This is a genomic window from Geofilum sp. OHC36d9 (genome assembly GCF_052400685.1).
Taxonomy (GTDB): Bacteria; Bacteroidota; Bacteroidia; order Bacteroidales; family Marinilabiliaceae; genus CAZHHH01.
Genome location: NZ_JBQTGJ010000013.1, coordinates 57,672 through 114,382 on the forward strand (window position 1 = coordinate 57,672; position 56,711 = coordinate 114,382).

The window sequence follows — 56,711 nt, forward strand, 5'->3', positions numbered from 1 at the left end:
TACACCTGGCAGGGGTTCACCGTCAGTGTCCGTGATCCTCCCACTAACCAGCCTGCTTTCCTGAGCATACATGGATAATCCAAAGATCCATGCACCTAACAGAAACAACATACGATAAAAGTTTCTTTTTCTCATAGCAATTATGACTTAGATGTATTAATTAAATTTAAACTGATATCTACTCGTACTCACTTTGTGTTTAATCAATATGATATATCGGCAAGAGTAACAATCGTTAACTTATTATGTGCAATTTATACACAAATAAACTCCCAGACCGTAGATAGACTATCGAAAAAACCGTTACAAATCATCAACACAGACCTGACACAAAATAACAAAACACTATTTTTCAATATAATACAACAGAATCAATAATCGTCACAAAAAAAATCATTTATTAAGACTATCATGTCTCATACAACGAAAACACTCGCAGAATGAATACATAAATAAAAATCCACCACCGGAATACTCCGGTGGTGGATTTTTAAGGCACGTCAGCCCAAAAATTAGTCTTTCAAAAAAGCAGCTAAATCAGGAACCTTGGTCTCTATTTCTTTCTTTACTATATCGCAAACTTTACAAGCGCCATAGGGCGATAAATGGGTATTATCAATTCGGGGTTTGCTCATATTAGTATATTCCAGAGTATCGATATGCAAATACAATTTTTCAGATAACGACTCTCCAAAACGACTAACCATTTCGCGGGTACCCTGATTCAAGTCGAACAAAATAACCTCCATCTCATTGGCCACATTACGCATAGCCTGCGGATAATCGCCATGTGTAGGGACCAACTCACCGTCCACAAACTTACGACGAACAATAGGTGTTGCCAAAATGGGCGTAGCGTCTTTGGCCCGAACATCGCCCACAAAACGACGCAGATTGTCGGCATAGGTTGTGTTAGCTTCAGCATAACGATCGGGCGACTTAACTTTCGAGTCGTTGTGCCCAAATTCAATAATGACGTAATCGCCCGGCTGAACCTTAACCAAAAGACTGTCCCACCGGCCTTCGTCAATAAAACTCTTGGTACTACGACCATTACGGGCATGATTGTCTACCTTCACCCCTTCATTAAAATAAAGCGGCAACATCTGACCCCAGCCTTTTTCTGGGTTTCCATCTTTAAACGGTTTATTGGCCATAGTTGAATCACCCGCCAAAAAAACAGTAATATCCTTCTTGTCTGTCTGACAAGCTATCGCTGTCATTAACAAAAAAGAAACAGTTAACAAATTAAAAATTTTCATTGTCGATAAAATACGATTACAAAACACTATTATAAGGTAAAAATCTATTATTCATTTAAATAATCAAGCCGCAAGAACTTTACTATCGTACTCAGATGGTGTTTATTTTTTATGGTATTTATGATCCGATGCAATCCAGCTACAGCAAAAAGAAATACACTAAAACTTTTGAAATGAACCCTGACACCAATAAATGGTCATATTGAGGACAGCATAGCACAATAGTTATACTTAGAAACAGAGTCAAATTAAAAACTTTTAAACTGGAAATGCAATATAACAGAGAAATTTTAATAACAACTTTCCCCTGTTATACTGCACACCTAACAAGAACTTCCAATTCTAAAAATTGCGTAGTTCTACAAACCTTGTAACATAAAACACAATCCCGGCCTTTCATCGCCAGACCACTAAAAAATCACTATTACTTCCAAATAATGGGGTCTGGCTGCTGGCCTCTGACTTCAATCTGAGATTCAGGTTGGGTAAAATCCTCTTGCTTTAAGAAAATACTGGAAGACTTCGTTCCCGCAATCACCAATACAGGTGATTCATGTTGCTGATATTTAAAGTTCTCAAGACTAATCTCGCTGCTATTAAAAATGGTAACAACTGATCCTTTCTCTGCCTCAACCCGGACGTTAACCAACTCAATATTCTGCGCGTCAACCATGGTTATACCTCTCGCAGCCCGCAGCAAGGCATTTTCCAGACGTACATTATGCAGTTTCATCTCAGGCAACCCCATAAAAAAAGCGGCATCACCGAATCCGTTGGCCACAATATTTTTCATATAAATATTACGAAAAGACGGTGTTTCTTCGTTTACTGGCATCAGTTGCACCTCATTATCGGCTGAAAGTCCGTTATTCCCATCATCCAACACCGGCGATTTCCCACCATAAAACAAATTAAAACGGATGGGTTCGGCGGGAATATCGATCATATTAATATCTGAAATATAAATATTTTCAACTACTCCTCCGCGGCCACGGGTGCTTTTAAAACGAAGCCCCACATCGGTTCCCATAAAAGTACAGTCTGAAATGTGCACATTACGCACACCTCCCGACATCTCGCTACCAATAACAAAGCCCCCATGCCCGTGGTAAACCACGTTATTTTTCACAATAACATTTTCGGTCGGAATATTTCGCTTACGTCCATCGGCATCCTTCCCCGACTTAAAACAAATAGCGTCATCGCCCACATCAAAACTATTATTATAGATAAGCACATTTTTGCACGACTCCAAATCCAGTCCATCTCCATTCTGGGAGTACCATGGATTTCGAACGGTAAGATTGCGAATAACAACATCCTCACTCATAAGAGGATGAAGGTTCCACGCCGGTGAATTCTGAAATGTTGGTCCATCAAGTAAGACTCGCTTACAATTAGCAATACTCACCATAACAGGCCTTAAAAAATCTTTAACAGCTTCGTACTGCGCCTTATCTGAAAAATCGGGCACATTAAAATTATCATTGGTATCGCCTCGCATCGATTTTTCGGAAGGATACCACGTATCACCCTTTTCATTCAGCACCCCCCCTGATTTAACAAGATTTCGCCACTGACCAGCGGTCATTTTACCTCTTTTAACAGGTCGCCAGGCATTGCCATTTCCATCAAAAACCCCTTTACCCGTAAAGGCAATATTGTCAAGATTGTGTGCATGAATAGGCGACATGCAACGATAAGTTTCCAATCCCTCAAAATTGGTTTTGATGAGTGGGTACAAATCGAAATCAGGGCTAAAACGAACCACAGCTCCCTCTTCCAAATGAATTTCGATATTACTTTTCATTACAATGGGCCCGGTAAGCCAAATACCGGCAGGCACAATCACTTTCCCCCCACCTTTAACGCTCAGCTTTTCAATGGCAGCGGTAAACGCTTCGGTATTTAATGTTGCGCCGTCAGAAACGGCACCAACTTCTGAAATATAAATCGAATTATCAGGAATAACCGGTTCAGACACTTTGGGCATATCAAACTCAATGCCTTCATAAACCCAGTCATCGCCATCAGCCAACTGCGAGGCCCCGGGACACGAACAAGACGTTATCACGCTCATCAACAGTGTTAGCAGTGTACCGGTCTTCATCATTTTCAAATAATAATTTTCCATGCCATAGTTTTTTAATTTGTCATTGGCCGTAAACATGCCAACTCCATATGGTTTAAACGTTATATTTATTTTGCATTTAATCGTGCACGCGGATCCCAATTATCATCGCCACCCAACACTTTTTCAATGGTATAGGCCGACCTTTGTTCGCTTGTAAGTTGATGCGCCCATTTTGCTCTCTCTCCTTTTACCCCAGGCCCTTTAGTGCCATACTCTGCATAAAAAGCTGTTACTTCCGCCTCTTTCTTATTCCAGTTATGCCAACCTTTCGAATGGATAACATCACCCAAATAACAATCGATGAAAACTGTTTGGGCATAATTACGCCATGGACGTCCAAGATATACCGTTCCGGCAGGGGCATCGCCGGTGACCCGACATTTATTAAAAACAAAACCATAGGCCCTTTCTTTTTCTGTTGAAGCAGCCGTTACATAACCAGGCGCTTTACAAAAAATATCGCATCCCTGAAACCACACCGTTGCCCACCCGAAAATAAAATCCACCGTTCCTTCGATATAACAATTACGATAAAACTGGCGACTACCATCTTGATTTGGATAAAGCGTATCCTGAAAACCCAGAAAACGACAATTATCAAACACCGCCCGATCGCCAGAAACACGAACAGCCACGGCCTGGCCAACAGGACCAGCTGAATTTTCAAATGTTATGTTACGGGCCAGAAAATCGTCCCCAAAGACAAAAAAACCGGAAGACCCCGTAGTTCCCATTTCCTCTCCAAACCTGTTTTTCTTTTGTGCAAAATCATCATTGGTCAAAATCGTTCCTTCTTTCGACTCTCCTATTAGTGTCACCCGATTTTTTGACTGCGGGAGTATCAACTTTTCCTTATAAACCCCATTTTTAATGAAGATGATTGTTTCCACCTTTCTAAAATGAGGTACCGCGTCAATAGCATCCTGCACCGATACAAAGTCGCCACTGCCATCGGCTGCCACTACAAAATGAGCATTCTGTTCATCCCCCATAACGGGCAACCATACAAAAGTCATCATCAAGCCTACAAATACTAAAAACTTCATTATAATTATTTTGATCAGATAAACGTAGTTTCCAGGTTGCTTTCGAACAGAATAACAGATTGTTCATCCAACATTTCAACACCAAATATAAACCTCCTTTATTTCAACTTACTCATTTCAATAGCAGCCAGGATGAAAGGCCCAACACCTTTAGGATCGTTATCACGCTTACGTTCATTCACATAGTATTCGTAACTGCCATCGCGATAAGGATTACCACCCAACCCAGCCACAGCACAACATTCAGTAAGATTAAGACTTCCATCTTCGCCGGTCTTTATTAAATGGGTCATAATACCAGCATACGCTTTTTTGGCATTCTCAAGATATTTGGTATCCAAATAGCCCAGACGTACCCCTTTCAAAAGGAAATAAACCATCATAGACGAAACCGTTGCTTCGCGATAGTTACCTTCCCGTCCGGGCTGATCCAACACCTGCCACCATAAACCGGTTTCATCATCCTGATTACGAACCATTCCTTCGGCTATGCGGTTAATCATCTCAATCATAAATGCTTTATCAGGATGCGCCTCCGGAAACCACGACAAGGCATCCACGGAAGCCATTGCAAGCCATCCCATGCTACGGCCCCAGAAATTGGGCGACAAACCGGTTTCGGGATCTGCCCACTGCTGTTGATGACTGGCATCCCAGCCGTGATAGAAAAGACCTGTTTTGGGATCGTACATATTAGTATTAACCAAACGAAACTGAAGTGCGACATCGGCAAAGACGTCGTATTCGCCAAATACACTACCATACTGCGCCAAAAATGGACTTCCCATATACAAACCATCGAGCCACATCTGGTTGGGATATATTTTTTTATGCCAAAAACCGCCTGCTTCAATCCGCGGATGTTGACGCATTTGATCACGCAACAGATTTATTGCTTTGAGCAATCGCTCTTCACCGGTAATCTGATACAACTCAATTAAAAACTTACCAGGATTCACACGATCAATATTATAATCAGTTTGTTTGTATGTTTTAATGCTTCCGTCTTCATTCACAAACATATCGGCAAACTTCTTTACATAGTCGAGATAAGCCTCATTGTTAGTTTCGTGGTACAACGCCAAATAAGCATTCATCATTAATCCGTGCGTATATTCCCATTTTGGTTTTTCACGAAAATCAATCATCCATGGTTCCGGATTTCTGGCCATGTCACTCACCGCCATTTTTTCAGCGGTTAACAACGCTTCATTCGTATTGCCGCCACACGAGCAGGCCAATACCGTCATCAGTCCGCCAATTAAAAAAGTGTTTAGTGTTTTCATGTGTGTATAATTTGTTTGTTTTTGCCACATGAAACTCGCCGGAATTAATCATACTCCTGTGTGTGAAGTAATTCCCATGGCTCGTTTCATCTGTTTATCATTTGTTTCTCAGTTGCCATATGAAACTCGCCGGGATAATCATTCACCTTTATGAGAGACTACTCTCATGCTCATTTCATATACTCGAATTATTTATTTTTTAAGATAATATGAACCAGTTTGTATGCCCCATTTTACAATATTAAACCCCATTAAAACAATTATTCTTTAACTTTTATTATTGGTCGAATAAACCCACCATTCATAATTTCTCTCTGAAATGCTGCAAATACAGCACATCAATGGATACACCCTCACTTCAAAACCATTTGTGGTTTCCAAAGATCAAATCCGGCCAAAACATTATCCACCGTATAGGAGTCAGCTTCCTGTTCCGTTAGCAGCCGGGCCCATGCCACTCGCTTGCCGGATGGTTTTCCAGGCCCGTAAGAACCTGATTCCGCATAAAAAACAGTTTTTTCAGCTTCAGGACGCCGCCAATTGTGCCATCCAACAGGAACTATGTGCGCTCCCATTTCACAATTAATAAACACCGTACGGGCATAATCACGCCACGGACGGCCCAAATAAACACGGTTAACACCCTCGTCAGCCGTTAGTTTACAATCAATAAAAACCAACCCGAATGGAATTTTTTCTGGTGTAGAAGCGGCTGTTATGTAGGAATTGCTTTTACTGTGAATGATGCACTGATTAAACACAGCTGTGGACGGGCCGAAAATAAAATCGGTGGTACCCTCAACATAACAATTATGAAACAACTGTCTGGCGCCCTCGCGCCCAAGATAAACGGTATCCTGATTACCCAGAAAACGACAATTATCAAACACCACACGATCCCCTTCAACGTGAATGGCCACCGCCTGCCCCACACGGCCCGCCGTATTTTGGAACGTTACATTCTTCACATAAATATCATTACCTGCTATGAGCGTTGTATAAGAAGTGAAGGTCGTCATACCCGAAACTTTTCCGCTATAGTCATCCCAGCTAATAATTGTGGTTTTAGCGTCGTCACCCAAAATACTTAAACTCGTCATCCAGGTAGGAATCTCAATTTTTTCCTTGTAAATCCCGGGCTTCAAATAAATAACATGCGCTTGTGGCGTAAAAGCTCTGAGGTTATCAATTGCAGCCTGAATTGAGACATAGTCGCCTTGTCCGTTGGCTGAAACGGTCACAATAGCACCCTGCGAATTAAACGGGGGCAAGAAAAAAGCAATTGTTATCAATACCAATTTCCAAACCATAATAAACATCTATTTAAACTTACATTTTCCCATTGCAAGATAACAGGAACCATCGTTTAGGTCGTGGTATAAATTAACCGAAAAAGTATAACAAATTGTTCGCTCGTTCATCGACCTAAACCGACAAATCCATAAAAATCAAACAAATGAGAAACAGGTCAATTTATCCCCCCTTTTGCCCGCCACAAAAAATAAAAGTCGTCAAAAAAAAAGCGGCCGGGAACACTTAGATAATCACCGGTCGCAAACACTACACAAAACATAGTCGCAAATTATTCTTTCACCACTTTATGAACCTCTGCCCGTCCATCATCAAAAACAACCCTGAGGCAATACACGCCGCCGTTAAGATGCGCAAGAGGTAAGGTTACCGTGCTATTATCAACAGTCCGATTAATCAACAACTTACCACTGGTTGTATAAATCATTACCGACGCCATTATATCAGAAGATGATAACTTGAGATCACCGGCAAATGGATTTTCGCTTAATTGCACGGCCGCGTCGATCATTTCAACCGATTCGGTAGAGGTATAAACATCAAACTTATCGGTATAATTGGGCGTACCCGTACTATTTTGAGCCTCAAGGACAGGCGCTACCAGACTATTAAGATAAACTTCAACATTGGTAAACATACTATTGATAGAATATAAAGATCCATCAGTAGCATCGTTGGGGTTCAGGTTATTGGCCTGCTCCCATTCATCAGGCATACCGTCACTATCGGTGTCAACAGGGGCTGACGTCGACAGATAGTCGGGCCAGCCACCCACGTCGGCTTGCGAATCAATCAAACCATTGGTACTACCATTGGAGCCGGTATAGGTAAAAGTACCGTTACGTGTTTCGTCAACAATACGATCATCAATTGCATCACGAAAGAAAGAGGCGCCGGCATAACTCAGTACAGCTTCAAAAGCATCTTCGGCCGAATGAGTTGTAATCTGTCCGCTGGCAAATTCAGTGGTCGACTTCAACTCATCTTTACTTTTTGTGGACGGTTTGGGTTGTATCCCCAGCCAGTTGTCAGCCGTAACAGCGGTACTACTATTCATATAATTACCATTGACATAAAAAAGGCCCCATACGCCTGCAGGCTGGTCATTGCCGCCGTCATCCGGATAAGGTTGAAAAATACGGGTGCGGTTACTGCTGGCCGGCCCGGGTTTATAGTAATTATTAACCATGTTATAGCTGCCGCCTTCACCGGCATATCCGCTGTTGGCACCCCAGTTGTAGATCACGTTATTACGGAAATCCACCAATTCAAGATCGGGCTGATTGGAATAACGGCTACCGCAAAAGCGAGGATTACGACTATCGTGATGTGCTATCAGGTTATGATGAAAACTGGCATTTTTACCCCCCCAGATACCCATATATCCATGCGTTCCCTTATCATGAACCGAGTTTCGCAAACTCTCAGACAAAAGGCACCATTGCATGGTAAAGTTGGTATTATCATAAAAAGAGGAAGCCTCGTCTGTACTCCAACTTATTGAACAATGATCGAGTATAATGTTCTGATGATCACGGCCCCAGATAGCGTCGTTCTCGGTAGCCTTTTCGTCGCCCATTCGAAACCGCATATATCGAATAATCACATTATCGGCTTTCACATTCATCGAATAGTTTTTCAATACAATGCCGTCGCCGGGTGCTGTTTGTCCTGCAATGGTAATATTCCCGTTTTTAAGGCCCAGTTGCGACTGCAATGCAATAATGCCTGACACTTTAAACACCACGATACGAGCGCCTGAGGCATCAATAGCCGCTCTTAAGCTACCGGTACCCGAGTCATTAAGATTCGTCACATAAATGACACGTCCACCCCGTCCGCCTGTGGTGAAACGGCCAAAGCCCTCTGCGCCGGGAAAAGCCACCGGCGTTGTATTAACATCCTGTGCGGCTGCTACAATTGAAAGCATCAGCAACAAGACTAATAAATTAATTCTCGTCATAATATTTATAGTTAAAAAAAACTTATTCAAATATACCTGTTTGATTCTGTCATTATCCGGGCCTCACGGAGTTAGACTAATTTGTCCACTCTTTTTAAACAATTTGTCTAACCTTCATGCGAACCATCAAATGACAGACAGGTAACAAACAAGGAACGATGGCGTCGTTTGAAACAACCATTTTCATGTTTCTATAATTTAATTTTTAAGGTCACATGGAACTCACCGGAATTAATCTGTGAAGCAATTTTAATGGCTCGGTCCGGCAGTTTTCAGGAATGTAAAAAAAGCCGCAGTTGGATTTTACCCCTAAAATGGAAATTGGAAAAGACAAATAGATATTTAGCTATATGCGCATCAGATGATTTAATTTCGCGAAATAGAAAAATACAATAAGCACTTTCTTCCCGCATAAAAAAACAGCACACCTTATAAACGCAGGTCAGCGCTTGACAACCTAATTAACAAAACATTACACCAGGGCTTTCAACGCACAATCAATCACAACAATAAGCACAGATTTTGAGATAGTAAAACAACAGACTGACCTTATTTCTGACAGTTCTGCGCATGTTTGCTTGGCAAATAGCCATAAAGGGCTTTAAATTGACGGCTAAAATAGCGGGCATCGGTGAACCCTACTCTAAAGGCCGCTTCAGACACATTATACCCCTGAGCCAACAAATGTGCGGCAATTTTTAATTTTAACTGACGCACAAACTCAACCGGACTATGGCCTGTGAGCCCTTTTACTTTATTGTAAAATACCGTTCGACTCACACACATCTTATCAGCCAGTGTCTCAATGGAAAATTCTTCAGAATAGTTATTCTCCACATATTCAATCAATTTTTGCAGGAACTCTTCATCCTTACTATTCACCTTAAGCGTGGCCGGATCAATGGTTTTATTGTCACGGAACTTATTGATAAGATTTCTTCGCTGCTCCAATAAATTTTTGACCGACGCTTTTAAAAACCCGGCATTAAAAGGCTTGGTGATATAAAGATCAGCTCCTTGCTCAACACCGGCAATCTGATCTTCGACCGACGATTTGGACGTCAGTAAAACAATGGGAATATGGCTTGTGGAAAAATCATTGCGGATATGCTGCGTCATAACCATACCATCCATCACCGGCATCATGATATCTGAAATAATCAGATCGGGATTTTTGTTTTTAAGAACATCAATGGCCTCTTCACCGTTACCAGCCTGGCAACAGTTAAATTCGGGACTTAATGAGCGACAAATATAATCTCCGATCTCATGGTTATCTTCGACCACCAAAACCAAAGGCACACCGTTCAACTCCGGCAAGTCACCCTGAACAGGAGCTTCTTCAGCAACAAGGGGCTCATCGGCGACCTCCCCGGCATGAGTTGGCACAATCATTTCATCACGTCTGGTAACCTTTGCGTCGTCAATAAAATGATCATTTCCATTCTTAAGTTTCAATATAAACGTACTACCCTTCTCAACTTCCGACTCCACCAATATATCGCCATGATGCAACCGCGCCAGTTCATAGGCCAAGGACAGCCCAATACCGGTACCTGCCAATTCCTCACCACTTAAAATGGTAAACCGCTCAAACAACTGCGGCAGAGATTCGCGTGCTATGCCACGCCCCTGATCCTTCACCACCACCTCAATACCCGCATCGGCATTCGATACGATTGTCACCGTCACCTGCTTATTGGCATCAGTAAACTTCAACGCATTAGATATTAAATTATAAATAATCGTATCGAGTTTTGACGGGTCGGCCCAAACATATAAGGCGTCATTACTAGTATTGAACCTGTAATCGATATTTTTATGATTGGCTAAAGGAATAAAACTCTCATAAATATTGCGGGTAAATTTTACGATATCAAATTCACAAACCTGCAATACCATCTTATTATTCTGAATCTTCCGGAAATCGAGCAGTTGATTGGTTAACTGAAGCATACGTTTTCCGTTGCGCCCAATAATTTCGAGCTTTGGCTTATCGCTGTTATCCAGCTGTGATTTACGCAACAAATCATCAATGGGACCAATAATTAAGGTCAACGGGGTTCGTATCTCGTGCGAAATATTGGTAAAGAAACGCAATTTCTCCTCATTAACACGTCGCTCAATTTTTAAATCGTTGCGATACTGATTGACCTTATAAATGGTAGAAAAAATAATGTAAAAGAAAAGAATAACCAAAACCGAATAGGCGATATAAGCAAGGGTTGTTTTGTACCAGGGCGGCAATATATCAATGGTTACCGAACGCACCTCCGACGTCCACTCGCCATTACGGTTGGTGGCTTTAACACGAAACACATAATGACCAGGCGCCAGATTGGTATACGATGCTTTACGCTGATTATTCACATAAAACCAATCCGCATCAAAATTTTCGAGTCGATAGGCATATTGCGTCTTTTCGGTATCCATATAATCCATGGCCGAATACTCAAAACTAAAGCTATTTTGATTGTACCGCAGTGTAATTTCATCCGTAAACGAAATACTTTTACTCAAGGGAGACTGATTGCCTATGGGCACCTTTTTATTAAACAGATGAAAATCGGTTAACTCAACCCCTTTACGGTAGGGTTCAATCTTTATTTTTGCGGGGTCAACCATTTCAACTCCCATAAATCCACCAAAAAGGAGCTTCCCATCGGGCGTTGTAATGGCCGTATTTTCCGAGAAAGTATTAAAATTCAGCCCATTATTCGTATTAAACACCTCAAAAGTCTGGTTGTTACTATTTAAGCGGCTCAACCCGTTTTCGGTACTAAACCACATATTCCCGTCGTCATCTTCCACGATGGCATACACCACATTATTACTCAGTCCGTCGGTTTGCAGATACCGTCGAAAGGTGGTCTTGTCACCGTTGGTTTCAACCAGTTGGTTAATTCCACCACCAAAGGTGGCCAGCCAAATATAGCCCCGATGATCTTCGTACACATGAATCACGTCGTTCATGCTCAACGAAAAGGTGTCCTTACCGGCAAAAAAGGATTTAAATACTGGTTGCTCATCTTTCCGGGGCAATGCTTCCATTAAATTAAGACCATAACCTGTAGCTACCCACAAACGATTTTTAGAATCAAACATTAAATAGCGCACCAAATTACCCGACAGATTGGTGTTTGCCGCATTAAAACGTCTAAAGGTCAGTTGACCATCTGCATCTCTCACGCCTTCACTCAGACCGTTGCCATAGGTTCCCACCCACATATTCCCCAGTGAATCTTCAGCCAACGAATAAATATTAAGATGTCCGACCGTCGTAGAATCACTGTCGACCGGTTCATAATTCACAAAAGTAATGGCCGACAAACCGGCATACTTATTAACCGGGTATCGGCTTATAAGCAACCCGCGTCCTTTTGAACCGAGCCACAGGTAACCTTTCTGATCGATACTGATGGCATAAACATTAACACCGGTAAGAACTTCGCGCTGCGTCACAAACTTGTCGAACGTATGCAACAGCTGACCATCTTTGAACACATGAAGCCGGCCAGCTTTAGTGCCCATCCATAACCGCCCCTGCTGATCCTGGTATAAAGCACGAACCATATTATCAGAGATATGCCGTTGGCTCTTAAAAGGGATAATCTGCTGAAAAGCCGGTTCTTTAAGAATTACGCGCTCCAAGCCACCCTGAAATTGCCCGGTTCCCACCCACAACTGTCCGGAATGATCTTCGGCAATACTCAATACAATATTTGCCGACAACGAATTGGCATCTTTAGGGTCGTTACGATAGTGTATAAAAGCATGATTCCCGCGGTCGAAAAGGTTAAGCGCTCCTTCGTGCGTCCCAATCCAAAGATTATTTTTACTGTCTTCAAAAAAAACATGACGTTCTTCGTCGGGCACGGTATTTTCAGCAGGGTCAAAAAAGCGATAATAAGCGGTATCGCCGTTATCAATCTGAACGGCTGTCACCCCAAACTTCTCGGTGGTCACCCACAACACATTATAACGATCTTCGTACCAGTTCACCACATTTTGGCCATGCAACGGGACGTCTCTCCACACCATGGATCGCTGGTCGTAATACTGTAATCCACCATCTTCAAAAGCAGCAAAAATCTTCCCGGTAAGGGTTATTAATAATTTGGCTATATGATCGGACCGTAACGTGGCATTGGTATGACTATTAATATAGGCATACAGCTGCGATTGTTTGCGAAAAGTAAGAATGCCAGAGTGCTTTGTGCCGAACCACAACCCGGTGGCCGTTTCCAGAACGGAAGTAAAACTATTTTTTTGGAACAGATGTTTAAAAACCGGCTTATGAGCCTTGGTAAAGGTAGCCAGAGTCAACCCTTTATCGGTACCGACCCAAATATTACCGTTCTTATCCTTATGAATAAACGATACCATATTGTTGCTGATGGCATTTGGACCGCTTGAAGTATACTGCTTAACGGTGTAATTGTGAGTCGCGGCATCAAATACCAAACGCAAAACGCCCCTATTGGTGGTTCCAATCCATATTTCCCGGTCGGAATACTGTATAAAATCGCTGAATACGGCATGAAATGCTTCGCTATCGGTAAAATAACCTGCCAGAGAAGAAAAACACTCGCGCACAGGATCGAAGTAATGATAATAACCATCGTGCGTTTCAAACCAGATAAAACCCAGATGATCTTCCCAAATTCGTACCACACGGTTGTGCGTAAAATTACGAACGCCATTTTCCTCGTTCATAAACACTCTGAACTTGTTGCCGTCGTATCGGTTAAGACCGTTGTTGGTTCCCACCCACAAAAAGCCCTTGGAATCGCATAATATGGATGAAACCGTATTTTGCGAAAGCCCTCTGGAAGTATTAAAATGTTCAAATCGAAGAATATCCTCAGCCTGACCTTTGATTGTCAAACCCGGTATAATAAGCACTAATAAAAAAATAAGCCGAAATATCGTCGCCATGTTAACCACCTTTTTTTTGCCTCGGGAAGTATTTGTGTCTGTATCGAACGTTTTCATAAGTTGGTTAAAAATAGAAAATATTAGTGGAAAAATTCAATAATTAACAACTCAACGTCTAAAACGAGTGCCACCCATAAGCATAATGCCTGATTACATCTGCTACACGCCCAACAATTGAATGGCTATTCCCGACAAAAATATGACCAATCCGGCAATGGTATGGCTAAACTTTTCCAAAGGTTTTACAGCCACAAGACTTAACCCATAGGAAAGAATAAAGACGGCAGCCAACATGGTGGCTAAGGTGGTAACCCCGAACACTCCGGCAACGGTTAAAAGAGTGCTCATACTTTCATTGGCAGCCGGGTACATTAACACTGGTATTAAAACTTCGCAGGGCCCTAAAACAAAGATTATAAACAATACCCAGGGTGTAACAGTCTTTTCTCGCGTAAGCCCGTCCGGGCGGTGAATATTACGTTGCTTTCGCCAATGTTGCAGCCCCCAAACAGCATAAACCAATCCGAATGCGATCAAAGCCCAGGCTGCCAGATTACCTCTAAACGTTTCAATCCACGTCAATTTCTCCAGCTGCGCCCCAATGGTTATGCCAACCAGTCCTATCACCACCGAACTAACCACATGCGCCACACCGCACATAAAAGTCAATCCCAAGGTATTACGCAGTGGCCAGTTGCGGGCCCGTCCAATCATTATAAAAGGCAAATAGTGATCGGGCCCCAGAACAGTGTGCACAAACCCCAACGAGGCCGCAGTATAAAGTAGTATCTGAAATTCTGATGTCATCATTAATTTAAGGTATGAGTATTTCAACAACAGGCGTATCATCACAATACGGCCAGTTATTGAACCGTCTCAAAAATATAAAAATTAAGCGTTGGCGCAAACGTCTTTGCCTTTAGCCAAAAAAGAAATCAACCAATTTGAGAATATAAGGACTTTTAATGACTACCACTTTTGAGCATCAAGGTGGTAGTCACAACGACACGTCTTCACCCCCTCTTATACAGTCATCTATTAATTTACTTAACCCATTTTACAAACAGTATTGATACTTTACCCAAAAAGTATTGATACTTTACCTAAAAAGTATTGATACTTTCACCTAAAAGTATTGATACTTTTGCCTAAAAGTATTGATACTTTTGCCCAAAAGTATTGATACTTTTTACCCCCTTCTGTATAGCCCAAAAAATAAGGGCTTCACAAAACTGTAAAACCCTTAAAAGCCCACTTAAAAATTAACTTTATGAAATCTTTTGGAAGGTCAAATTATTGAGCATTGTCTTGATATCCACCCCGGGGCGGAAAATCACTTTTTTACTGGTAATTAACGATGAAGTAAATTTATCGGCTGTTTCGGCTCCTTTACTTCCAACGGATATCTGGAAAGAACCAAAATCACTAAAACGGACAATCAACCCCTCACTTAAACGCATGGACAGCACCTGTGTCAGCGCTTCCAGAACAGCAAGGGTATCGGCATAATTAACGGTACTGCGCTGCGCTATGTCTTCACTTAACTGCTTTAAAGTTATTTCGCCGGCACTTTTGGCAAGCGCATACCACTTTTTAGGATCCTCTGGTTTCAAAGGATTCCTTCGCTCTGTCAAAACATATTTTACTGACATAATAAAAAATTTAAGAGTTATATAAAATAAGGTTATGTGGGCTTCACTATTAAAAAATGAATGGGTTAACTCTCAAACGTCCTCTACCCGCCTTATTAATTTTCGATTTTCTTGAAAACCGATGGTTAATTTATGAAATATTTTTAAACAAAAACAATTTTTCATCAAAAATTTTACAGTGTAAGAGTCTGAGCAGAAGGGTTTGGCAGAAAAGACAAGGCGGTCATGCAACAAATAAACTTCGAACATGGCTTATAAGTCGCCACAAAATTGCATCCTAACTATTATCCATTTTTATACAATATCTTACAAATAATTATCATTTTTCGTCGTATTAAGCATGAAAAATTTCGTCTAATTCTAAGCAATACGGTAAAAAAAGCGGACACCCATAGGATGTCCGCTTTCAAAAAATTGTAAACTAACTTAGTTAGTGTCTTATTCTACGATACCTCCAACAAGAGTAAAATTAACAGATTTTGAGGCACCATAATCACCGCTGATCATGAACACTTCCTCATCGTCATAAGTCAAAGTAACAGAACCCTCTTCGGGATATGTAAGACCATCCCCATAGACATCGTTAATAGTAAAGGTATAAACAGCCTCATCTTCCAAACATAATCGATGATGAGCAGACTCTGTACCATCTGCATATTCTTCACTTTCATAAACAATCTCATCACTGGCATTTGTTATCGCCCACGTACATTCGCTAGCATAACCATCAAAAAAAAGATTTAAGTAAACAACATTAAAAGCACAGGGCGGATAAATAATAACCTCAGTTTTATAAACACTGGATTCTGCATAATATGGATTTAAAAGCGAATCGTCAAAAGCCAAAGTCAAACCAATTGGCGTTTCGAGCGGAGCCGTATCTTTTAGCGTGGCATCAAAAGTAATGGTATCTACACCAGCAGGAAAAAAGACACTTTCCGGTACATTAAAATAACTTCCGGTATCCGCAACAGTCAGTGGCAATGTAAATTCGCTGCTGCCATTACGAACCAATGTTATAGGGAATGACATCACAGACGTAAGAACTTCAGTCTTTGATAAATACTCATCAGAAAATCGCATACCCTGATTATCAGTTATTACAGGACTTGGCTCTTCAGTATCCGTGTACTCGCTACAAGCACCTAATAGAATAACAAATAGCATTGAAAATGCTGTAACTATTTTATTGTATTTCATAATCTAAAGATAAAAATTAAACATTATAAATCAGCCACAGGCTCGGGTGTCGATCCGGCAGGGTTGTTATCTGTATTACTCAACATCTGATTAGCCTCAATTTCAGCCTCAGGTATACGCCACAACAAAATAGGATCAGTTGCAGAGATGTTAAATATCATACTTGCATTTGGATAACCTCCACCACGTCTGTCTACACCTGTTTTCAAACGCATAACGTCGAACCAGTTAAGCCCTTCGCCCCATAATTCAATTCTTCGATGACGGAATACTTCCTGTTGAACATCTTCAGGTGAAGAAACCGAACAAACATAATCTGGATCGCGAGAACTTTTAATAAACGCTTCTAATGTCCCTTTACCGTCACCTCCACTCATAGCTAAAGCCTCGGCCTTAATCAGATACATTTCTTCAATACGCATTAAAGGAATATCGTTGGCATTGGTAGCAGTTGCTACTTCATTTTTATAGGGTGCAAACTTGACCTGAGTATAAGGCGCATAACCTTTAGCTTCAACATATTCAGCCATTTCTTCGTCAATATTAGGGGAAGTAACAGCTTCATCCAACCACCAACCTTTACGGGCATCGCTTGAAGATATTGTGTTAAAAAGCGCTTTATTAATCTGCCGCCCTTTGGAATAATTGGCATAACCATAGTTGAGAGAGCCCATATGTGAAATCCAGTTAACAATACCGGATGTAACAACTTCGTCGGTCTCTTCAATAATAATACCCCACATCCAGTTAGTCTCATTCACTGTCCAAAAAGCAGGCTTACTGGCCTCTTCGATAGATGAAGGTTTCGCATCACTAACAGAAATAGCTGAATCAGCATCAACAGCCGCTTCGGCCCACTTTTGCATGGTTAAATTAACCCTGGCACGCAGGCCATAAGCTACAGAAAGATCAATATAACGCTTATCAGCACGTTTAATGCCTGCTTCTTTCGAAACAATTAACAAATCAATAGCGTCATTTAAATCGGAAATAATAAAATCATAGACATTCTTAACTGTTTCACGAGGCAAACCTTCAACAGCTGCAGTTTCAAAATTTTTATCAGTAACAACAGGAACGCAAGGAGCGTCTTCATTTCCCACATAAGTATACTGAAACAGCTGTGCTAAAACCCAATAGCTAAAAGCTCGGGTAGCAAGACTCTGCCCCAAATAACTTTTTAAAACCGCATCTTCAGAAAGAGGATCTACGGCACCAATCACATTATTGGCCCCCTTAATGATAGAATACATATCATTCCACAAAATTTGACTTTCACGCGAAGTAGCGGAACGATCGGTAAAATCCAAATTATTACCCGACCAGTTATAGCCATTATCTTCTGACACCACATCATACCCATTACCATCCGTAAACATCATAACAGAAGGATAACCAAAGTCGTTGTGACGCTCTGCATTTAAAGCATCTTTGTTGGGCATATATTGGCTAAACAAAGCAAATACAGCATTTACCCCTGCAGCTGCCTTAGATGGATCCGAGGCAACCACTTCTTCTTTCTGCCCAGTAGTAACAATATCACCATCTGGCAGCGTATCCAAATTATCATCGCACCCTGCAAACGCAAAGAAAGCAGGTGCTAATAATGCATATATATATTTTTTATTCATACTACTCTATTCTAAATTATTAAAACACCAAATTTATACCTCCAGAGATGGTTCTGATAGGAGTATAACGAGCTGTGGTAGCAGAGGTAAAGCTTTGACGAGGATCTAAACCATTACGGCTAGACCACAAAGCAACATTCTCAGCTGCAAAATAAATACGCAATTTATCAACATGTATACTTCTCACAATGTTTGCAGGCAAAGTATACCCTACCGTGATATTGTTAAGACTTAAATAGTCAGAACTGGTAATGAACCGATTAGAAATAGAATTGGCATATTTATCACCGGCATCCAAACGAGGAACATCGGTATCGGTATTGGTAGGCGTCCATGCATTGTAAATATCTTTATGCCAGTTATTACCGGCATAACTGGAAGTTCCACCATGCATTAAACGGCTGTAACCTGAGTCATAAATTTTACCCCCTAACTGATACGCGCATTGAATGGAAGCATCAAAACCATATGCATCAACAGAAGTTCCAAAACCGCCATAAACTTTAGGCATTAAATCGTCAGTAGCGACTTTATAATCCTCTGCAATGTTATAATCACTGGTTTCGTAAGGGTTGCCTTCCTCGTCTTCTGCCCAATACATGGCCAAACCGGTTGCTTCATCAACCCCGGCATAATCAACCAGATACATGCGATACATAGATTCGCCTTCTTCATAAATTCTGGTATCATCAATTAACTGACCATTTAGTGAGCTATCCAACTCATTAATTTTGTTCTTTATAAAAGTTCCATTTGCGGTAACAGCCCATTTTAATCTACTGGCATCTATAATAGTATATGATAAATCCACTTCCAGCCCAGAGTTCGTCATCGAACCAACATTCATTGGAATTGAAGTGTACCCATTACTACCTGATACAGGTTTAAAATAAAGCATATCGCTGGACGTACGACCAAAATACTCGATGGTCCCAGCTAACCTATTACCAAGCAAAGCAAAGTCAAGCCCAGCATTATACGAAACAGAAGTTTCCCAGGTTAAATCAGGGTTCCCCTTAAAAGACAAAACACCATCAGAAAATACGCCATTAGCCCCAGTAACATTGTATTGATCCATCCAGGGATAGTAATTATTTTCGCCATTCACTTCAATGTCATCATTTCCTTGCTCACCAAAGGATCCTTTCAATTTCAACATATCCACCCAAGAAACTGAAGACATAAAAGGTTCGCCACTGATCATCCAGGCAGCACTAGCCGACCAAAAATCACCCCAACGATTGTCCGGGCTAAAACGTGATGAAGCATCGCGTCTATATGCTACGTTAGCAAAATAGATATCTCTATACGAATAGTTCACCCTACCAAAATAACCTTCAGTGGCATATGTATCTTTATAACCACCACCAATTAAGTTATCAATGGTATTGTTGATATAATAACTCTCTGGATTATACAGGTTTTGCCCACTGGCATACAGATATTGACGTTCGTAACGATAGCCATCATAACCTGCAGTAATGTCAAATTGTTGCATGTTATCAGCTAAATCAAACTGATAATTAGCAATATACTGTTGGTTAAAACCTGTATCTCTGGTCTGATCCTGATAAGCAGTACCTCCATAAGAAGCACTTTGTCCCATATAGGCATTTCCCAGATCATTGTAACGGGTATTGTCCACGTTCAAACCATAACGGGCTGTAAGTTTTAAACCAAAAACCGGTGTTACCTCAGCGTACCAGGAAGAATTTAAAATATCCTTTAAATAAAGGGTTTTATTATAAGTTAAATCACCTGCCGGATTGGCAATAGACATAAATGATCTTGAGAAATTAGTACTTTCTCCATCACCATAGTCGTAAAGCTTACGACCTTTATTATACATTATTTCCCCATCAGCATCACGCACATACAACGGATATATGGGAGCAATAAAGTTTGCAATAAAGAATGCATTACCACTTGAGTTGGTTGTAACCTGCTCACCCGGATAATCACTTTCAATATTATTATAATTGATATTAGCCCCAACTTTTAACCAGCTTTTCAACTGTTGATCGCCTTTAAATCGGCCACTAATACGCGTAAATTCAGAACCGGAAACAACCCCTTCATCATCCAAATAACCAAAAGAAAGATAATACGATTGCTTATCAGTACCGCCCGACATTGACAAATTATACTCTTGGCGTAAATTATTCTGAAAAGTTTCGTCAGCCCAATCATCAGGTGTATAATAATATTCGCCATCACTATAACCTAATTCTGCATTCGGATTCAACTTCCCGTTGGTTCCAATCAATAACTGTTTTGAAGGCAAAGTATAAATAGTATACCCTAATCCACCATCAGTTTCACTACCAAGTTTAGAATTGGCATAAGCATTTGCCGTGAGAGCATCATAACCATTGTTATAAACACCAGCATTATAAATAGCCTGGTAAGCTGTCTCCATATAGTTTTTCGGACTGGTCAAAACATCATAATTTTTAACAGACCGAGAATTAACGCCGACCTTCATATCAAAAGTGATATTTGACTTTCCGGCAGAACCTTTTTTTGTTGTAACCATGATTATCCCGTTAGCACCACGAGCTCCATACAATGCAGTAGAAGCAGCATCTTTCAAAACAGTCATTGACTCAATGTCAGAGGTACTAATAGAAGATAAGTCGCCATCAAAGGGAACCCCATCCACAACATATAAAGGGTCAGAACCGGCATTTATAGATCCGACACCACGTACTCGCAACTTGGCTGACGCTCCCGGTTGTCCGTTATCACTCAGCACCTGCACGCCGGCTACTGATCCAGATAACGCATTTGAAATATTTGACACCTGACGCTTTTCAATTTTAGCTGCATCCATAACTCCTGCAGAACCGGTAAAAGCACCTTTAGTAGATGTACCATAAGCTACTACAATAACTTCATCCATAGCAATAGCATCACTACCCAGCATTACATCAATAACACTACGGCCAGCAATTGGTTGTTCCTGGGTTTCCATCCCCACAAAAGAGAATACTAAAGTTTCAGCATCCTGTGGTACGTTAATCGAATAATTACCATCAATAGAGGTAACGGACCCCATAGTGGTTCCTTTTACAAATACGGATGCGCCCGGGATGGGGGCTCCGTCATCACTTCCTGTGACTGTTCCTGTAATGGTTCTTGTCTGTGCATTAACTACAGACAAACCCAACGCCATTACGAACGAAAGTGCCATTAGAACTTTCTTCATAAAGTTAAAGGTTTAAATTAATAAATAGGATAAACAATTCATTTCCAAACGGCATATTAACGCCTTTTTCTCTTCTCTCGCACCGGAAGTATCAATTTCTAAAAATCAACCAGAGATTCCATCGGAACCTTCTTCGATCTGTTTTTATTAAAAGAGCCCCCCCGACACTTTAACATAATCCGGTCTATAAAAAACAACCGAAATAAAAAATGGTTTACAAAATATAAGTTAACCACTTTAGAGATGCAAATTATAACTTTTTGACAGTAAAATAACGCTTTTACTTAAAAAAAAGCGCCATCCTGATATTTATCATGCTTTATACTATCGAACGAACAATAAAAACGCCAAAAATGTTTTAAATGCTACTGCAAAAATAGCATTAATATTTTAATTCCATAGACAAAACCATATTTAATTTATAAATCACCTATACCCCCCAAATTTATGCTCATTAAACAGCAAAATCACAACAATATCACAATAGCCCCCCACAATTTTAGATGACATTATTAAATATTATTATTTTATCAGTTTCAAACCCAATTAAACTAAGCAGAAACCAATCCCAAATGCCTTTTTTCAGCATCTCCGGCTTCCCAGAAAGTTAGATGAACAGCCGCTTTTGTTTCATTTTTATCAATAAAAGCAAATAAAACTTAAAGTTTGAAAGCAGCGATTCGCAGTTCAAAATTATCGGGTCCATCAAAAAAAAAGGAATCAAAATACCCATGTAAAATTTTAGATAATTTTTATGACTTTTATCAATATTTAGACATGACAATTATCAGTTATTCAACTCATTACAGTACAATCAGACACACCCCAATGCATATAACTAATTGTATATGATATAAATACACTAACCTAATATGGGTAACAGCATTTTCAATGGCACCGTAAAAAGGCATCAATAGGCATACAACGACATCACCATTTTACGGAAAAAGCCATCTTCCACCAGCATTAATTCTTCATAGGTTCCGGTTTCAACGACTTTATGCCCATCGAGCACCACAATGGTATCGGCCATCTGAATAGTGGAAAGACGATGACTAATTACGAACGACGTGCGCCCGTGAATAATAGAGCGAATATATTTCAGCAGTTTGGCCTCGGAGAAGGCATCAAGAGAGCTGGTGGGTTCATCGAGCAGAATAATCTGTGAATCATTAAAAAAAGAACGGGCCAGAGCCAGACGCTGCCACTGTCCGGGACTCATGTGCTCACTGCCTTCGAACAAGGTTCCAAGCGTGGTTTCGTAGCCCTGATCAAAGTCGGAAATAATCTTATCAATACCTGCATCTGCAGCCGCCTGGCGTATGTCATCGTCACCGGCCTTTTTACGGATATCACCAAACCAGATATTTTCGCGCGCGGTGACATTATAAAGAATGAAATCCTGAAAAATGACACTAATATTGGCCACTTTCTCATCTTCGTTGATGGTCTGTATGGGAACTCCATCGATGGTAATACTGCCTTCCTGCGGCGAATAAAGGCTACACAGCAGCTTCATAATGGTTGATTTACCGGTACCATTGGCCCCCACCAGGGCCACCGTTTCACCGGCCTTCACCGAAAAACTGACATCGCGTAAAATCCATCGTTCGTTGGAAGGATAATGAAAGCCCACCTTTTCGAAACGAATACCTTCACGTATAGGCTTGGGAAATGGCACTTTAAGCGCCTCCGACTGAGGGGTTTTTACCACCTCCTTAAGATTAATAAATTCAAACAAATTATCGAGAAACAAAGAGTCTTCATACAACCCGGCAATACGCCCCAACAGCTCCTGCAAATAGGCATAGCCACGCTGCATAGCCATAAAATAAAGGACCACTTCGCCGATTGAAATCACCCCATTAAACGCCTGTTTGGCAATTAAGGCATACACAAAGAAAAAAGCCGTCGCCGCCAGTAACTGTACACTCATCTCCTGACGTGTTTTACGCTTCAGCATGCCAAACTGCGTCTTTCTCCAGTTTTTCTTCTTCTCTTCGTAACGTTTATGGAAAAGTGTACCCAGGTTAAAAACCCTCAATTCCTTGGCAAAATCAGGACTGGTGAGAAGTCGGTTATAATAACTAACCTGACGCTCGAGCTTTGTATTGTTTTTTCGAAATTGAAATAAACGCGCCGAATGCCGCAGACGTATAAAAACCACAGGCAACGTAATAACCAACAGGACAAAAAGGACGGACCAATGCACTGACAATAGAACAATGGCCATAGATATGAGGGTAATCTGATTTTGCAGAATCCCCATAACCCCGTAAAACACCTTCGACGGTCGAAATGAAGCCTCATTAAGCGCCCTGTAAAAGGTATCCTGATAGTCGGGATGTTCAAAATAGCTGTACTCCAGCCGAGCTGTTTTACGGTGTACCAGGTTATCGAAAAAATCGGCAATAACGTATGATTGCTTTTGGCGGATAAGGATACTCACCGATGCCGACAACGCATTCACTAAAAATATGATCCCGGCAGCCACCAAAACCCACATCAATTTGTGAATGGACCGTTGGTCGGCCGGCATGAGTGCCACGACCTGAATCTCATCGACCAACAGTTTAACGAGAAATAACAACAAAAGTGGCAACACCCCCCTTATTAGCACGAAAACCGCATTAAGTAGTGTCCATCCGGGGGAACTACTCCAGATGTACTTCAAAATTGTTTTAACTTTGGTAATGGATCTCCGCATTCAGTATGGGTATATGCGATTATGTGGTTCAGGGACTATAAAGTGTCAACAAAAAGGCTCAAATACTTGATAAGAAATGTTCAAATTCAAGGCTTACGAAGTCCGAAAAATTCGAGTTTACGATGGTAAATGACCATTTTGAGGACAAGTATAACGCAGAAGTTGGACTTTTCTGGCCAGCACTAGATGCTTTGAAGTGTTTCAACTAAAAAGCACCAGAATTTTTCAACAGAGTTAATATTTACTTTCTCATCGGGCGAATGAGGGTGTCGAATGGTCGGACCAAATGAAATCATATCCCAATTGGGATAGGCACTCCCCAAAATGCCACATTCCAGCCCTGCATGAATGGCTTTAATTTGAGGTTCCACGCCCCATTTATTCATATATACCTGCTTCATGGTGTTAAGAATGTCACTTTGCATGTTGGGTTTCCAGCCAGGATACTGGCCATCAAACCAGACTTCAGCGCCGGCCAGACGAAACAGACTCTCCAGAGTAGATTCCAGATCACGCATGGCACTATCGACTGAGCTACGAAGCAATGCTGACACTTTCACCTCTTTATGATCCGACTTAACAATAGCCACATTCAATGAAGTTTCAACCAACCCGGGCATATCGGAACTCATACGAATCACCCCATTGGGACAAGCCTGCATGGCATTTATCAAATCGTCCTGCGTCATCTCGTCCATCACAAAGGAAGGGACGTCAACTTTTTCAGCCCTTAGCTTCAATCCGGTTTCAACAGATCCTATTTCTGATTTCATAAGCGCTTCAAAATCGTTGAGGCCGTTCATAAAGTCGACGGCTTTGGACGCAGGAACTGTAATAACAGCATAAGCCTCACGCGGAATGGCATTGCGCAAATTACCACCCTCTATGGACGATAGCCTGGCACCATATTGAGACACGGCTTGCTTCAGAAAACGAAATATAATTTTATTGGCATTACTACGTCCAATGTTAATATCCATCCCGGAATGGCCCCCTTTAAGGCCACTTAAAATAACCTTATAAGCACTGACATCGACGGGTACAGGCGTCTCTTTAAACGAAAACACCATATTACCGTCACTTCCGCCAGCACACCCCACATAAAGCTCTCCCTCATCCTCCGAATCCAGATTCAAAAGGATGTCGCCCCTAAGAACACCGGGTTTCAAATGATTGGCTCCCGTCATTCCGGTTTCTTCGTCGATGGTCAGTAAAGCTTCGACAGGACCGTGTTTAATAGTATCAGATTGCAGTACAGCCAAAATAGCGGCCACTCCAATACCATTATCAGCTCCCAGAGTGGTCCCATTAGCCGTCACCCACTCGCCGTCGACAAAAGCCTCAATGGGATCGTGCTCAAAATCATGTTGCTTATCGCTGTTTTTCTGCGGCACCATATCAAGATGCCCTTGCAAAACAACGCCTTTTTTAGATTCATAGCCCGGTGTTGCCGGTTTACGAATAATTACATTACCGACCTCATCAACAATGGTCTCCAACCCCAGCGAGAGCCCAAAATCATGTACATAGTTAATAACGGCCTTTTCATTTTTTGATGGACGAGGAATCTGTGTAAGCTGATAAAAATGCTGCCACAATAGTTCCGGTTTCAATTCTGAGAGATCTCTCATGATTTTATTATTTAGTCTTTTATAGAATAATTACGTACGACCTTCACCAAAGCACCGGTTTCGGGTTGTAGTTGCACGCCCATTTGCGGTGTATCGAGCAAATCGGCCGGTAAACGCAACAACTTACCAAACTGAGCCAATAATACCTGTTCCGAGGTCAGTAATAATGTGCGGTCGATAATTTTGACCTGTGCCGCTACCGGTTCGCAATAAACCAGCCCCCTGTTATCGGACTCTTTCTTGTCTTCCTGTGCCACATAATTAACGGCTTCGGAAGTTGACGCCTCAACCTGAATGTAAACCGGCGTACCGGTCAAATTACTTGCGTCAACGAAACCTTTAGCTTCGGAAAAGCGAAACAACACGCTATTCAAATCACTGCCGGCCGACGGGGTATATATATAGGTATGCACAACTTCCTGCACTTCCTTTTTGCCGATAAACAATTCAAGGCAGGCCTTCTCCAAACGGTTTATTTCATCCAGCGTAATACGATACGACTGGCCATCGGGTGGTAACTGGTCCGCATTTCCCTCAAGGATATCCTGACGCAAAGCCCGCAACCGGTAAATCTCTTTGGCGACCTCTTCGGCCATGGCCGTGGTACTTGTTTTAATCAACTGATCCTCGGTAAAAGGAGCCTCATTAAAATTAATCGAATTTAAATCTATTTCATTACCGGGAACGTTCACAGACATCAGCCTTTTACGTTTTACAGGCTGTGCATTCACCGACAACAATACGCCGTCGACAGAACGATTCAAAACCGCCATTCCTGGTTGTCCCTTAGTCGAAATATGAAAAAGCCGGGACCGATCAGCCACGCCTTCAGTTGAAACTCTGGCTCCCGTTAACACCCATTTTTCGTGATCCTCTGTAATCACATCCGTAAGATTCAAAAATCGTTGAGCGTAACGATAAAAAGGACCCGATTTTTGCACCTGTTTTTCGGCCGTCACCGTCACCTTAATAACCGTTTTCGGAAGGTAATACCACAATCCGTGCCCATTGGGAGACTGAGAATCTGATTGGGTTACAATACCAGAATTAACCACTTTCTGACCGGTAGAACATCCAACCATTAAGAAAGCTACCAGTACCACTGAAAGAATATAACGCATAATGTTATTTATTTTTAGTGAATGCATATAATTTAAGAACCTTTTCGCTTTTGATATTTCACCTGCCACTAAACCGGTATCTTTTTAGCCCCTAAGCTTCTAAAAACAAATTTACATAAACCTTATCAGCTCAGCTCTGCAAAAACGAACTATATTAAACAAATATCGGGTTTCAATCCTTCACTTTTATACTGGACACGCAAATAAACTTCTTATCGCTATCCATCCGGATAGAAACAAACATTTCTCTCCATTTGTTTCTATCCCCCTCTACAAAAAGAACGATCCCGAAGAACAATTATTGCAGTTCTTTAAAAGCAATCCCCAAATGCTTTATTAAATCTGTCGTGGTCAAGCCATCGAACCCTTCGTCCCCGGCGGCCATATCTCCAGCCCTTCCATGAATATAAGCCCCAATTATTGCGGCATACCGGGCATCAATACCTCTCCCGAGTAGAGCCAAAATCACACCTGTAAGCGCATCTCCACTGCCGGCCGTAGCCATGCCTGGATTACCTGTCGGATTAAAATGGGCGGTTCCGTCGGGCCACACAACTGTTGTAAAAGCCCCCTTAAGCACCAATACCACGTGATATTTGCGACCAAAAGCAATTGCCTTTTGCAGTCGGTCAAAATCACTGCTCCACTCTCCAACCAAGCGCCTAAACTCACCCGGGTGAGGTGTCAGGACAGCACCCTCAGGTAACTTTTCAAGCCATTCAGGATGCGCTGCCAAAATATTAAGACCATCGGCATCTATCACCAAAGGCCTGGTGCCTATGCTGCCAAGTAGTTCGATGAATGCTTTGGCCGAATTGGCCCCTTTTCCAATACCCGGACCGATACCCACGGCCGAATAAACCGACAAATCGGGAAATTCGGTAAACATCAAATCCGACCGATCGATACTAACCATAGCCTCGGGCACAGCAATTTGTAAAATATTACAACCATCGTGCGGCACATGAGTCGTCAACAAACCAATACCCGACTTCAGGCAGGCCCGTGATGCCAAAACAGCAGCTCCCATCTTTCCAATACTGCCCGCAATCAACAAAACGTGTCCCATTTCACCTTTATGGGTAAAACGCTCCCTTGTCGGAAACATCTGCTTAACCTTTTCCGGACAAGTATAAAACCATTCTGTTTTGGTTTGCTCAATCATGACGGGATGAAGCCCTATGGGCAGAACTTCATAACGCCCCACGTAACGATTCGTATCAGGGAAGAAAAATGACAATTTGGGAAACTGCAATGTCAATGTCAGATCTGCCTTTATGATACCTTCCGAATGGTTATTAAAATTATCTTCCCCCATTAAACCCGACGGAATATCAATGGCAATGACAGTGTTTGACCAGCCATTGATCCGTTTCACCAACGCAAGCGCCTCTTTTTCCAATGGCCGGTTTAATCCGGAGCCAAACAATCCGTCCAATATAATGGTATTGACTTCGGGTTGTAATAATTCATCACCTTTATCAAGTTCCACAATCTTTGCCTGTTGAAGATGATTCAGCCGGCTTCGGTTCAATTGCGCATCGGACGACAAACCTTCACTTTTCAACATAGCAATGGTAACATCAAAGCCATTTAATAATAACATTCGGGCAACGGCCAAAGCGTCGCCTCCATTGTTCCCGGGACCAGCCAGTACCAAAAAGGCACTTCCATTATACCGATCTCGTAAAACATCAAAAATCTTACGAGCTGCTCTCTCCATCAGGTTAACCGACAGGATAGGCTCATGTTCAATGGTATAAGCATCGATTTTTGAAATTGTTTGAACCGGAAATATTTTCATATTATATTACAATAAATCACCTTAATAAAAATAATGTTTGCACTATGAGGTCATGCTGCAAACCGACATTTTTAGTTACCAAAGGTCAAATTTACGCTGTTCCATTGATATTTCTCTCAGTTAATCAATATTTGTCAACATGGCATTAAGTATCATTTGAAAATTCTGGTTGATCGGCGTATCATCAAAGGATATATTCATTATTACTTCTTCAAAATTCCATTCTGTCAACCTTACTTTAATCATTAATTCAAATTAATCAATAAATTCGCTGTCTGCTTTACAACCTCCTGCCAGCATTCCGACATTACAAAGTCCGATCATGATGAAATCTCTCTGCAATATCAATAATCGCGACATATGTATCTTTTAACAAATCGTTAGTGTCCAGACGGAGTATCTTCTTCTAGCCCTGCCTACAACAATTTTATAATAACAAATTTAGAAATAATAGCGGCGGATAAAAATGAAACAAGGTCTAAAATGTTTATAAAATAATAAGGTAATAATGAATAGCAATAGTTCATATACAGCCAAAAAAAGATGCAATCCCACAAAGGCGATTGCATCTTTTTTTAACATAAAAAATTCTAATAAAATTCTCAGTTCACCTCATTAATGTTCGCCATGCATCCATTTTTTCAGGACAGGAGAAATCAACAACACAACAAAGCCCACTGAAATAGCTACAAGAAACAGGTAATAAAAGACCTTACTGTAAATATGAATTGTTTTGGAAGGACCAACAAATGTATTCAGAACATTTCCAAAGCCTATATAGCCGACCTTAGACTCCTTAACAACCTGCAAATTGATCTTTTCGCCGCCTGGCATGAAGAAATTATTCATAACATTGATGGTACTCTTTGACTTTTTAATAGCTGTGGCCATAGGCACTTTCACATTCATTTCAGCCTGAACCAATGTTGGTTGCAACACACGATGATCATCAACAGTCACAATCAGAGCCACATTATGACGACGGGTCGGCACATCCGTTTCAAACACCTCATACTGCAAGGTATCAACCAAAGGAAATACCATTGCCGAATCAGGAACCGATGCCTGATAACGGACGGTGTCGCCGGTTACCGTGATATTTCCATATTTCGTTTTCGGTTCAAAATTAATGGTTGTCAAATCACCAGTGGGATCAAGATAAGGCACACGCAAATTCACATCAACAGCCTCACCCGGCTTCACAGCCCGATAAATGTTAAAAACATCGGGTTTTATAAACTCAGCTTCATCCACCTCTTTAGTCACATCAATATTCACTTTAAGCGGTTTCGAATAAAGCGTATCGCCTTCGTTCACATAGTAAGAACGTAATAACACCTCATCGCGTCCTTTAAAACCGGATTTTGCCTCATAAGAAAGGCCGGTCTCCATAAATTGTTCGGTTGATGTAAGCTTTGCAATCGTACCACCAAGATACTGAGCCATCGCAGTAGATAAAAACCAGGCACCCATAATCATGGCAACCAAACGAGCCGGAGCCAGTCGTGTTACCATTGACAAACCGACCGGCGACAAACAAAGTTCACCCATGGTATGCAACATATAACCAAGGAAAAGGAATAACATAGAAACCTTACCATCGTCACCAGCTAAGGAAGCGCCAAGAACGAAAACCCCAAAACCAAGTCCCAGGTTAAACAACCCCATGGCAAATTTAACCGCTGTATTAGGTTCTCTATTCCGCTTGGAAAGTGCTAACCACAAGGAAGAAAATATTGGTGCCAGCAAAATAATAAACAACGGATTAACCGACTGATAAACAGAAGTAGGAATGGTAAACCCAAAGATACTACGATTCACATTCAAATCAGTAAACAGCGTAATGGAACTCCCGGCCTGCTCAAAGAAAGCCCAAAAGATGATGGTGAAAAAAGCCAAAATCAGAATCACCCATATACGCTCACGCTCTATTTTGCTCATTCGTATTGACATATAAATGATCCCTGCAAACACGATTACCACGAAAGGTGTCAGGAAATAATTCATCATATCATAATGCCACAACAGCAGACCAATTAAAGGGATTGAAAGGAAAGTGCCGAGATAAATAAGGATTTCCTGACTTAAACCAGCAAACAAAGGCTTCCGTAACGATACGGGATTTGGCGGAGTTCCATTGTCAGCATTAAAATATTTTTGTGCCGAAGAAAAAACGATTAAGCCCACAATCATACCGATACCGGCAAGGCCAAAACCGTAATGCCAACCAAAAATCTCACCCAACAGGCCACAGGTCAACGGCGAAAAAAATGCGCCAAGGTTTATACCCATATAAAAAATTGTAAAACCACCATCGCGGCGCGGGTCGCCCGGCTCATACAATTTACCTACCATGGACGAAATATTCGGCTTAAAAAAGCCGTTACCAATTATAATGAACGACAAACCACTATAAAAGAAAAACTCCGAACTAACGGTCATTAAAAAAAGGCCGACCGACATTAATGAGCCACCCAAAAAGATACTCTTCCGATAGCCAAGAATCTGATCCGCAATTACACCTCCAATAAAAGGAGTTGCATAAACCAGAGCTGTGTAGGCCCCATAAATACCATAAGCCGCCGTATCGCCATACAGCATCTGGCGGGTCATGTACAAAATAAGAAGGGCGCGCATGCCATAAAAGCTAAAGCGCTCCCACATTTCAGTAAAAAAAAGGTTATATAACCCCTTCGGATGACTGTTTCCCATAATAGTATATTCGTTTGATTTTAATTCCTGCCCAAATTTGTCTATTGGGACGTTTTAAATCCTAATCGCCATAAAAATCAATAAAAAACTCCCAAAAATATAACAAATCGCAGGTTTTTTTTCTAACAATTGTCAGGTTTATAAAAAAAACGGATATCGTAACCGGTATCCGTCTATCAAAAAAAATTATAAAACCCCTCAATTTTTAGGTAGTCCATGCAGTATTATCATGGGAAATTCGGGTTGTAACACCATCTTTTTTGTGATACTGGGATGAAATACTCTTTCAAAGAAGCTGTAATTGTATCGTATCATTACCACCATATCGGCACCATTGTCACCTGCAAACGAACAGATGCCCTTACAAATATCTGAATCGTCGATAAAATGGAAACTCAACTTCACATCAGGGAAATAACCGGCAATAGTTTCCTCGGCTTCCAGACGATTGATGTACTCGTCTTCCAATACATTTACAAACATGAGTTCAGCATTAAGATACCTCACCAATTCAAACAACGGAAGCGCAATGTTATCATCGATTGTTTTCAAATCGGTTGCAAACACCAATTTTTTCGGTTTTCGATAAGAACAAGTACGCGGCACAACAATAAGTGGCATATTAATGTGCCTGATAACGTCGAAAGCGTTACTTCCCAAAAGAAAATTTTCCAAAGCGCTTTCTCCACGACAGCCAAGAATCACCATATCGGGCATCAAACCAGCCTCTGACATTTCCATTCGAAGCACCTCTATCAGAGACCCATAACGTGATATTAAATGAATGCGAACATTGGGAAATTGACGATGAAGAATAGACAACTCTTTTTTTAATCCCTTTTGGCTCTCCTCAGCCATTTCATCTTTCACCTGCATGATGTATGGACTACCGCTAAACTCAACATCAAAGGCATGAAAAAGATAAAACTCTGCTTTTTTTTCCTGAAACATCTGAATACCATATACCGCAGCATTTCGGGCCGTTTCGGAAAAATCGGTTAAAAGAACAATGCGTTTCATAAGGCCAATTATTAACGATTAAACATTGTATTTATGCTAACGAGAAAAGTCCTATTTCGATGTTATACTTGTCCTAAAATGACCATTTATACCAGTAACATCAGTTTTTTCAAACTTCAGAAACCCCAAATTTGGACTTCCCTGCTTAAACTCCCGACTTATGGATAAACACTATTAAATAGCATCTTTAAGTTACAACAATAAAATATGAAATACCAGTTCCTTAAAATAAAAATACGGCAGGCGATGGAAAATCAAAGCACATCTCAATATCGTGCTTACAAACAAAATACAACTCCTGCGTTACACCTGATTTCAAAATACTCATTTACAACAGAATACACACAACAATCAAGCTCCAAAAGCCTTAAAAATGAAGTTTATGTTTATGAATCAGAGTTTTCGGGCCAACACCAGACGGATTAATGCTCCAAGAATCATTCATTATAAATCAATATTGAACCTTTGTTCATAGATTTTTACCAAACGGCGTATAGAAGCGCTACTGATAGCGTCATAATCAATATCCTTAAAGGCAAAAAATTCATATCCTGCAACATCGTCACTCGGGGAGATGTGACCAAAATCCGCCACTTTGCAGATAAATCCAAAATCAGTCGTAAAAACCGAATAACCGGAAAAAATATATTCATTCGGGAAAGAACCCAGATACTGCGTCTCAGCTATTTCCAGATTCAGTTCTTCTTTCACCTCACGGCGCAAAGCCACTTCGGCAGCTTCTCCCGGATCCACAAAACCACCGGGCAAATCAAGCATCCCCTTACAAGGCTCAAACGCCCGATATGTCAACAACAACTCATTCTGATCGTTAACAATCAACGCCGCCACTGCGGCAGCCGAATTTATAAAAAAATGAAACCCACAATCGTCACATTTAAACGACTTAAAATCCATGGCAGGAAATTTCCCCGAACCGCAACGCGGACAATACTTAATAACTTCAGATGGATGTGTCATTATAGTTTAATTTTAAATTTCCCGACCAACAAAATTCACTTGACCAGCTCACCCAAGCATGCTATTAAGGGCTTGCAGGAAAAATCCAAATTCTGCGTTACGCTTATCCTCAAAATGGTCATTTACTCCGGTAAAATAACAATTTTCGAGTCGTGGAGGCATTAAAAATGCAACTTTCCTATCTGCCACAAAACGTTTCGGACAAGCACTCAATAAAAAACAACTACGGAATCCGGTTCATGCATTGCAAGAAAATTTCATTTAATAAAAAGGAAAGTCCATGCAGATTGTCAAAAATATATTTTTATTCACAGAATGCCGTATTTTAGCGCCCTTCAATCCGAACCAAAAAAAAGAATCTTCGTAGAGACAAGACAGACCAAAAAAAATCAGAGATAATTGACAGTATCAACTATACAAACCATATCAATCACAACGTTTCATCCAATCTGTACCAATAAATAATCATTTCCGATGAGATCAACACTACGACTAACAATCTTATTTTCAATTGCATGTATAATAGTAACATCGTGTGCATCAAAAAAATACATGAAACAAGCCAATCAGTACGAATCAGCAGGACTGTATGAAGAGGCCGCCGATCTTTATATCCGGTCACTTCAGGCCAACAGCGATAACATGGAATCAAAAGTCGGACTAAAAAAGACAGGACAACTGGCCCTCGATAATAAACAAAAACAATTTTCACAACTCTACCAATCGCGGCAAACCAAAGAAGCTGTTTACGCTTATATTGATGCAGAGAATTACCTTCGGCAAGCTGAATCATTGGGTGTTTATCTAAACTTTGATCAAACAAACAGATCCCATTTCGAGGAAGTAAAAACAATCTATCTGGATAAGCTCTATAAAGAAGGAGTCAACTATCTTCAGCAGGAAAACTTTATGATGGCAGAACCCCTATTGGGCGAAATCAGGAATATTGATAACAGTTACAAAGACACCCGGGAACAATGGATTATCGCCAGATATGAACCTATATACAGGGATGGTATCAACTTTACGTCCACCGGTCTTAATAGGAAAGCTTATTACGCTTTTGATCAGGTGCTTCGTGGCGCCGGCGGGTACAAAGACGCTGTTTCGTTGCGGGAAAAAGCGCTTCACAAAGCCACCATCACAATAGCATTGGTTCCGTTTTTTACCTCCAACCAATCTCAAAATACAACGGCCGAACAATTACAAAGCCACACCATCAGTGCAGTATCCAACCTAAAAACGCCCTTTTACCGGGTTATTTACGATCCGGTTATTAACAGTTTCGGAAAACTCAATTTCATCACAGAGCCTATGTTGGCGATTCAATTGATGAAAGCCGCTGGCCTAAAATTATCCACAAATTATCTCTTAACAGCCAAAATAACCACCTGCACACAATTCACCAATCCGGTTAAAAATATTCCACAAAAAGCGTATCTAAAAATAACGAAAAATCGCACCACCGAGTCGGGCGAACGGGAGAGTTACCAGACATATGAAAAGGTCTACTATAATCAACAAAAAGGAAATAGTGGAGCGTCTTTGTCCATCAGCTATATGCTCATTAATATTGAAACAAACGAAGTTCTGGTATCCAATGTTTTTAATGGCTCCGACGCCGACGAAACACTATCGGCTTCTTTTGACGGTAACTACAAAAATCTGGTTCCAGGTACCTGGAAGTATTCATCAAAAAAAGATCCAATGGACAGAATGGTAACCAGCACAACGGCCATCAATCAGCTAAGAAAAAGCTTTAACACAAAATCAAAAGAAATAATTTCAGGAAATAAATTGATGGAAAATTTAATCATTCAGGCAACAATAGCTATGGCCTCCGACATCGAACGCTTTAACCCGGAAAAATAAACAACAATGCAAAAAACATCTTTTGTCAAAAAAAACAGGGCATTAAAACGTTATTCGAGGATGACAATTATTGCATTAAACGAAAAACATCATTACACCTCAACTCTTAACATCAATTAACGAGATTTTAATGATTTTCACCGATTTACGCCTTACCTTTGTCGTAGATTTTTTTTCATAGATTTGGATTTGGTTAACAAAGGCTGATTTAAGGGGAAAGGGCAGATTTTTAATCTGTCCTTTTTTTTTTGCCATTACATCATTTTTTTGTAAATTTCTGCGACAAAATTCAACATACCGAATGCGACAAACCCGTTTGTATAAAAAAGCAAACACGGTGTTACATCAGACTTTGATAAACCTATTTATTTACGGATGAAAATCTAAAACGATGGATAACCTTTTCCTAAAATACATGAAAGAACGGACAGGGAAAAAAAAGAGCAGCGGACCAAACTTCGATGTTCCCGGCCCCGTCATTTCCATCTCTCGAGAATTTGGATGTCCAGCTGCCCGGATAGCAAACAAATTAAGCATTGCGCTCACCCAAAAAAACATGGCTCAGGAAAAAAAACTTCCCTGGCGTTGGATCAGCAAAGAAATTATTGAAGAATCAGCCAAAGAGTTAAACCTCTCAGCTGATTTAACGCAAGATTTATCAGATTATAAAACGCGAGGCTTCTTTGAAAATGTAGCGCTATTTTTCTCCGATGAGTTTTACCCAAGCGACGTTAAAATAAAAAACACCATTGCCAGATTTATATACAACGCAGGCGCCGAAGGTAACGTTATCATTGTAGGTCGTGCGGCAGAGTCCATTACCAAAAACTTTGAGAAATCCTTTCACATAAAATTACAGGCACCCATCGAATGGCGGGCCAAACAAATTTCCAAAGAAAAAGGGATTAGTCTGGCAGATGCACGCAAAGAAGCATTTGAAATGGATAAACGTCGAAACCAATTTCGGAGATATTTTGAAAAAGAACGACCCGACATAGATTTTTTCGATGTCTTTTTTAATTGCGCCACCATGACCGACGAAGAGATTATTGAAATGGTCATCATACTGGCCGAAAGCAAAGGCTTTGTATAAACTACACATATTGCCGCATCAATGAAAGTGTTTGAGCCAAATAGCCGGCACCAAACATATTCAAATGATTCATGACGTGATATAAAGTATAAACACCCTGACGATAGTCGGCACCATCGGGTAAAGGCCACTCTTCGAGGTAAGCGCGATAAAAGGTTTCAGAAAAACCGCCAAACAAGCGAGTCATAGCCAGATCAGCTTCGCGGTGTCCATAATATATTGCGGGATCGATAAGTACCGGTTGTCCCGGCTCATCAACCAGATAATTGCCGCCCCACAAATCGCCATGGAGTAATGAAGGCGGCTCCTCACTCCCCTTTAGTATTTCAGGGAGTCTCGACTCTAAACGACAGAATAACTGCTTGAATGTATCGGTAACATAACCATTACGTTCGGCCAGTTGGTATTGAAATAACAAACGCTTGTTAAAATAAAAATCGGCCCATTGCTGCACCTCATCTCCAACGGCTTTATTTAACTGAGGTGTAGTACCAATATAATTATCTTCATTCCATCCAAAAGCAATCCGGGTGTGACGATGCATTTGCGCCAGCTGACGACCAAAATCTTCAAAAAAACAGTTTCCTTTTCTTCCCGGTGAGATATACTCAATCATAAGCATCCCGGCATCAGCAAAAATAACATCAGGCACTCTAATAACGCCAGTCCTTTTCAACTCGCGAAGACCATTGGCTTCATTTAGCGACATCCCCGGAAGCGCTGATTCTTTAACCACGAGTTGACGCCCTGACACTGTTTTAACGAATTGGGTATTGGCAATACATCCTCCCCCAAGGCTTGTAACAGAAGAGATCTCTTCATTCAGCAGTTCGGTCAATTGTTGTTCATTCATACAACACACTATCACATAAATTCGAAACGGATCTTGCTTTATTTAGCATTTGTCAATAAAAGATCAACTACTTTGTTACGCTTGCACTCAAAAATAGTTATTCACATCAGTAGAATCAAGATTTTGAGCTGCGTAAGTCTTAAAATTGAACGTTCTATAACAAATTCTGATTATGCAAAAGGACACAAATAACACAAAATACCATCGTTAATCAAACAATACTTACCCATATAAATAATGCTGAATTAATTATTTTTACAAAAAAGGGGAAAAATGAATCAAACAAAAAACAACCGACTGATATTATTCATCTTTTCAGGACTGATTATGGCTAATATAATAAAAGGCCAAACGTTTTCTGCCGACACCTCATTCAACATCAGAAGTGAATACAAAAAACAGATTAAATATTATCCAGATATAGAAGTTGCAACTGTTGGCGACACCAGCGAACTGAGCATTCTCCGCGACATAGAATACCTCCAACTTGACAAACACGCACTACATCTCGACATTATTCGCCCCAAACAGAAACAACAGAAAACGCGGTTACCGGTCATTATATTTATTCACGGAGGCGGTTGGCGCAGTGGCAATAAAACAATGGAACACCCGTTGGCTTTCGAAATGGCACGAAGAGGGTATGCGTGTGTATGTGTAGAATATCGCTTATCGACAGAAGCGGTCTACCCGGCGGCAGTAGAGGATATCATCACAGCTATCCGATGGGTTCGGATCCATTCCAAACAATACGGTTTTCATCCCAACCAAATTGTTTTAGAAGGCACTTCATCTGGCGGGCAATTAGCAGCATTGATTGGCACCATTAACGAATCCCAAAAAATATATAACGTACCCAATTACGCCCATGTTTCAGAAAAAGTACAAGGCGTAATAAATATTGACGGCGTTTTAGCCTTTATCCATCCCGAGTCAGGCGAAGGCAAAGACAAACCAGGCAAGCCCTCGGCAGCGACGTTGTGGTTCAACTCAACCGTCGGCGAAAACCCTGCGGTTCGCTATGAAGCATCAGCACTCACTTATGTCAACAAAAAATCAGCTCCAATGTTATTCATCAACAGCTCTATACCACGCTTTCATAGCGGCCGGAATGACATGATTAAAGAAATGAACCGATACGGCATTGCGACCAAAGTATATGAACATGAGCACTGCATGCATACATTCTGGTTATTTCACCCCTGGTTTAACCAAACAGCAGATTGGATGGATCATTTCCTGAAAGATCAATTGAAATTTAAACCGTAAAAAGCAAAAAGGCCCGTTGAAACCGGGCTTTTTAAACACTTATCTTCACAATTAATTACACTTCAATCTCACCTTCATCAGTCGCCCCGGTAAAACGATAAGCTGCTTTACGCAAGCGATCCATAATAGCGGCCCCAACCCCCTCTTCGTTAACCTTAACGGCATAAATCTGTTCCACCGAATCATCGGCTTCCAAATCATGTAACACCGAGAAAACCTTAGAGGCCCCTTCAAGCAAATCGCCGTTGGTCGACAACAAAAAAACCTTGGACTTCGCCGTTGCTGGAATTTCGTATGGTTTAAATAGTAACAACGCCGCATAATCGGGCAAATTATCGGGCAACTGGTCAAATAAATAAAATGGTTTTCGTGGAGAATAATGACTTTTCAACTGACCTGGAGCCTGAATATGCTTTTCAGTACTTGAAGACACCACCTCAACGTCAGGGAAATCTATTTTCAGTTGAGAAACAGTTATAGCCCCCGGTCGAAGAATCTCAATACGATTATCAGCAACCGCTACAATGGTTGATTCAATACCAATATTGGTCTGTCCCCCCTCCAACAAATAGTCAATGGTACGTAATTGATCCCGAACATGAGCTGCCTTTGTAGGACTTAACCGGCCAAACAAATTAGCACTAGGGGCAGCCACCGGCACCCCTGCCTGCCTGATCAGTTTGAGTGCCATAGGGTGATTGGGCATACGGACGGCAACCGTTGGCAAACCAGCCGTAACAATATCGGGGATTTGCTTGTTTTTGACAGATACAATAGTCAATGGTCCTGGCCAATATTTATCGGCGAGTTTATAAATAAGCGGATTAATTGGCTTTTTAAATACCGTATCTAATGTATCTGCTGAAGCAATATGAAGAATTAGAGGGTCGAAAGAAGGGCGCTGTTTTGCCTCAAAAATACCGACAACAGCCTTAGCATCCAATCCATTGGCCCCTAACCCATAAACTGTTTCGGTAGGGAAGGCAACTAACTTGCCTTCCCGTATTAATTTTGAAGCAAAAATGATGTCTTTACCTGATTTAATCATTTTCGCCCTTACAACAAAGATTGGTTATCGTCATCTAATCTTTTACGCTGTGCTGCCTGAAATTCAGACACCTTAGCCCGCACCACTTCATTGGTCAGACCAAAAATTTTAGCAGCAGCCAAAGCGGCATTATCCGGTTCAAGCACCACCATTGGGGCTACTCCCGAAGGCATCCGCAAACTGGAATAAATATCGTTTCCGGCAAACTTATCGCCGTATGGCGGACAGGCAATGACCGGACAATACGTCTGGGCATCACTAAAACCACTCAAAGCGTTACTACGGCCTGCCACGGTTACAAATACCACTTGTTCTGCCTCAAATTCGCGAATAATATCCAGACATTTTAATGGGACCTTATGTGCTGACGCAATACGCATCACGACTTCAAGCCCTAAATTTTTGGATGCTTTAGCAATTTTCTGCGACCATTCGAGGTCGGCTTTCGACCCCATTATGATTACAACTTTACTCATCTTTCTTCTCCTTTTTAAAAAATGCATATTTGTATTCCATCGGCAACAAATTGTTGTATTCGTCAACCGATGCACCATTTAGGCAGGCTTCGATTATTTGGCGGCCCAAAGGTAATAATTCAGGCTGAAGATACTGCTGTAATTCTTTTTTAAAAAATTGGTACAGTAATTCGCCACCCTTGTCATAGCCTTCCTCGCCCACTTCAGATTGCTTGTAAACCTTAAGAAAACGGGACGGAATTTTATTCCCTTCGAGGGTTAAAAAATTCAATTCATACCCCAACAATGGGCAACGTGCCGGCTGATACTGATCGGGCCGCAATTTTGAATTTCCACGACGAGTAAGATACTCACGCATAATAAGCTGCGGCTTAAAACCGACTTTCCACACGCCTATATGCTGGTTGGGCGTCAGGGTATAACGAACCCTGGGACTATTAATAATCTGCTCGAGTAATAAGTTAGCATGCGTCACCTTTTTACCCGTAGCAAAAGGCCAATATGAACCGACCCCTTCACTCTCCATGTTACCGCCACCTGATATGCTGGGGTTAGCATAGCCTCGGGGACTCACCAATCGCCACAACCAGGCCAATGCCGGAGGTAAAATATGAAACATGCCTAAAATACCGTACGAAGGTTCTTGCAGTGAACTGGGAGGCGTACGTACACCAAAACTACGCACATCAATGGTTACAGGTCTCGCCATCACTTCCGGAATAATGTTACGCGGCAAAATAACTCTGGGATTGGGACACTTTTTACCCGGCGCATCTTCAATATGGTTCCAAATCATAGCCGTACCGTTGGGGCGCGTGTCGATATTCAGAAATAAAACAGGCACCGGAGGATTCATGGTTATTTTCTCCAAAAAAGGATCATCACCATAGGCATGCACGCCGTCGACCCTGATAAACCAGGCATTTTCGGCATCGGCAACGGTCAATTTACCATTTCCTTTCTGATAAGAAGGATGACACAGCGCCATATCGTCGGTCACCGGCTTGTAAGTACAAAACAACGGTATATTTATAAGACGACGTTCGCCTGTATGTATATTTTCACCAATAAGCACTTGTCCGTTGGCCTCACGGGGTATCATTTGAAGCATCTCACTTTTGCCACCGCCACTGGCCCCTTCGTGCATAAAATTGGTGCTGTTATCATAAGGATTTACAGCCTGAACCGTAGAACAATGAGTGGTTACCCAACCTTCATGTTCCCCTTTATCAAGCAACACGGCATAAAGGCCCTTTTTAGCACTGGGGCCGGGGTATAAATTGTAAGAATAAACTTCATGAAATCCATCCAAACGATTATGAATAACCTTTTGCTTACCGTTAAAATGCGTATGTCGAAATGGCGGTGCCACATAAATTGCCGAATCAAGGGTAAAGTCGTCGGGCAAATCATTAATATCCAAAATTTTCTGAAGAAAAGCGAGCCCCAAAGCAAAGAAACCGGCATTGTCGGGAACAATGGCAATGCCCCCCACTCCCACTGGGTAATTACCCGCATAGTAAAGAAATACGCCCAGATTTTGGGATTTCAACCAATCAAAAGTCTCCTGACGTAATTTTGAGAAGTCATATCCATAAACATCTTTAAAACGCGGTTTGTCGGTTGGTTTATCATCGGCAATGGCCATGGTATCAGGATCGCGACGCCGCATGTAGGGTTCGGTATAGTTAGCCGAAATGCCATTACTTACTTTATGAACAATAGCTTCAACATACTCACCTTTACCTGGCAGTTTGTACTTCACTTCAAAGGAATCATTCCGGGCGCCATTGGTTGAAGCATCAATCAGTTCATCAGTCGTGTTAAACCAGGTAACTTTAGGAGCCTCTTTTAAAAGTGCGCTCACTTGTTGAGGGACTTTCACCCCCTTCATTTCAAGTTCTTTCAGAAAATCCATAATAATATTAATTTTAGGGTTATTATTCAAGCTACAAATTACACTTCTGGCGGCGTTACGACGTAGACTAATTCAGCCACTTCTTGTTGGTCATTAACAGCCTTATGCCGTCGCATGGCATTAAAATACAGGCTATCTCCATTTTTCATCGGATAAACAGTGTCATCTATTTCAAATTGCAGTTCACCCGTTAAAAGATAACAAAAACTCTGGCCCGAATGTTCCCTGAACCATTTATCGGCCACTGCCCCCTTTTTTAACTTTATTAAAAAAGTACCCATCAGCTTTCCGGCTTCATGGTGCGACAACTGATACAGTTCGCCCCCTTTTTTATCCTGATCTATCAATATTTGATCTGCTTTACACATTAGCGGGGTAAACTTTATAATCTCATTTTCGCCGATCATATCACCCACCGTCGTATTTAATGTATCAGCTATTGATTTTAGGGTAACAATTGACGGAAACGCTTTGCCATTTTCAATTTGCGACAGTGCACTTGGACTGATTCCCGACAAACGGGCCGCTTTACTTAACGAAAGCCCCAACACATCGCGACGCGTCCTGATCCTTCCTCCTAACCTATCCATGCAAAATAAACTTAACAAAATAATAACCAATGGATTTCAACACACATTACAAACATAAAAATTAATTATGGCTTAATAAATTAATCAACACTTAATTATTCTTAATTTATTAATTAAAGAAACAGTCATCACGTACTTGCAGAAAATCAGGCTTCTGCGTTATGCTGGTTCTCTAAAGGGTCAATTACACATGTGAACTCACATTTTTAAAGTGTCGAAAGCCACAAAAATGACGTTTTCCTTTCTTTCACCAGAGTTTTCGGACAAGTAACCCATATTAAAAATTGCACACAAACAAATATTCAAAACGAGAATTAAATATCAGAAGAGAATGACAAAATATGCAAAGTTTTTAAGTTAAAAATATCCTACTTTTAAGCACAGACCAAATTTTCTCAAATTAAAAAATGGCATTATGAATAAAATTTCTTACACATTCGTCATCATCATGATTTTCGGATATTTAGGTTGTTCAAAACAAAGCAGCAGCTATCAACCAACCATTGCTAACCCCAATGCTACGACCGAAACGAAGAATTTACATGAACGAATGGTTCAGTTAATGAAACGTGGAATCATGTATGGACATCAGGATGACTTGGTTTATGGACACACCTGGAAAACTGAAGGTGTATCGGATGTAAAACAAGTAACTGGCGATTTTCCAGCCGTTTTCGGATGGGAAATAGGAGATTTGGAACTCGGGAATAGCTACAGTCTCGACTCTGTAAGCTTCGATGAAATTAGAAAAGGAATTGAATGGGTAGCTGCATCTGGCGGATTCAACACCATCAGCTGGCATTGCAACAATCCCTTAACTGGAGGCAACGCATGGGATGTTTCATCCAATCAGGTGGTAAAAAGCATTTTACCGAATGGTAACAAACATGAAGCATACATTAAGATGCTTGAACAAACAGCCGACTTTTTACTATCGCTAAAAGATAAAAACGGCGCGTTAATACCGATTATCTTTCGACCATTTCATGAAAATACAGGAAGCTGGTTCTGGTGGGGAAAAGATCTCTGCACGGCCGATGATTACATTGCCTTGTGGCATTTCACTGTAAACTTTTTCAATCAAAAAGGTGTGAATAACATACTATACGCCTATTCATCAGCCAGCGGATTTACAACGTCCGATGAATATCTCGAACGATATCCTGGCGACGATATAATTGATATTATTGGTTTTGATGAATATCAGGGCAACGTCGACGACAAAGAAAACTACATGCAATCAATATCTACCGGCCTTGACATTGTGACCACCCTCGCCAAACAAAACAACAAAATCCCCATACTGGCAGAAACGGGCTTTGAATCAATCCCCGATTCATCGTGGTGGACAGCAACATTGTGGCCCGCCATAAAAGATTACCAAATTTCATACGTGTTAACCTGGCGCAATGCCCACGATCGGGGCACCCATTTTTATGCGCCATTCCCGGGACAGGGCAGTGCTTCGGATTTTGTCACATTTAAAAATGAAAAAAGGACTCTTTTTATGAAAGATGTGCAGCCTGAATAGTGGTATTTTTCACTTCCCAGGACAAAAATGATAGTAAAAAGTTACTAAAACATACTTTTTAATGCTTGCAAGGAAAGTCCAACTTCAGCGTTATGCTTATCCTCAAAATGGTTATTTACGGTGGTAAACTCGCATTTTTTGGATTTTGCCAGCCTTGAATCTGGACTTTTCTTATCAACGCTATTAACGATCACATTGAATTCTCAACCAAAATTCAGCTTCCTATCCAAACCGGCCTTTTCAAGATCTTTTTAGAGAGTTAAACGACCCGTTGGTTTTCAGTTTGACCAATAAGAATAAGACATATATAATTCTTCTGGGGCACTTACACAAAATCGAATCTTAATCTGCAACGATCTATTTTGCTTCGCACACAAATAAAAAATCGCTAACAATAAATTTTGACGTTGTGTTACAACACTCCGCCCTACACCATTAAAAATAACTGATTGTCCGTCGAATAAAGCATACAAAAACAACTATTATTCATCTCAGCCGGATCTCCCCAAACAAAGTGGGCATCTCATTATTCATTCGTTTTGGCATTAATTCCGGGCACCCGATATTTAATTCTTCCATAATCCAAATTAAGTGCTTAACAACAATTATTAAACCTTTCGATTGAAAAGAAATAAGAGACCCTTCTCAATGGCGAAAAAATTCTTTAATTTTGTACGTCTCAAAAAAGCAAGCACTAAATAAACTCATAATATCATAACTATGGCTGATTTTAAGTATCAAAAGCCGTTTCCTTTGACAAAGGACACGACCAAGTATCGGTTACTGACCAAGGATTTTGTTACGACGCTCAACGTTGAGGACCGAAAAATTTTAAAAGTAGACCCCAAAGGTCTTCAATTACTGGCAAAAGAAGCTGTCAGCGACGTCTCATTTTTTCTGCGTCCCGCCCATCTCGAAAAACTGTCCACCATACTGAAAGATCCGGAGGCCTCAGATAACGACCGTTTTGTGGCACATACCATGCTCATGAATCAAATTGTATCAGCCGAAGGCGAACTACCCACTTGTCAGGATACCGGAACAGCCATTGTAATTGGCAAAAAGGGCGAAAACGTATGGACAGGCAGCAATGATGCAGAAGCATTATCGAAAGGCATCTATGAAACCTACCGCGACAAGAACCTGCGTTACTCACAAGTGGTACCTTTCAGCATGTTTGAAGAAAAAAATACCGGCACAAACCTGCCGGCTCAAATCGACATTTATGCAGAAGAGGGCAATAAATACGAATTCTTATTTATCACCAAAGGCGGCGGTTCCGGCAACAAAACCTTTTTATATCAACAAACCAAAGCATTATTAACCGAAGAGGCTTTAACCAGCTTTGTGAAGGAAAAAATTAAAGATTTAGGGACTTCGGCCTGCCCACCCTATCATTTGGCACTGGTAATTGGCGGCACCTCAGCCGAGGCCACATTGGCCACGGTAAAAAAAGCCTCAGCCGGGTATCTTGATCATTTGCCAACTCAGGGAAATGAAGGCGGTCAGGCCTTCCGTGATTTGGAATGGGAAGCAAAAGTTCAAAAAATTTGTCAGGAAAGCACCATCGGGGCACAATTTGGCGGCAAATACTTTGTTCATGATGTACGGGTAATCCGTCTGCCGCGTCATGCAGCTTCATGTCCGGTTGGTTTGGGTGTTAGCTGCAGTGCCGACCGCAATATTAAGGCTAAAATCACCGAAGAAGGCATTTTTGTGGAAGAGTTGGAAAAGAACCCGGCTCGCTTTGCACCAGAAAGAGCGCCTGAACTTGCAGCCCCGGTTAATATCGACCTCGACCGACCGATGGAGGAAGTTTTAAAAGAACTCTCCAAACATCCAATTAAAACCCGATTAAATTTAAGTGGGACTTTGATTGTAGCACGTGACATCGCTCATGCCCGAATCAAAAAAATGATTGATGATGGCAAACCAATGCCCGAATATATGAAACAACATCCGGTATATTATGCCGGACCGGCCAAAACACCCAAAGGCATGGCTTCAGGGAGCTTTGGACCCACAACTGCCGGGCGTATGGATCCATACGTCGAGCTGTTTCAAAGTAAAGGTGGCTCAATGATTATGCTGGCAAAAGGCAACCGTTCGCAAGCTGTGACCGATGCCTGCAAGAAAAATGGTGGCTTTTACCTCGGCTCAATTGGCGGACCGGCAGCCATATTAGCTAAAGACAGCATCAAATCCGTTGAAGTGATCGATTTTGAAGAATTAGGCATGGAAGCCGTGCGAAAAATAAGGGTTGAAAATTTCCCTGCTTTTATTATTGTTGACGATAAAGGAAACGACTTTTTCGCAAAACTATAAATTTGATAATTCAAAAATTTGATAATTTCATTTTTTTAGGATAAATTGGGTTGCAGAATTCCGAACAAAAACAGGATAATCTGCAACCCATTTTTATGCCCGAAGTCCAGATATACCCAATTATCCACAAAAATGTGCAACGCATTGCCATTAAGTATCCCTTTCAATTGAAGGGTAGCAAAGTGGATAAAGTAACCCGTTTACTGCCCAACAGACAGTATAGCGTGACTAAAAAACTGTGGCATATACCCTATCGTAAAGACTACAAAACATGGGCTACATCTCAATTTGGCAACATTACAGATGTAGCAATCATTTTTCCTGAAAAAGCTATAATTTCAAAATCACCGGATTTCTCATTACCGGAAAAGGAGAAAATTGTAAAAATTAAAATAGACAAAACCAACCGACGTTTTTATGTTGAACATGGCTATTCTCCTGAATTATTTAAAGCACTTGCCACACTAAAAAAGGGTATTTGGTTAAAAAAACAACAAAATTGGGTTTTTCGGGGAACCAATGAGCTCTTTAAAAAAATAACCGACCTCCTCAACCAAAAGGGGTTTAAATGGACAACCCTATCTGTCAACTCACAACAGAAGAGTGGGCCTCCACCAAATTTGCCGGCTGCGCCAACCTTGCCTGGCAAATTGATTGCCATTTTAAATACGTACACCATTACGTTACGAATAAAGCGATTAAGTCCCAACACACAATCAATTTATACCCATTGGTTCAAAATCTTTTTATGCGACCACGACAAGGTTGATATTAATAATTTGAACTATTATCAGCTCTTTAGTTACATCAAACAAAAATCGACCGAACTCAACGAAACTTCTTTACGTCAAATAATTGCAGCGATAAAATTTTATTACGAACGAACGCTTGGACGAGAAAAAATGTTTTTCAAGCTTTCAGATAAATATAAAATTAACAAAAGCACCCTGTATCTCCCGTTCGGCGAAATTATTGAGATAGAAAAAGGCATCGACTCACCGGGAGACCGGCTCCTTCTATTTTTGGTGTACCATGCAAATGTTACATTAAGGGAGATTTGCACGTTACCGAAGGATGCTGAAACACTTTTTTCTGAAACACTGAAAATACCGGGTAATAACCAGGCTGCTATAAACTATTTTAAAGATCTAGTTACGGAATGCAAACTACGTTACAATCTAAATAAATATCTGGTTGAAAACCACGGTAAACAACATACAATAGCAACACTAAAAGGAAAGTTGTACAAAATATTATCCTATTACCGGCTTCAGGTAATTTATAAAAAACAGTACGAACAGATTCTACGACAAACTCAGTTTAGCCTCATAACACAAAAGATGTACCTTGGTGCATTCATGAAATTTCTGGCCTATTTCAATTATAAGCATCCTGCATTTATAGCCAATGAAGACATACGCGACTATTTGGTTCTGCATCGCGAAAAATCAGCTTCTCATCAGGATTGTTTGGTTAGCAGTTTTAAATTTTTCTTTGAAAAAATTCATAACCATACCTTATCAGACAAATACGTCATGCGCCCCCGACGGGGTTTTCATCTGCCCGATTATTTCAATCAGGAAGAAATAGCAGCCATGCTCAACACCACAGACAACATCAAGCATAAACTAATTATTGGCTTGGCCTATTCAGCAGGACTACGTCGGGCCGAAATTCAGAATCTTCGACTTGTTGATATTGATTTAAAGCACAATCGAATTTTTGTAAAAGATTCTAAAGGAAACAGAGACCGGTACACTCTATTCTCCAAACACCTACACGAATTATATAAAGAATATCTGGAAAAAGAAAAACCGCGTTTTTACGTCTTTGAGAGCTGGTCGCCCGGCAATAAATATAGCACAACCAGCATGGCACAGGTCCTGAAAAAGATGGCCAAAGCAGCCGGCATTCAACGAAACGTTCACTTGCATATGTTAAGGCACTCATTTGCTACCCACCTTCTCGAAGACGGCAAAGATATTAGATACGTGCAGGAACTATTGGGTCACCGAAGCATTAAAACAACCGAAAGATATACGCACATAATAAACGATGCGCTTGAAACAGTCGTGAGTCCATTCGACAGAATGATAAATGAAACATCCCTTAATTTAAAAAAACATGCACCCCCTTAAAGCTGGAATCTTAGAACATAAAACAAGACATAACAAACTATAAAACAAAACATTAAAAACCTCATCCATGTGACTTAGGGTTAACGAAGTTTTGCCATTACCGAAAAAAACGATCTGCAAAACAAAAAAAAATAAAAACAAATTCTATTTTTGACTATGCAGATATCACTAACAAACGATATTTAAACTAATGCTTTCACAAAATACAAGCATATTCATCTGTATAAAAAACAGATATAACATCATTAAATCAAACACTTACACCTCCATTCAGATTTGCATATAATAATCATAAACGCAATGCATATATGGGGGCGTTGTGCGTTATTAGTGCAAACTGAGAGTGCAATAAATGCAATTCCGATAACTTAATTTGATAAAATGAAAATGAGAACAATAATAATATCAGGTTTTTTACTCATAAATTTAACAGTTGTTTTTGGACAGAATGAGATTAAACGAGATACCGTTTACGAAACAAGGATAATTTATAAAAATGAAAATCCTGACCAAGTAACAAAGCAAATTGCAAAATCTGATATTAGAGAAATTATTGAGATTACGACAAATAAAGAACGTACAGATAACGAAATAGATTCTATTCAAAATTTGATTTGGAATGCTATAAAAAATCCAGTTGACTTTGATTCTTTATACATGGATTTTTCTCGTAGCACACTTGGAAGTGGATGTTCACAAAAGAAAGATGGAACTATTGTAAAGGAACCAAAACCCTTTTTGGCAGAGTGGAGTGTTGCTGATTCAGAGAAACAATATGCTAGATTCGTCATAGACTTTATTTTAACAAACTTTCATGTGATAAGTTATGGTGATAATAGCGATGGGGTACAGGCTGCATTTTATCAAATTTTGCAGACAAGGGATATTAAAATTGATGGTGCGGATTTTAATGGAGGCACATATAATTACATAAAAGATATTAATTCAAATATTTTTACTAGTTATAACAAGGTGGCCTTAGTGGAAAAAGGCTATTATACAATATTTGTTTGTGATAAAAACAATAAGAATAGACTTATAGAACTATTATTGAAAATTGATTGGAAAGTAATTGAACCATAATAACAACGCACAACACGCGGTCATAAAACATTGCGCGGATAGTGCTATATTTGAACGAAATGGCATTTAATCAACGGCTTAGCGGGCTGATAGGTTTGTGTTTCAAAATGCGCAACGATTTCATACCGCCACCGTTGGCACCAATTAAATGAGAGATACTGCACAAATGACAATTGTAGAATTACATAAAAAGCTTATTGATTTAGAGGTTGATTCTGAAAGATTTTATCTTCATGGTTTGTATGGTTCAACTTCTGATGACAATAAACTTTCGATGACTATTAATAAAGGGAAGTATACAATCGAGTATGAAATTTATTATCGTGAGCGTGGAGAGAAACACTCTGTAAATGTTTTTACGGATGAGTCTGAGGCTTGTGAATACTTTTTATATAAAATACAGGAAGAACTTACCATTGAGAAAGTGCAGAAAGTTGTCGGATTAGGTGGTATGACAGTTAATGAAAGATTGTACGTTACTGGATTAATGGATGAATTTGATAAAACAAAGCGTAAAAACAAAACCAGAGCGGCTCAAATATTAAGAATATTGAGAGTTGATGAACCTTCAATTAAAAAGATATTGAAAATTAAGTAGATTATAAATCTAATGAATGATACAATAGCAAGCCAAGTTACAGAACCAATAAAAGTTCAAATAATTGAAAATACTGATAAAGTTGATTGGAATATTTGGTTCTTATCAATTGCAGTAATATCACTCATAGCTGCTGTATTAATACCATTTGCTCAAAAGAAATATGAAGAAAGCAAATCGAAATATGGCTTTCACCTTTACATTAAAAAGAAACTGGGAATTGTATGGAATCTTTTGACTTACGACAAATTTGACTACAAACAGCCGACTAGTGCAGAATCGATGAATGATTTGCATTTAACGTTCTATAATTTAATAAGACAATTGGAGAAGGATTACAATAAAAACAAAAATACTATTCACCCACTTTTTGCATTCGGACTTCTTTTCAATTTGCAAAATTTATTATTCACAGTAAAAAGGGTTCAATACGCTTTGAATGAAATAGATTTAAATGATTTGGATGAAAAAACACTTGCATTTGGAGACAAACTTTCCAAAAAGGAACATCATAAGCTGAATGCTATTTTTATGTTGATTGAGCACTATTTTTCCATTACAAGTTTTCATGATAAGTTTGATTCTTTAAAAACAATTAAAAGAGATATTAAAAGCTCTAAATGGGTTGGATTAATAGTTGATAAAAGCGTCCTAAAGAATCAGGAAATGATTCTGAAAGACTTGGAATATTTGAAAGAGAACGAATCAAGTATTTTTGAGATAATAAATATTAGCAAACTTTTGACACAAGAACTAAAATCATACTTTGATTTCAATAAATTGATGAAGAAAAGGAACAGATAACTGGTGCCAACAATGTATAAAAATAATAGCCGAAATAGCAGTAAATTCAAGGGTTGTAGCCCGCTTCAGCTTTCTTGTAACTTGACAGGAAAGTGCCACGCAATCGGCTACATATTCTTATACTAAACGTTGTACACAATTAGAGAAAGATGAATTTTCAGAATGAAATTAATGTAATAACAAAGGAGGTAATTGTTGAAATGGAAAAAGTTCCTTTTATGAATAGAACTAATGAGGATAGATTGTCAGCGATTGGAAATATCTATTTTTTGTATTCTAATGGAAATTTAAAATATATTGGTCAGAGACAGGTTATTGGTATAAAAACTCGTCTTGACCAACATCTGTTTGGTAAATCTTACTCTGTGAATGAAAATAATGTTCAAAACGGAACTGTTTCGAAATGGAATATGGTCAGTAAAGAACTTGAAAAAGGGAATGAGATAACTTTTAAAACGGTACTTATTAAACCTGACAATCTCAGGACAACCATCGAATTGGAATTAATTGCTCGTTTTAATCCAGAATGGAATATTCAGGGCAAATAATTAAAATATTCTCATTGTATAAGAAATGAACAATCTAAAAATGAATAAAGAAGAAAAAGAATATCCTTTAATTGACAAGTTCCTATTTCATATGTTTGACATAAAAGATGTTGACTATTTAATTTTAAAAGGGCATATTTTGACAGAACATTCTCTTCATTTTTTCATTGAAATGACTTCGGTAGAGAAACTAAATTTTGAGAAAGTAAAATTTTCTTATTCAAATAAGATTGAGATTGCGAAAACATTGGGACTCTTTAAGAATAACGCAAAACTGTACTCGGAATTAAAACTATTAAATAAACTTAGAAACTCAATCGCACATAAGTTGAAATATGATGAAAAACTATTTGCTGACTTTATAAAAGGGTTTGAACCGTATAAAGATTTCTTTCAATCTGAAACTTTCAAAAAACTAAATATAAGCGAAGAGATTTTTAAAGAAAATGAAAACGGGGAGATTCCTGAAAATGGAAAATTGAATATGTCTATGTTATATATTTCAACAATTTGTATGAAAATATTTTCAGAAGGAGTTAAACTGAAAAAATAAAAATAACTGTGTACAACAAAGTATAAAAATAATAGCCGAAATAGCAGTAAATATGAACATTGTAGCCCGCATAATATTTAGTTGTAGCTTGAAAAATTCAAGTTCCGCAGTTGGCTACTATTCTTATACAAACCGTTACCGCCAAGTGAAAGACCGAAAATTCAACCGTCTATTTACTTGATTGAGAATGAGAATTAATCAAAAGGCAGTGCGGCTTAGAAAAGAAACGTTGATACATTTTGATTGATAACGAAAGATTTAAACACTGCAATCGGATAACTTTTCTGCAATGAGAAAGCAAAGATTTGATTGGATTGATAAAAGCGTTTATGAATAGATTATTTACATGATTTTGAACAGATAACGGTCTGATTTATTTTCAAATACTGAGGTTTTATTGTTTTCTGCAATTGGATTAAGGATTGAATTTACTGGAGATGATAATTTCATCCTACGAATTGATTTAGAGACCAATAATTTGATTGAATTAAAAAGATCGTTTAAGAATAGATTATTAACAAAACTTTAAGCAGATAACGGTCTGATTCATTTTTAAATACTGAGGCTGGATTTGTTTTCTGCAATTAGATTGAGGATTGATTTAAAGACCGGCAATTCAAAACAAGATATAGCAAAGGGTTTTATTAGCAGAAACGTTTAAAACGAAAACTTTGAAAGCGAAGGTAAAATCTAAGCTTTCTGAAAAATGATAAACAGTTGCACAATATCCAACGATTGAATTATCGGACAAATGATCACCAGGCGGTAACAAGCGGTCATAAAACATTTGGGGGAAAGTAGCTATCCGAGTATTCTGCCACGCATCAAAGTTTGGTAACGGTAGATATGAACGAAACCCGCTCTCCCAAACGTTCCATACCGCGGGGCGTTACCGCCAATGGTCAGAGTGACACAGCAATGAATGAAACAATAGATAACATATTAAAACGATTAGAGAACTATTCTGAATTAAATCAGAGAGAAAGAAAATCTGTGCAAAATGATTTGATTACGTTTTCAGAAAGGCAACCTGATAATTTTATTGTGTTTATCAGGAAAATTGAACCTTCTGAGGAATCGGTACTCTTTGAAATTTATGAAAGTTTGTCTTCGCAACCAGATAAATGGATTGATTTTTTAATAAGCGAATTTGACAGGATTGAAAAACACACTATTCAAGCGAAAAGTAAAATAAAGGATTCCGTTTCTTCTCCACTAATTGCTCTTAGTTTCTTTGCTCGACAAGGTTTTGCAAATAATGACAAATTGATTGCTCGTATTAAAAAGGGAGTTGCATCTGAATCGAAACAAATTGCTAAAATTAGCCTTGATTTGCTCGCAGACGTTTACTTGATTGATAAGTCTAAGTACGGTTCTTGCAGACAAGTAATTGAAAGGCAGACTCAATCAAAAACAATTGAGATTAGTCAATTAGCAAAGGAAATTCTAAATGATTTGGATAATCCTGTTCAACCCAAAAAGAAATTAAGATTGTATTCTGCTTATTCATTTATTTTTTTCGTCGGTGGACTTTATCTATCTGCGATTTCAATTGCATTATACAACAAGACTTTTATTGGTTTTTCCGCAATAGCAGTGACTTTTTGTGTAACTGGACTTTTAAGCTGGATTCTGCACCAAATTTTGACCAGAAAAGTAGATGTGAAAAAATCCGAAACTTTGGCGATTGGATTAGCTTACGGATTTATTTCGTGTTTCCTTATACTTTATATAAATCTACAATCGTCAGATTCAAATTATCGACATGAAAGATATACAATAATTGACCATGGTACTTTGGCAAAAGGACGATATTCGGATTGCAGAAAACCATATATCAAATTTGAACGGAAAGGAGAAATAAAAAAAATGACATTTAGCTGTGAGGACCATGAAATAGTTGAAAATGCAACGCAAATTAAACTGACAATTCAAAAAGGATTGTTGGATTTCGATATAGTGATTGACAAACGATTAGAAACCACAGGGGCTAACATTTTGTATAAGTAATGGCAGGCAAAGTAGCAAATATCAAGGTTTGTAACCCGCTCAAACTGCATAGCGGTTTGACAGGGAAGTGCCTCGCAATCTGCCACTACTCATACAAGTTACCGTTGTAGCCAATTTGAGAAAAATGACAATCCGAGAGATATTAAACACAACTGAACACCGACCTTGGAAATTGCCGAATGAAAAATGGAAATTTTATCAAGAGTGGAATAATGCAATATTTCTTCATTGGCAAGTGGAATTATCCGAATTGAAAAAGTTTGTCCCAAAGGAACTTGAAATTGACCTTTTTCACGGAAAACCTTGGATTTCGGTTGTTGCTTTTACTATGGAAAAAATAAGACCGAAAAACCTGCCTGCGTTCCAACCGATTTCGGATTTTGATGAAATTAATATCCGAACTTATATAAAATCGAATAACAAAACTGGAGTGTATTTTTTGAGCATTGAAGGCGGAAAAAGTTTGTCTTGTAAAGTTGCGAAAGGAATGTCTGAACTTCCGTATAGATTTTCAAAAATCAAACGGACTGAAAACCAATACGAATCTAATAACTCGGAATTTAATGACAAATTAAATATTCAGTTTGAGATTGGAAAAGCAATTAAGGAGAAAACGGAATTGGAAAAGTGGTTAACCGAAAGATACGCTCTTTTTCAAGACACAGAAACCTCTATTAACGAATTTGAAATTCACCATTTAGAATGGCCAATTAATAAAATTGACTTAAAGAATTTAGAAATTAATTATCCGAGATTTGACAAACTGATAAAAAACGAACCTGACAAAATTCAATACTCAAAAGGAGTAAAAGTTATTGCTTGGGGAAAGAATAAAAAAAGAAAAAACTGGCTACAACACAGTATATAATTAATGGCTAGTTTTAGCTTACTTACGAAAATCCTCGCGGATTTTCTATTCGGTGTTTATTTGCTAAATTAGGTGCTTAAACACGCCACTAATCATATACATAAACGTTGCCAACCATTTAAAAGAGAGACGTAATAGAATGATAAAAAAAGCATATAGAATATTAGTTGTTTTGATTTTTGCAACTAATAATTTGTACAGTCAAGATAATTATCAAATTTTAAAGAACATTACTTTCTCGACGATTGATGATTCAAAATATAATGATAGAGTTGGTCTGCGAATTGAATCGTTTGAAAATGGAATTGTCACTTTATCTGAAACATTTCACGGGAAAGGTATAATAGCTAGGCATGATTCATTAGGAAAAGTTATTTGGGAAAAGCCATTCGATTCAGAACGAATCAATGACATGAATGTTTTCAATGGTTATATTTATGCGGTAGGATATAAATACTTGAAAAGGAAAGCGTGGATTTCCAAAATTGATTCAGATGGTAATATTATTTGGGAAAAGCTATTAAGGTTTCAATATGAAAATGAAGCAGAAAACCTGACAATTTCAGATTCTGGCGACATATTTGTTCTATGTGAAATTCAAAAAGCATGGTTTCCTGTAAAAATTAGGTTGAAAAAGGGAATGTATAGGCATGTCACATTTCGTTCACTTCAGAAAGATAATATGGAGAATGAAATTGGTGTAGCAAGATTAGATACAGATGGCAAAGTGAAATGGAAAAAGAAATTTGGCAAACAGAAAAATTATAACCATTACTTTTCATGTGCAATTTCTGCTAATTCATCAGAATTATTGGCTTCATTTTATTTCTCAGAAACAGAAAAGGAAAAGAAAAAGGAAGGAACTCGCTTGATTACCCTGAATTATAAAGGAAAAACCCTAAATGAATTGAATCATTCAAATCGCTTGTTTGAAATAATTATCCCAAAGGAATCTGATTTTTATACGGTTGAGAATAATCTTAACAACAAATTAAATGTAAAAGATACAATTATTATTTCCCAAATAACCAAAGACTCTTTAATTGGCTTCAAAAAATACATTTCTGACTATAATATCTATACAATAAAAGCATTGCATGAAACTGAATCTAAAGAATTATATGCTGGTGGGTATGTTTGCAATTACAAAACACTCGGTACGATATGGAGTAATCACAATGATATTTATATAGCTAAATATGATTCCGACTTTAAATTACTTTGGGACTATAGATATGACCAAGGAAGTATTGATAAAGTAAACGATATGAAAATAATTAATGGAAAGCTATACGCAATCGGAGAGAGCTGGTATAAAGAAGAAAATCGTATAACGAAACGAATGAGAATTATAATAATGAAATAAAAACGGTTGGCAATATATAGGAGTATGAGCGGTCGGCACGACCCAGCGATTACTCCAGGTTGAACTACACCCCGGTAGAGCTACAATAAAATACTATGGACCTACTGTCGTTTTTTTATGTTTTTGAGAAGAATGCCCATGCTTTAATTGTGTTGCTTTAAACT

General features: G+C 39.7%; 40 protein-coding genes (1 of these 40 only partly in view). 15 read left to right on the plus strand and 25 right to left on the minus strand.

Going from position 1 to position 56,711, the window contains the following annotated elements; translation table 11 throughout:
• The 19 genes from ACT3CD_RS12585 to ACT3CD_RS12675 all read right to left on the minus strand — a co-directional run.
• Positions 1–135 carry the start of a SusC/RagA family TonB-linked outer membrane protein gene (locus ACT3CD_RS12585; protein ID WP_444645987.1) on the minus strand. Its footprint begins 3,060 nt before the window's first position, so 135 of the gene's 3,195 nt are visible here — the first part of the coding sequence; the start codon lies at positions 133–135; its stop codon lies off the left edge, out of view.
• A 377-nt stretch (positions 136–512) separates the two neighbouring features.
• Positions 513–1,262, minus strand: coding sequence for a rhamnogalacturonan acetylesterase (locus ACT3CD_RS12590; protein ID WP_444645988.1), 750 nt, complete (start codon positions 1,260–1,262; stop codon positions 513–515).
• Positions 1,263–1,686: 424 nt separating this feature from the next.
• Positions 1,687–3,396, minus strand: coding sequence for a glycoside hydrolase family 28 protein (locus tag ACT3CD_RS12595; RefSeq protein WP_444645989.1), 1,710 nt, complete (start codon positions 3,394–3,396; stop codon positions 1,687–1,689).
• Between the two features lie 65 nt (positions 3,397–3,461).
• Positions 3,462–4,442: a pectinesterase family protein gene (locus tag ACT3CD_RS12600; RefSeq protein WP_444645990.1), complete on the minus strand. Its 981-nt coding sequence runs from the start codon at positions 4,440–4,442 to the stop codon at positions 3,462–3,464.
• Positions 4,443–4,540: 98 nt separating this feature from the next.
• On the minus strand, positions 4,541–5,728 hold the full coding sequence (locus tag ACT3CD_RS12605; protein ID WP_444645991.1) for a glycoside hydrolase family 88/105 protein: 1,188 nt from the start codon (positions 5,726–5,728) through the stop codon (positions 4,541–4,543).
• A gap of 353 nt (positions 5,729–6,081) precedes the next feature.
• Positions 6,082–7,038, minus strand: coding sequence for a pectinesterase family protein (locus tag ACT3CD_RS12610; RefSeq protein WP_444645992.1), 957 nt, complete (start codon positions 7,036–7,038; stop codon positions 6,082–6,084).
• Between the two features lie 272 nt (positions 7,039–7,310).
• The gene (locus tag ACT3CD_RS12615) at positions 7,311–9,002 is read right to left on the minus strand and encodes a T9SS type A sorting domain-containing protein (protein WP_444645993.1); all 1,692 of its coding nucleotides are present in this window, start codon (positions 9,000–9,002) and stop codon (positions 7,311–7,313) included.
• Between the two features lie 549 nt (positions 9,003–9,551).
• The gene (locus tag ACT3CD_RS12620) at positions 9,552–13,940 is read right to left on the minus strand and encodes a hybrid sensor histidine kinase/response regulator transcription factor (RefSeq protein WP_444645994.1); all 4,389 of its coding nucleotides are present in this window, start codon (positions 13,938–13,940) and stop codon (positions 9,552–9,554) included.
• Between the two features lie 159 nt (positions 13,941–14,099).
• Positions 14,100–14,750, minus strand: a complete 651-nt coding sequence (locus tag ACT3CD_RS12625; RefSeq protein ID WP_444645995.1) for an urease accessory protein UreH domain-containing protein — start codon at positions 14,748–14,750, stop codon at positions 14,100–14,102.
• Positions 14,751–15,208: 458 nt separating this feature from the next.
• A complete protein-coding gene (locus ACT3CD_RS12630; RefSeq protein WP_444645996.1) occupies positions 15,209–15,592 on the minus strand; it encodes an HU family DNA-binding protein in 384 nt (127 codons plus the stop codon).
• A gap of 438 nt (positions 15,593–16,030) precedes the next feature.
• Positions 16,031–16,792, minus strand: coding sequence for a hypothetical protein (locus tag ACT3CD_RS12635; RefSeq protein ID WP_444645997.1), 762 nt, complete (start codon positions 16,790–16,792; stop codon positions 16,031–16,033).
• Positions 16,793–16,815: 23 nt separating this feature from the next.
• Positions 16,816–18,423 (minus strand): RagB/SusD family nutrient uptake outer membrane protein, encoded by a 1,608-nt coding sequence (locus tag ACT3CD_RS12640; RefSeq protein WP_444645998.1) that lies wholly within the window; start codon positions 18,421–18,423, stop codon positions 16,816–16,818.
• A gap of 19 nt (positions 18,424–18,442) precedes the next feature.
• Positions 18,443–21,631 carry a SusC/RagA family TonB-linked outer membrane protein gene (locus tag ACT3CD_RS12645; RefSeq protein ID WP_444645999.1) on the minus strand — a complete coding sequence of 1,063 codons (3,189 nt, stop codon included), beginning with the start codon at positions 21,629–21,631 and terminating at the stop codon, positions 18,443–18,445.
• Between the two features lie 910 nt (positions 21,632–22,541).
• Positions 22,542–24,338: an ABC transporter ATP-binding protein gene (locus tag ACT3CD_RS12650; RefSeq protein ID WP_444646000.1), complete on the minus strand. Its 1,797-nt coding sequence runs from the start codon at positions 24,336–24,338 to the stop codon at positions 22,542–22,544.
• A 182-nt stretch (positions 24,339–24,520) separates the two neighbouring features.
• A complete protein-coding gene (locus ACT3CD_RS12655; RefSeq protein WP_444646001.1) occupies positions 24,521–25,969 on the minus strand; it encodes an aminoacyl-histidine dipeptidase in 1,449 nt (482 codons plus the stop codon).
• 11 nt (positions 25,970–25,980) lie between these two features.
• The gene (locus tag ACT3CD_RS12660) at positions 25,981–27,090 is read right to left on the minus strand and encodes a DUF4831 family protein (RefSeq protein ID WP_444646002.1); all 1,110 of its coding nucleotides are present in this window, start codon (positions 27,088–27,090) and stop codon (positions 25,981–25,983) included.
• A 298-nt stretch (positions 27,091–27,388) separates the two neighbouring features.
• Positions 27,389–28,894, minus strand: coding sequence for an NAD(P)H-hydrate dehydratase (locus tag ACT3CD_RS12665; protein ID WP_444646003.1), 1,506 nt, complete (start codon positions 28,892–28,894; stop codon positions 27,389–27,391).
• A gap of 615 nt (positions 28,895–29,509) precedes the next feature.
• Positions 29,510–31,606, minus strand: coding sequence for a peptide MFS transporter (locus tag ACT3CD_RS12670; protein ID WP_444646004.1), 2,097 nt, complete (start codon positions 31,604–31,606; stop codon positions 29,510–29,512).
• A 198-nt stretch (positions 31,607–31,804) separates the two neighbouring features.
• On the minus strand, positions 31,805–32,626 hold the full coding sequence (locus ACT3CD_RS12675; protein WP_444646005.1) for a universal stress protein: 822 nt from the start codon (positions 32,624–32,626) through the stop codon (positions 31,805–31,807).
• A gap of 207 nt (positions 32,627–32,833) precedes the next feature.
• Here ACT3CD_RS12675 and ACT3CD_RS12680 point away from each other — a divergent pair, with 207 nt between their 5' ends.
• A complete protein-coding gene (locus ACT3CD_RS12680; protein WP_444646006.1) occupies positions 32,834–33,052 on the plus strand; it encodes a hypothetical protein in 219 nt (72 codons plus the stop codon).
• An 18-nt stretch (positions 33,053–33,070) separates the two neighbouring features.
• Here the strand turns inward: ACT3CD_RS12680 and ACT3CD_RS12685 are convergent, their stop codons facing one another.
• Positions 33,071–33,604 (minus strand): NUDIX hydrolase, encoded by a 534-nt coding sequence (locus ACT3CD_RS12685; protein ID WP_444646007.1) that lies wholly within the window; start codon positions 33,602–33,604, stop codon positions 33,071–33,073.
• Between the two features lie 552 nt (positions 33,605–34,156).
• Here ACT3CD_RS12685 and ACT3CD_RS12690 point away from each other — a divergent pair.
• Both ACT3CD_RS12690 and ACT3CD_RS12695 read left to right on the plus strand, forming a co-directional pair.
• Positions 34,157–35,476, plus strand: coding sequence for a hypothetical protein (locus ACT3CD_RS12690; protein WP_444646008.1), 1,320 nt, complete (start codon positions 34,157–34,159; stop codon positions 35,474–35,476).
• A 391-nt stretch (positions 35,477–35,867) separates the two neighbouring features.
• On the plus strand, positions 35,868–36,569 hold the full coding sequence (locus ACT3CD_RS12695; RefSeq protein ID WP_444646009.1) for a cytidylate kinase-like family protein: 702 nt from the start codon (positions 35,868–35,870) through the stop codon (positions 36,567–36,569).
• Position 36,570: 1 nt separating this feature from the next.
• Here the strand turns inward: ACT3CD_RS12695 and ACT3CD_RS12700 are convergent, their stop codons facing one another.
• On the minus strand, positions 36,571–37,422 hold the full coding sequence (locus tag ACT3CD_RS12700) for a fructosamine kinase family protein (protein ID WP_444646010.1): 852 nt from the start codon (positions 37,420–37,422) through the stop codon (positions 36,571–36,573).
• Positions 37,423–37,695: 273 nt separating this feature from the next.
• On the opposite strand from ACT3CD_RS12700, the gene ACT3CD_RS12705 reads away from it, so the two are divergent.
• Positions 37,696–38,691 (plus strand): alpha/beta hydrolase fold domain-containing protein, encoded by a 996-nt coding sequence (locus tag ACT3CD_RS12705; protein WP_444646011.1) that lies wholly within the window; start codon positions 37,696–37,698, stop codon positions 38,689–38,691.
• Between the two features lie 55 nt (positions 38,692–38,746).
• On the opposite strand, the gene ACT3CD_RS12710 is transcribed toward ACT3CD_RS12705, so the two are convergent.
• From ACT3CD_RS12710 to ACT3CD_RS12725, 4 genes are read right to left on the minus strand one after another with little or no spacing between them, the layout of a single operon-like run.
• The gene (locus tag ACT3CD_RS12710; RefSeq protein ID WP_444646012.1) at positions 38,747–39,739 is read right to left on the minus strand and encodes an L-threonylcarbamoyladenylate synthase; all 993 of its coding nucleotides are present in this window, start codon (positions 39,737–39,739) and stop codon (positions 38,747–38,749) included.
• A gap of 8 nt (positions 39,740–39,747) precedes the next feature.
• Complete coding sequence (locus ACT3CD_RS12715; protein WP_444646013.1) at positions 39,748–40,215, minus strand: AIR carboxylase family protein; 468 nt, start codon at positions 40,213–40,215, stop codon at positions 39,748–39,750.
• A complete protein-coding gene (locus tag ACT3CD_RS12720; RefSeq protein WP_444646014.1) occupies positions 40,208–42,133 on the minus strand; it encodes a DUF4914 family protein in 1,926 nt (641 codons plus the stop codon). The genes ACT3CD_RS12715 and ACT3CD_RS12720 overlap by 8 nt, the downstream gene beginning before the upstream one ends.
• A gap of 38 nt (positions 42,134–42,171) precedes the next feature.
• Positions 42,172–42,723, minus strand: coding sequence for a helix-turn-helix domain-containing protein (locus ACT3CD_RS12725; RefSeq protein WP_444646015.1), 552 nt, complete (start codon positions 42,721–42,723; stop codon positions 42,172–42,174).
• A 415-nt stretch (positions 42,724–43,138) separates the two neighbouring features.
• On the opposite strand from ACT3CD_RS12725, the gene ACT3CD_RS12730 reads away from it, so the two are divergent.
• The 11 genes from ACT3CD_RS12730 to ACT3CD_RS12780 all read left to right on the plus strand — a co-directional run bounded on the left by ACT3CD_RS12730 (position 43,139) and on the right by ACT3CD_RS12780 (position 56,547).
• Positions 43,139–44,254 carry a glycoside hydrolase family 26 protein gene (locus ACT3CD_RS12730; RefSeq protein ID WP_444646016.1) on the plus strand — a complete coding sequence of 372 codons (1,116 nt, stop codon included), beginning with the start codon at positions 43,139–43,141 and terminating at the stop codon, positions 44,252–44,254.
• A 720-nt stretch (positions 44,255–44,974) separates the two neighbouring features.
• Complete coding sequence (locus tag ACT3CD_RS12735) at positions 44,975–46,579, plus strand: fumarate hydratase (RefSeq protein WP_444646017.1); 1,605 nt, start codon at positions 44,975–44,977, stop codon at positions 46,577–46,579.
• A gap of 50 nt (positions 46,580–46,629) precedes the next feature.
• The gene (locus ACT3CD_RS12740; protein WP_444646018.1) at positions 46,630–48,717 is read left to right on the plus strand and encodes a tyrosine-type recombinase/integrase; all 2,088 of its coding nucleotides are present in this window, start codon (positions 46,630–46,632) and stop codon (positions 48,715–48,717) included.
• A gap of 387 nt (positions 48,718–49,104) precedes the next feature.
• Positions 49,105–49,800 carry a hypothetical protein gene (locus ACT3CD_RS12745; protein WP_444646019.1) on the plus strand — a complete coding sequence of 232 codons (696 nt, stop codon included), beginning with the start codon at positions 49,105–49,107 and terminating at the stop codon, positions 49,798–49,800.
• A 148-nt stretch (positions 49,801–49,948) separates the two neighbouring features.
• Positions 49,949–50,398, plus strand: coding sequence for a hypothetical protein (locus tag ACT3CD_RS12750; RefSeq protein WP_444646020.1), 450 nt, complete (start codon positions 49,949–49,951; stop codon positions 50,396–50,398).
• Between the two features lie 12 nt (positions 50,399–50,410).
• A complete protein-coding gene (locus tag ACT3CD_RS12755; RefSeq protein ID WP_444646021.1) occupies positions 50,411–51,202 on the plus strand; it encodes a hypothetical protein in 792 nt (263 codons plus the stop codon).
• A 149-nt stretch (positions 51,203–51,351) separates the two neighbouring features.
• Positions 51,352–51,750, plus strand: coding sequence for a hypothetical protein (locus tag ACT3CD_RS12760; protein WP_444646022.1), 399 nt, complete (start codon positions 51,352–51,354; stop codon positions 51,748–51,750).
• A gap of 40 nt (positions 51,751–51,790) precedes the next feature.
• Positions 51,791–52,303 (plus strand): hypothetical protein, encoded by a 513-nt coding sequence (locus tag ACT3CD_RS12765; protein WP_444646023.1) that lies wholly within the window; start codon positions 51,791–51,793, stop codon positions 52,301–52,303.
• Between the two features lie 846 nt (positions 52,304–53,149).
• A complete protein-coding gene (locus ACT3CD_RS12770) occupies positions 53,150–54,313 on the plus strand; it encodes a hypothetical protein (RefSeq protein ID WP_444646024.1) in 1,164 nt (387 codons plus the stop codon).
• Between the two features lie 124 nt (positions 54,314–54,437).
• Complete coding sequence (locus ACT3CD_RS12775) at positions 54,438–55,181, plus strand: YqjF family protein (protein WP_444646025.1); 744 nt, start codon at positions 54,438–54,440, stop codon at positions 55,179–55,181.
• Between the two features lie 139 nt (positions 55,182–55,320).
• Positions 55,321–56,547, plus strand: a complete 1,227-nt coding sequence (locus ACT3CD_RS12780; RefSeq protein WP_444646026.1) for a hypothetical protein — start codon at positions 55,321–55,323, stop codon at positions 56,545–56,547.
• The last annotated feature ends 164 nt before the right edge of the window (positions 56,548–56,711 follow it).

Excerpts from the sequence above, each read along its gene's own strand:
- ACT3CD_RS12590 (WP_444645988.1), bottom strand. The coding sequence starts at position 1,262 with ATGAAAATTTTTAATTTGTTAACTGTTTCTTTTTTGTTAATGACAGCG.
- ACT3CD_RS12595 (WP_444645989.1), bottom strand. The coding sequence starts at position 3,396 with ATGGAAAATTATTATTTGAAAATGATGAAGACCGGTACACTGCTAACA.
- ACT3CD_RS12600 (WP_444645990.1), bottom strand. The coding sequence starts at position 4,442 with ATGAAGTTTTTAGTATTTGTAGGCTTGATGATGACTTTTGTATGGTTG.
- ACT3CD_RS12605 (WP_444645991.1), bottom strand. The coding sequence starts at position 5,728 with ATGAAAACACTAAACACTTTTTTAATTGGCGGACTGATGACGGTATTG.
- ACT3CD_RS12610 (WP_444645992.1), bottom strand. The coding sequence starts at position 7,038 with ATGGTTTGGAAATTGGTATTGATAACAATTGCTTTTTTCTTGCCCCCG.
- ACT3CD_RS12615 (WP_444645993.1), bottom strand. The coding sequence starts at position 9,002 with ATGACGAGAATTAATTTATTAGTCTTGTTGCTGATGCTTTCAATTGTA.
- ACT3CD_RS12620 (WP_444645994.1), bottom strand. The coding sequence starts at position 13,940 with ATGGCGACGATATTTCGGCTTATTTTTTTATTAGTGCTTATTATACCG.
- ACT3CD_RS12625 (WP_444645995.1), bottom strand. The coding sequence starts at position 14,750 with ATGATGACATCAGAATTTCAGATACTACTTTATACTGCGGCCTCGTTG.
- ACT3CD_RS12630 (WP_444645996.1), bottom strand. The coding sequence starts at position 15,592 with ATGTCAGTAAAATATGTTTTGACAGAGCGAAGGAATCCTTTGAAACCA.
- ACT3CD_RS12635 (WP_444645997.1), bottom strand. The coding sequence starts at position 16,792 with ATGAAATACAATAAAATAGTTACAGCATTTTCAATGCTATTTGTTATT.
- ACT3CD_RS12640 (WP_444645998.1), bottom strand. The coding sequence starts at position 18,423 with ATGAATAAAAAATATATATATGCATTATTAGCACCTGCTTTCTTTGCG.
- ACT3CD_RS12645 (WP_444645999.1), bottom strand. The coding sequence starts at position 21,631 with ATGAAGAAAGTTCTAATGGCACTTTCGTTCGTAATGGCGTTGGGTTTG.
- ACT3CD_RS12650 (WP_444646000.1), bottom strand. The coding sequence starts at position 24,338 with ATGCGGAGATCCATTACCAAAGTTAAAACAATTTTGAAGTACATCTGG.
- ACT3CD_RS12655 (WP_444646001.1), bottom strand. The coding sequence starts at position 25,969 with ATGAGAGATCTCTCAGAATTGAAACCGGAACTATTGTGGCAGCATTTT.
- ACT3CD_RS12660 (WP_444646002.1), bottom strand. The coding sequence starts at position 27,090 with ATGCGTTATATTCTTTCAGTGGTACTGGTAGCTTTCTTAATGGTTGGA.
- ACT3CD_RS12665 (WP_444646003.1), bottom strand. The coding sequence starts at position 28,894 with ATGAAAATATTTCCGGTTCAAACAATTTCAAAAATCGATGCTTATACC.
- ACT3CD_RS12670 (WP_444646004.1), bottom strand. The coding sequence starts at position 31,606 with ATGGGAAACAGTCATCCGAAGGGGTTATATAACCTTTTTTTTACTGAA.
- ACT3CD_RS12675 (WP_444646005.1), bottom strand. The coding sequence starts at position 32,626 with ATGAAACGCATTGTTCTTTTAACCGATTTTTCCGAAACGGCCCGAAAT.
- ACT3CD_RS12680 (WP_444646006.1), top strand. The coding sequence starts at position 32,834 with ATGAAATACCAGTTCCTTAAAATAAAAATACGGCAGGCGATGGAAAAT.
- ACT3CD_RS12685 (WP_444646007.1), bottom strand. The coding sequence starts at position 33,604 with ATGACACATCCATCTGAAGTTATTAAGTATTGTCCGCGTTGCGGTTCG.
- ACT3CD_RS12690 (WP_444646008.1), top strand. The coding sequence starts at position 34,157 with ATGAAACAAGCCAATCAGTACGAATCAGCAGGACTGTATGAAGAGGCC.
- ACT3CD_RS12695 (WP_444646009.1), top strand. The coding sequence starts at position 35,868 with ATGGATAACCTTTTCCTAAAATACATGAAAGAACGGACAGGGAAAAAA.
- ACT3CD_RS12700 (WP_444646010.1), bottom strand. The coding sequence starts at position 37,422 with ATGAATGAACAACAATTGACCGAACTGCTGAATGAAGAGATCTCTTCT.
- ACT3CD_RS12705 (WP_444646011.1), top strand. The coding sequence starts at position 37,696 with ATGAATCAAACAAAAAACAACCGACTGATATTATTCATCTTTTCAGGA.
- ACT3CD_RS12710 (WP_444646012.1), bottom strand. The coding sequence starts at position 39,739 with ATGATTAAATCAGGTAAAGACATCATTTTTGCTTCAAAATTAATACGG.
- ACT3CD_RS12715 (WP_444646013.1), bottom strand. The coding sequence starts at position 40,215 with ATGAGTAAAGTTGTAATCATAATGGGGTCGAAAGCCGACCTCGAATGG.
- ACT3CD_RS12720 (WP_444646014.1), bottom strand. The coding sequence starts at position 42,133 with ATGGATTTTCTGAAAGAACTTGAAATGAAGGGGGTGAAAGTCCCTCAA.
- ACT3CD_RS12725 (WP_444646015.1), bottom strand. The coding sequence starts at position 42,723 with ATGGATAGGTTAGGAGGAAGGATCAGGACGCGTCGCGATGTGTTGGGG.
- ACT3CD_RS12730 (WP_444646016.1), top strand. The coding sequence starts at position 43,139 with ATGAATAAAATTTCTTACACATTCGTCATCATCATGATTTTCGGATAT.
- ACT3CD_RS12735 (WP_444646017.1), top strand. The coding sequence starts at position 44,975 with ATGGCTGATTTTAAGTATCAAAAGCCGTTTCCTTTGACAAAGGACACG.
- ACT3CD_RS12745 (WP_444646019.1), top strand. The coding sequence starts at position 49,105 with ATGAGAACAATAATAATATCAGGTTTTTTACTCATAAATTTAACAGTT.
- ACT3CD_RS12750 (WP_444646020.1), top strand. The coding sequence starts at position 49,949 with ATGAGAGATACTGCACAAATGACAATTGTAGAATTACATAAAAAGCTT.
- ACT3CD_RS12755 (WP_444646021.1), top strand. The coding sequence starts at position 50,411 with ATGAATGATACAATAGCAAGCCAAGTTACAGAACCAATAAAAGTTCAA.
- ACT3CD_RS12760 (WP_444646022.1), top strand. The coding sequence starts at position 51,352 with ATGAATTTTCAGAATGAAATTAATGTAATAACAAAGGAGGTAATTGTT.
- ACT3CD_RS12765 (WP_444646023.1), top strand. The coding sequence starts at position 51,791 with ATGAATAAAGAAGAAAAAGAATATCCTTTAATTGACAAGTTCCTATTT.
- ACT3CD_RS12770 (WP_444646024.1), top strand. The coding sequence starts at position 53,150 with ATGAACGAAACCCGCTCTCCCAAACGTTCCATACCGCGGGGCGTTACC.
- ACT3CD_RS12775 (WP_444646025.1), top strand. The coding sequence starts at position 54,438 with ATGACAATCCGAGAGATATTAAACACAACTGAACACCGACCTTGGAAA.
- ACT3CD_RS12780 (WP_444646026.1), top strand. The coding sequence starts at position 55,321 with ATGATAAAAAAAGCATATAGAATATTAGTTGTTTTGATTTTTGCAACT.